Genomic DNA, 57,671 nt, shown 5'->3' with positions numbered 1-57,671 from the left:
GAGGGCGCGCTGCTCGGCGCGTACTCGTTCGACGCGTACAAGGAAAATGGTTCCTCCAAGGGCAAGAACGGCAAGGACGCCAAGGGTCCGCTCGCCGAGATCGCCCTGCTGGGCGGCAAGCCCCGCGACAAGGCGTACAAGGCCGCCGTCGAGCGCGCCATCGCCGTGGCCGAGGAGCTCAACCGCGCCCGCGACCTCATCAACACCCCGCCGAACGACCTGAACCCCGAGGCCTTCGCCGCGGTCGCCGCCGCGGCCGCCAAGGAGCACGGCATCAAGGTGCAGGTCCTGGACGAGAAGGCGCTCACCAAGGGCGGCTTCGGCGGCATCCTCGGCGTCGGCGTCGGCTCGGACGCCCCGCCGCGCCTGGTCAAGCTCTCGTACACGTCGTCCAAGGCGAAGAAGCACCTCGCCTTCGTCGGCAAGGGCATCACGTACGACTCGGGCGGCATCTCGCTGAAGCCCGCCGGTCACAACGAGACGATGAAGTGCGACATGGCCGGTGCCGCGGCCGTCTTCGCCGCCGTCGTCTCCGCCGCGCGCCTGGGCCTCGAAGTGAACGTCACCGGCTGGCTGGCGCTCGCCGAGAACATGCCGTCGGGCTCGGCGACCCGCCCCGGCGACGTCCTGCGCATGTACAGCGGCAAGACCGTCGAGGTGCTCAACACCGACGCCGAGGGCCGTCTGGTCCTGGCCGACGCGATCGCCAAGGCCTCCGAGGACAATCCCGACGCGATCGTCGACGTGGCGACGCTGACCGGCGCCATGATGGTGGCGCTCGGCAGCCGCACCTTCGGCATCATGGCCAACGACGACGCGTTCCGCGCCGCGATCCACGACGCCTCCGAGGAGGCGGGCGAGCCCTCCTGGCCGATGCCGCTGCCCGAGCACCTCCTGAAGGGCATGGACTCCCCCACCGCCGACATCGCCAACATGGGCGAGCGCATGGGCGGCGGCCTGGTGGCCGGTCTCTTCCTGAAGGAGTTCGTCGGCGAGGGCATCACCTGGGCGCACCTGGACATCGCGGGTCCGGCCTTCAACGAGGGCGGCCCGTTCGGCTACACGCCCAAGGGCGGCACCGGCACCGCGGTCCGCACCCTGGTCCGCCTGGCGGAGCGCACCGCCGCGGGCGACCTCGGCTGATCTTCGTACGCAGGCCGGGGCCCGGACGTCCAGATGTCCGGGCCCCGTCTGCGTCCGTCCGATTTCGCCCTCGACGAAATCCGTACGTTCATACGCCTGAGCAAGGCCTGGACGTGGCGAATCAGACGTCTCACAGCCCGGCCCGCCGTCCCGCCTTCCGCCGACAAGTGCGAAGATGGGTTCTCGGCAGGACAGGGCCCCCACCACAGGGCCGAAACAAGAGCGGCCGATACCAGCCGACCGACCGGTCGTCCCCCGAGAAAAGGGGTCCGGCGTACGGCGCACATGCATGGAGGACGTGACGTGGCGAACGACGCCAGCACCGTTTTCGACCTAGTGATCCTCGGCGGCGGTAGCGGCGGTTACGCCGCGGCACTGCGCGCGTCGCAGCTGGGCCTGGACGTCGCCCTGATCGAGAAGGGCAAGGTCGGCGGCACCTGCCTGCACAACGGCTGCATCCCGACGAAGGCGCTGCTGCACGCCGGCGAGATCGCCGACCAGGCTCGCGAAGCCGATCAGTTCGGCGTGAAGGCCACCTTCGAGGGCATCGACATGGCGGCCGTCCACAAGTACAAGGACGACGTGATCTCCGGCCTCTACAAGGGCCTGCAGGGACTCATCGCCTCGCGCAAGGTGACGTACATCGAGGGCGAGGGCAAGCTTTCGTCCCCGACCTCCGTGGACGTGAACGGCCAGCGCGTCCAGGGCCGCCACGTGCTCCTGGCGACCGGCTCCGTGCCGAAGTCGCTGCCGGGCCTGGAGATCGACGGCAACCGCATCATCTCCTCGGACCACGCGCTCACCCTGGACCGCGTGCCGAAGTCCGCGATCATCCTGGGCGGCGGCGTCATCGGCGTCGAGTTCGCCTCGGCGTGGAAGTCCTTCGGGTCCGAGGTGACCGTCGTCGAGGGCCTCAAGCACCTCGTGCCGGTCGAGGACGAGAACTCCTCGAAGCTTCTTGAGCGCGCGTTCCGCAAGCGCGGCATCAAGTTCAACCTCGGCACCTTCTTCGAGAAGGCCGAGTACACGCAGGACGGCGTCCGCGTGACCCTCGCCGACGGCAAGACCTTCGACGCCGAGGTGCTGCTCGTCGCCATCGGCCGCGGCCCGGTCTCCCAGGGCCTCGGCTACGAGGAGCAGGGCGTCGCGATGGACCGCGGCTACGTCCTGGCCGACGAGTACATGCAGACCAACGTCCCGACCATCTCGGCTGTGGGCGACCTGGTGCCGACCCTCCAGCTCGCGCACGTCGGCTTCGCCGAGGGCATCCTGGTGGCGGAGCGCCTGGCCGGTCTCAAGACCGTCCCGATCGACTACGACGGCGTGCCGAAGGTGACGTACTGCCACCCCGAGGTCGCCTCCGTGGGCATCACCGAGGCCAAGGCCAAGGAGATCTACGGCGCGGACAAGGTCGTCGCCCTCAAGTACAGCCTGGCGGGCAACGGCAAGAGCAAGATCCTCAAGACCGCGGGCGAGATCAAGCTCGTCCAGGTCAAGGACGGTGCCGTGGTCGGCGTCCACATGGTCGGCGACCGCATGGGCGAGCAGGTCGGCGAAGCCCAGCTGATCTACAACTGGGAAGCGCTGCCCGCCGAGGTCGCCCAGCTCATCCACGCCCACCCGACGCAGAACGAGGCGATGGGCGAGGCTCACCTGGCCCTCGCGGGCAAGCCTCTCCACTCCCACGACTGACCCTTCAGTTATCGGGCGCGACGACCAGACTTCCGCAATTTTCGTAAGGAGCAACTGAAACCATGGCGGTTTCCGTATCCCTTCCGGCGCTCGGCGAGAGCGTCACCGAGGGCACTGTCACCCGTTGGCTGAAGGCCGAGGGCGAGCGCGTCGAGGCCGACGAGCCGTTGCTCGAGGTCTCGACCGACAAGGTCGACACCGAGATCCCCTCCCCTGCCGCCGGCATCCTGGCCTCCATCAAGGTCGCCGAGGACGAGACCGTCGAGGTCGGCGCCGAGCTGGCCGTCATCGACGACGGCAGCGGCGCACCCGCGGCCGAGTCCGCTCCGGCCGCCGAGCCCGCGCAGGAGGAGGCTCCGGCCCCCGCCGCCGAGGCCCCCGCGGCTCCGGCTCCCGCCGCCGAGGAGCCTGCCGCCCCGGCAGCCCCGGCCGGTGGCGCCTCCGGTACCGACGTCACGCTGCCCGCACTGGGCGAGTCGGTCACCGAGGGCACCGTCACCCGTTGGCTGAAGGAGGTCGGCGAGGAGGTCGCGGAGGACGAGCCCCTGCTCGAGGTCTCCACGGACAAGGTCGACACCGAAATCCCCTCCCCGGTCGCGGGCGTGCTGCTCGAGATCGTCGTGGGCGAGGACGAGACCGCCGAGGTGGGCGCCAAGCTCGCCGTCGTCGGCGCTCCCGGTGCCGCTCCGGCCGCTGCCGCTCCGGCTGCCCCGGCCGCTCCGGCCGCCGAGAAGCCCGCTCCGGCCGCCCCTGCGGCTCCGGCTCCCGAGCCCGCTGCCCCGGCCGCGCCCGCCGCTGCCGCTCCGGCTCCGGCCCAGCCCGCGGCTCCGGCCGCGCCGGCCGCGCCCGCCCCGGCGCAGCCCGCCGCTCCGGCTCCGTCGGCGCCTGCCGCACCGGCTGCCCCGGCCTCCCCGTCGGACGACGGCGCGTACGTCACGCCGCTGGTCCGCAAGCTGGCCAACGAGCACGGCGTGAGCCTGTCGGACGTCAAGGGCACCGGCGTCGGTGGCCGCATCCGCAAGCAGGACGTCATCGCGGCCGCCGAGGCCAAGGAGACCGCTCCGGCTCCGGCCGCCGCTGGTTCTGCCGGGGGCCCTGCCGCTTCGAAGGCCCCGTCCATCGAGGCGTCCCCGCTGCGCGGCCAGACGGTCAAGATGACCCGCATGCGCAAGGTCATCGGCGACAACATGATGAAGGCGCTGCACTCGCAGGCCCAGCTGACCTCGGTCGTCGAGGTCGACATCACGAAGCTGATGAAGCTGCGCGCCAAGGCGAAGGACTCGTTCGCGGCTCGCGAGGGCGTCAAGCTCTCCCCGATGCCGTTCTTCGTCAAGGCCGCCGCCCAGGCGCTGAAGGCCCACCCGGTCGTCAACGCCCGGATCAACGACGACGAAGGCACCATCACGTACTTCGACTCGGAGAACATCGGCATCGCCGTTGACGCCGAGAAGGGTCTGATGACGCCGGTCATCAAGGGTGCGGGCGACCTGAACATCGCCGGTATCTCCAAGAAGACCGCCGAGCTGGCCGGCAAGGCCCGTGGCGGTGGCCTCACCCCGGACGACATGTCCGGCGCCACCTTCACGGTCTCCAACACCGGCTCGCGCGGTGCCCTGTTCGACACGGTCATCGTGCCGCCGAACCAGGCCGCCATCCTCGGCATCGGTGCCACGGTCAAGCGCCCGGTCGTCATCAACCACCCGGACCTCGGTGAGACCATCGCGATCCGTGACATGACGTACCTCTCGCTCTCCTACGACCACCGTCTGGTGGACGGCGCGGACGCCGCCCGCTACCTGACCACGGTCAAGGCGATCCTTGAGGCCGGCGAGTTCGAGGTCGAGCTCGGCCTGTAGTCCTGCGGCCCCAGGGCTGTAAGACTCGTCTCATCAGCACGTACGCCCCCGTTCGGAGGTTTCCGAGCGGGGGCGTCGCCGTATTGTCTAGGGGTCACCACGCCCTGGGGCGCTGCCCCCGCCGGAGGAGCCCACATGACCGCGCCCGTCGTTCACTCGCTGCGCGAACAGATCCGCGAGCACATCGTGGAGGGGATCGTCAGCGGGCGCTGGCAGCCGGGCGAGCGGATCGTGGAGCGGCGGATCGCCGTGGAGCTGGAGGTCTCGCAGACACCCGTACGGGAAGCCCTGCGGGAGCTGGAGACGCTGCGGCTCATCGAGTCCGCTCCCAACAAGGGCGTGCGTGTACGGAACTTGACCGCGGCGGACCTGGAGGAGAGCTACCCCGTCCGCGCGGGCCTTGAGGCCATCGCCGCCGAGCTCGCGGCCGGGAGCCTGGCCGAGGACTGCTCGGCCCTGGAGCCCCATGTCGCCGCCCTGTACGAGGCGGACCGCGCCGCCGACGGCACCTCGCAGGTGCGGCACACGGTCGGTTTCCACCGGGAGCTGGTGCGGGCCGCGAACAACTCCGTTCTGCTGCACACCTGGGAGGGCCTGGGCATCGAGGTCTTCACCGCCCTCTCGATCCGGTGGCTCGGGACGGTGCAGCAGTCGTACGCGGAGGAGCACGAGGCGCTCGTGTCCGCCTTCCGGAGCCGGGATCCCGCGATCGCGGAGCTGGTGAAGGCCCATGTGCTGGGCTGCGCGCCGCGTCCCTGACGTGCGCCCGCCGGGTCGCGCTCATCCGTGGGCGAGCCGCTCATACGTGCTCTCACCTGCGCTGATGCTTGCTCGATCCTTGCTCGATCCTTCGATTTGAAGGCACCGCGTGCCCGCATCAATGGCACCGGATGCCTACTTTCTGAATATGAAGGAGTTTTCGCCTTCAACCCTTTGATCGATCATCGATCACGGAGTTACAGTCTTCGACGGGGTTGTGGCGGAGCCGCACAAACGAATCCGTACCAGAGCCTCACGCCCTGTCCTGCCAAAGACTTCGGGCACCCCCACCCCTTACCGAACAGGGGACCCCCTCCGACTCAGGAAGGCGGCGACATGACCGACCCCTCCGCAATCCAGCCGAGCGAGCTCGACCAGCTCCCGGACCGCGACCCCGAGGAGACCGCCGAATGGCAGGCCTCTCTGGACGCCGTTACCCAGGCGGCCGGGCCGCACCGTGCCGCGTATCTGATGCGACGCACGCTGGAGCGCGCCGAGGGCGCGGGCCTGGCGCTGCCCAAGCTCCTTGAGACCGATTACGTCAACACCATCCCCACCTCCGCCGAGCCGGCCGTCGAGGGCGACGAGGCGCTGGAGCAGCGGATCGCCGCGTGGAACCGCTGGAACGCGGCCGCGATGGTGACCCGGGGCAGCAAGCACGGCGTCGGTGGCCACATCGCCACCTTCGCCTCCGCCGCCTGGCTGTACGAGACCGGCTTCAACCACTTCTTCAAGGGCAAGGAGGGGGACGGCTCCGGCGACCAGCTCTACATCCAGGGACACGCCTCCCCCGGCATCTACGCCCGCGCCTTCCTCGACGGCCGTCTGAACGAGGCGCAGCTCGACAACTTCCGCCAGGAGGCGGGTGGCAACGGTCTGCCGTCCTACCCGCACCCGCGCCGCCTGCCCTGGCTCTGGGAGTTCCCGACCGTCTCCATGGGCCTCGGCCCGCTGTCGGCGATCTACCAGGCGCGCTTCAACCGCTACCTGACCAACCGCGGCATCAAGGACGTCTCCCCCTCGCACGTGTGGGCGTTCCTCGGTGACGGCGAGATGGACGAGCCCGAGTCGACGGCAGCCCTCGCGCTCGCCGCGCGTGAGGGTCTCGACAACCTCACGTACGTCATCAACTGCAACCTGCAGCGCCTCGACGGCCCGGTCCGCGCCAACTTCCGCGTGGTGCAGGAGCTGGAGGCCCAGTTCCGCGGCGCCGGCTGGAACGTCATCAAGGTCCTGTGGGGCAACGCCTGGGACGAGCTGTTCCAGCTCGACACCACGGGCGCGCTCGTCCGCCGCCTCCGTGAGGTGCCGGACGCGCAGTTCCAGACGTACGCCACGCGTGACGCCGCCTACATCCGCGAGCACTTCTTCGGCGCCGAGCCCGCGCTCGTCGAGCTGGGCAAGCTGCTGAGCGACGACAAGATCAGCGAGTGTTTCCACCTCTCGCGCGGCGGCCACGAGGCCCGCAAGGTCTACGCGGCCTACCGTGCGGCGCTCACCCACAAGGGCGCGCCGACCGTGATCCTGGCGCAGACGGTCAAGGGCTTCACGCTGGGCAAGGGCTTCGAGTCCAAGAACGCCAACCACCAGATGAAGAAGCTCACGGTGGACGAGTTCAAGGACATGCGCGACCTCCTCGAGCTGCCGATCTCCGACAGCGACTTCGTCGACGGCCAGGTGCCCTACGGCCACCCGGGCGCCGACTCCCCCGAGGTCCGCTACCTCCAGGAGCGCCGCGCCGCCCTCGGCGGTCCGGCCCCGGCCCGTCGCACGCAGCCGCTCGCGCCGCTGCCCGCCCCGGCCGACAAGTCGTTCGCCGCGTTCGACAAGGGCTCGGGCTCGCAGTCGATGGCGACGACGATGGCCTTCGTACGCCTGGTCAAGGACCTGATCCGCGACAAGGAGACCGGCAAGCGCTGGGTGCCGATCGTCCCCGACGAGGCGCGCACGTTCGGCATGGAGTCGCTCTTCCCCTCGCTCGGCATCTACTCGCCCAAGGGCCAGACGTACGAGCCGGTCGACCGCGACCAGCTGATGTACTACCGCGAGGCCAAGGACGGCCAGATCCTCAACGAGGGGATCACCGAGGCCGGTTCGATGGCGGACTTCATCGCCGCGTCGTCGTCGTACGCGACGCACGGCGAGGCCATGATCCCGTTCTACATCTTCTACTCGATGTTCGGCTGGCAGCGCACGGCCGACCAGATGTGGCAGCTCGGCGACCAGCTCGGCCGTGGCTTCCTCGTCGGCGCCACCGCCGGTCGTACGACGCTGACGGGTGAGGGCCTGCAGCACGCGGACGGCCACTCTCCGGTGATCGCCGCGACGAACCCCGCCGCCATGTCGTACGACCCCGCGTTCGCCTACGAGGTCGCGGCGATCGTCAAGGACGGTCTGCGCCGGATGTACGGCGAGGCGGCCCCCGGTGAGGACCAGAACGTCTTCTACTACCTCACCGTCTACAACGAGCCGATGCCGCAGCCCGCGAAGCCCGCGGGTGTGGACGAGGGCATCGTGCGCGGTCTCTACCGCTTCAACACCGCCGAGACGGCGGGTCACTCCCCCGCCGCGAACGCCTCGCGCATCCAGCTGATCGGTTCGGGTACGGCCATCCACTGGACCCTCTCCGCGCAGAAGATGCTCGCCGAGGAGTGGGGGGTGGCCGCCGACGTGTGGTCCGCGACCTCCTGGACCGAGCTGCGCCGCGACGCCCTGGAGGCGGACGAGGCGATCTTGCGCGGCGAGGAGCGCACTCCCTACGTACGTTCGGCTCTTGAGGGTGCGCAGGGTCCCGTCCTTGCCGTCTCCGACTACATGCGGCAGGTTCCCGACCAGATCGCGCAGTGGGTCGAGCAGGACTACTCGTCGCTCGGCGCGGACGGGTTCGGTATCTCGGACACGCGTGACGCGGCGCGGCGCCACTTCGGCATCGACGCCGAGTCCATCGTCGTGGCCGCGCTCGCGCAGCTCGCCCGCCGCGGTGAGGTGCCCGCTTCCGCGGTGAAGGAGGCTCGGGCCAAGTACGGTCTGTAGCCTTCGGCCTGATGTGGGTACGGGTCTCTGCCGTTCTGGCAGGGGCCCGTTCCCGTGTGCGGGTGCGCTTCTTGTTCCGCCCCGCTTCGCGGCGGATGCTTTCCCGCCCGCCCACCCATTACTGGTAGCGGTCAGCCATTCTGTGTGCCGCCTGTGCGAATCGCTCCCTGAGCGTCGCCGGCGCCAGGACCTCCGCCTCCGGGCCCAGTGACATGAGCTGGGTGTACGCGACCATTTCGTTCTCCACGGCGAGGGTGAGCGTCACCCGGCCCTCGTCGTCCGGGGGGCTCGCGCTCTCCATCGCCTCGCGCGTCGACGCGGAGTCGGTGGCGTACGGGAGCTGTCGTACGCCTGCCTCCGAGAGGCGCAGCACGACCTCGGAGCGCAGGATCGCCCGCGCGAACTGCGCGGCCCGTTCCTCCCAGAAGCCCGGCAGGTCGAACTCCTCGTCGCGTACGAAGCGGTCCTCGCCCGCGGCGATCGCGGTGAAGCGGTCGATGCGGTACACCCGGAACGAAGCCGTGTCGGGAACCCGGGCGCACAGATACCAGACACCCGCCTTGAGCACGAGGCCGTAGGGCTCCAACTCCCTTTCCACCTCGGTGTCCTGGCGGCGGTAGCGGGCGATGACGCGGCGGTCGTCCCACACCGCGTCCGCCAGCGGGGGCAGCAGTTCGGGCGCCGGTGTCTCCTGGAACCAGCCGGGGGCGTCCAGGTGGAACCGCTGCGAGGCGTTCTGCGAGGCGTCGCGCAAGGAGGGCATCAGGGCCGCGGACACCTTGAGACGGGCCGCGGAGGAGGCGTCCTCCAGGCCCATCTCCCGCAGCGCGCCCGGCACTCCGGACAGGAACAGCGCCTCCGCCTCGCTGCGGCCGAGGCCGGTGAGACGGGTGCGGTAGCCGCCGATGAGGCGGTAGCCGCCGGTCCGCCCGCGGTCGGCGTACACCGGGACGCCCGCCTCCGAAAGGGCCTGGGCGTCCCGCGTGATGGTCCGCTCGGACACTTCGAGCTCGCCCGCGAGCTCGGCTGCGGTCATGGAGGGGCGGGCCTGGAGCAGAAGCACCATCTTGATCAGGCGGGCAGCGCGCATCCCCCCATGATGCCGCCCGCCGGGGGGCACCTGCGCGACTCGGGGTGACTAGCGGTAACCCGTGACGTCCGCGGGCTTGCCCTTCTGCTCGACCTCCGCGATGTACCGCCAGGCGTCCGGCGCCGTACCGTCGACGTCCGTGAAGCCGTACTCCTTGGCGAGACCGCCGCTGGAGAGCGACTTCCCGTTCCAGCGGGCCACTTCGGGGTCGGAGGCAAGCGCGACCAGGGCCCGGCCGACGAAGGTGGGGGTCTCGGAGATGGCGAAGTGCGGGTTCTGCTCGCAGCCGTCCTGCCAGTTCTCCTCGGTCACGCTGAAGGCCGTGTCGAGCATGAACTCGGAGCGCAGCCAGCCGGGGGACAGACAGAGCGCCGTGCAGCCGTACTCCTTGAGCTCCTCGGCGAGACCCCATGCCATCCGCAGCGGGGCCGACTTCGCGAGGTCGTAGTAGAAGGGCTTGCGGTAGTTGGGGCCGTTGTACTCCTCGGTCCCGTCGGTGACCTCGACGACCAGGCTGCCGGGGTTCTTGATGAGCAGCGGGAGCGCGTACCGGCTGGTGACGATGTGGGTCTCGATGCCCAGGCGCATCAGGCGCAGCCCCTTGTCGAGGTCGTGCTCCCACATCTTCTTGTCCCACTCGACGTGGACGTCGCCGCCCCAGATGTCGTTGACCAGGATGTCCAGACGGCCCTGCTCCCGGTCGATCCGCTCGACGAGGGCCTCCACCTGATCGGGCTCCAGATGATCGGTCGGTACGGCGATTCCGGTGCCCGCTCCGCCCGCCTCCCGGCCCGCGGCGGTGACCAGCTCCGCGGTCTCCTCGATGGTCTCCGTGGTGCGGCCGACCTCGCTGGTGTGCGCGCGGGTCGTGCGCCCCGTCGCGTAGACGGTGGCTCCGGCGCGGCCGAGCTCCACGGCCATGGCCCGGCCCGCGCCTCGGGTGGCACCGGCGACGAGGGCGATCTTCCCGGTCAGTGACTGGGCGATCGCCGGGGTGCTGTCCATGTCATTTCCCTCCGTGCTCTCCTTGTGCTCCATGTTCTGGAGGCTGCCACTCAATACCGACACCTGCTGTCGGGTTTTCCATGGGCATGTGCACGCATAACGAGACAGCCGCATCCGCCGCACTCCGCGTGCGTACCCACCCCCCAGGACCGATGCTTGTCCCGTGATGGACGAGACGGAGTTCTGGGAGATCGTGGACCGCACCCGCGTGGCCGCCGAGGGCGACCCCGAGGACCACGCCGACCTGCTCACCGAGAAGCTGCTCGAGCTCGAACCGGACATGGTGCTCGACTTCGCCCGTCACTTCGAGGCCCGCTACAACCGTGCGTACCGCTGGGATCTGTGGGGAGCTGCCTGGGTCCTCCTCGGCGGTGCGAGCGACGATGCCTTCGACTACTTCCGCTGCTGGCTGATCGGTCAGGGCCGTGAGGTCTTCGAGGGAGCCCTGCACGACCCCGACTCGCTCGCGGATCTCCTCGACGACTTCGACGAGGAGATCGACGGCGACGGCGAGGAGCTCGGCTTCGCGGCGGACGAGGCCTACGAGCAGCTCACCGGCGTCGTCACCCCCGACCTCGGCATCGCTCCCGCCCCTCAGGAACCGGAGGGGACATCGCCCGACTTCGAGGACGAGGCGGCGATGGCCCGGCGCTACCCCAAGCTCTGGGAACGCTTCGGCGAAGTCGACTGAACCGAGGCACGGCTGAACCGAGGCACGGCTGAACCAAGGCATGGCTGAGCCAAGGCACGGCTGACCGGTGCACGGCCGTCACACCCACGATCACCCCCACGATCACCCCCTCTACCGTCCCCCACCGGCTCTCTGCCGGTGCTGCAGCCGTGCGGCCTTCTCCCTGATCGCGGGGAGCGCGGCCGTCAGGGCCGCCCCCGGGCAGTGCGTGTAGTACCCGTCGTTGTGCCCGGACACCGCGCTGAAGCGTCCGCTCGTCCCCGCCGGGTACTTGCTGAGGCTGTGCGAGGAGACCAGCCGCACCGTGGAGCGCGGGTCCACGTCCGAGAGCCCGAGCTTCCACGCGGCCAGCGCCGCCACGGCATCGGTCATCGCCCGGGGAACGGGGACCCCGGCCGTGAACGTCCCGATCGCCGCGATCCCCACCGACCCCTGGTTGAAGCCCTGCGTGTGCGCCCCGACCACGGCCCGTTCGATACCGCCCGCCCGCCCTTCGTAGACGGTCCCGCACCGGTCGACGAGGAAGTTGTAGCCGATGTCGTCCCAGTGCTTGCCCTCGGTCTGACCCGTGTAGAGATAGCGGATGATGCGCGGGGCGTCGGCGCAGTCGTAGCCGTTCGGCGAGTCCGTGTGGTGCACGAACACCGCCCGGACCCGGTCGGCATACCGGATCGGCGGCTTGCGCACCGCACCTTCGAGCCACTTGGAGCGCGGCACGATGCGAGGCTGCGCGGCGGAATGCTTCACGGCCCGCCGCCCGTCGGCCGCCCGCCCCTGCTCCTGCGAGGCCCCCTCGCCGTCCCCCGCGCGCAGCGCGCCCATCAGCAGGAGCCCTACGGCCGCGACACCGAGCACGCAGCACAGCGCCACACGCACCGCGGTCGGCACGCGCGCCGCGGAGACCCCACGGAAGACACGCATGGTCCGACTCTCCGACCCGCCCGCACCCCCCGCGATCCACGCTCCGCCATTCGACTGAACGTCAGAAGTGGGTGCCGCCGTCGACCCGGACCTCGGTGCCGGTGATGAACTTGCCGTCCTGCGAGCCGAGCAGGGCGACCACCGAGGCCACGGACTCCGGTCCCGCGAAGCCCTGGCCGATGGCAGGGGCCAGCTTCAGGAAGAGGCTCATGTCGGCGTCCTCGGGCAGGCCGGGGCCGACGCTCTGCTTGCTGGCGCCGCTGCCGTCGGTCATGCCGCTGGATATGGAGCCGGGCTGGACGGAGTTGAAGCGGATGCCCTGCTTGCCGTACTCGGCGGCCAGCGCGTGCGTCATGGACTGGATGCCGCCCTTGCTCGCCGCGTACGCCGCCATGTACGGGTGGGCGAACGCCGCGGAGGTGGAGCTGAAGTTGATGACGGCGGCGTCGTCTCCTTCGAGCAGCGCGGGGATCGCCTCGCGGATCACCAGGAACGTGCCCACCAGGTTGACCTGGATGACGCGGTTGAAGGAATCCAGGCTGGTCTCGTGCGTGTGCGAGGAGCGGAGCACGCCCGCCGCGTTCACCAGGACTTCCAGGCCGCCGAGGGCGGTGACGGCGGCGGCGACGCCCTCGCGGACCGAGGCCTCGTCCGCGATGTCGACCGCGAGGGTGGTGAGGCGGCCGGCCGCAGCGCCCGCCTTCTCGGCGGTGTCCTTCAGACCGGCCTCGCTGACGTCGGCGGCCACGACCTTGCCGCCCTCTTCGAGGATCCGGAGGACGGTGGCCTGTCCGATGCCCGAGCCACCGCCGGTGATGAGTGCACGACGGCCTGCGTAGCGGTTCATGAAATGCCTCCGATCAACTCCGGGCTCCCGGATCCGCCCATGGATCCGGCCTTCCCGATCTGATTTCAATGTATGCCTCTCTGGCACGTTTTGCCACGGCGACAATTCATGTATCAGGGTGAGAACCGCGCGTAGGCTGCGACGGTGAGCACCCACTCGTCGCAGTCACCGCAGTCACCGCAGTCACCGCCGCAGTCGCCGCCGCCGTCGCTGACCGAGCGCCGCAAAGCGGCCACCCAGCTCGACATCGCCCGCGCCGCCGCCGAACTCTTCGCCGAGCGCGGCCCGGACGGCACCACGGCCGAGGAGATCGCGGGGCGGGCAGGAGTGGCGCTGCGCACCTTCTACCGGTACTTCCGCAACAAGCAGGACGCGGTCGCGCCGCTCCTCGCCGGAGGCGCCGCCGAGTGGCGGGCCCACCTGGCGGACCTCGACCCGTCCGCCGGAGTGCCGACGGCCCTGGAGCAGTCCGTCGCGGACGCGCTGACCGCGGCGGACGACCGCGCGGCCGAGTCCCTGGAGTGGACCCGCGGCCTGCTGCGCGCCGCTCAGGACGATCCGGCGCTGCGCGCGGTCTGGTACCGCGTCAACCAGGAGTCCGAGGAGCAGCTCGTGCCCGTGCTCGCCCGCCTGGCCGGGGCGGACGCCGACGAGCTGGACGTGCGTCTGGCGGCCGCTGCCGCCACGGACGCCATCCGTCTGGCCCTGGAGACCTGGGCGGCCACGGACGCCCCCACCGAGGGCCCTGGCTCCCCCGCCGTCCTCGCGGTGCGCTGTCTGCGCGAACTGACGGCCGGGCTACGGCTCCTGCACGCCCGGGACGGTGCCGGCTGACGCTCAGCCCCTCCCCTCCCCGCCGAGCGCCCGCTATAGCACCGGATCCACCCGCAGCTCGGGCCCCACGTCCAGCGAGAGCGCCAGCAGCGCCACGTCGTCCCCGACCCCGCCGGAGAACCGCACCAGGTCCCTCCACACCGCGGACGTCAGCGCCGCCGGGTCGTCCAGTACGTCGGCGGCGAGCACCGAAAGACGCTCGACCAGCGGGTAGAAGGCACCGGACGCGTCCCGCGCCTCGGTCACCCCGTCCGTCACCACGAGCAGCCGGTCGCCGGGCTTCAGGCCCACGGTCACCTCTTCGGGCGGCGCGATACCCGCGATCCCCAGGCCGAGCGGGGCGCCCGGCGCCACGTCGAGCTCCTCGACGGCTCCGCCGCGCAGCAGCAGCGGTGGCGGATGACCGCAGGAGACGATCCGCAGCTCGGATGCGTCGCCCCGGAATTCCAGGAGCACGGCGGTGGCGAAGAGTTCGGCGTGCTCGGCCTCCTCGGAGTCGACCACCAGGCGCCGGTCGAGGCGGGCGGCCACCCCCTCCAGGTCGGGCTGGTCGAGCACCGCCTCCCGGAAGGCACCGAGCAGCGCGGCGACGGTCCCGACGGCCGCGAGGCCGTGCCCCTGCACGTCGCCGACCAGCGCCCGTACACCGGAGGGGCCCTTTCGTACGTCGAAGAGATCGCCGCCGACCAGGGTCCCGCCCTGCGCGGCGCGGTAGAGGCCCGCGCAGCGCACCGGGCCCACGCGCGCCGGAAGGGGCGGAAGGACGGCGAACTGGGCCGCCTCGGCGACGGTGCGGACGGTGACGAGCTGGGCGTCGCGCCGACTGCGTACCCAGGCGAACAGGATGCTCAGGAGCGCCACGAAGGCGACCGTCAGGAGATCGCCGTTACCCGGACGGCCGAGCCCGACGTCCGGCAGGGCGAGCAGCAGCACCACGATGCCGCCCAGGAGGGCCGTGGCGGCAGCGCCGTACGACAGCGCGGCCAGCGGTGGCACGGCGGCGAGCAGGAAGCTGAGGTCGATCGTCTCCGGGGTGGCCAGCTGGATGACGCACATCACGGCCAGGAGGACGGGCGGGGGCCAGCGCACCCAACGGGGCCGCGGCGCACCGCGCAGCCAGCCGGGCTCATCCCGGTCCCGCCGACTGGCAGCAGCGACCCTGAACATCGGTGCGCTCCTTCCGGTCGGCCTTCCCACGCTCCTACGCGCGCGTGCCCACCGCACGCCGGGCCGGTCCGTCGGGTGCCGAACCCGGGGCGGCGGTCATGGCGGGCCCTGGAGTGTCAGAGCACGCGTCCCATCAGCACATCGTCCACGTACGAGCCGTCGAGGAAGAACTCGCCCGGCAGCACCCCCTCGACCACGAAGCCCTCGGAGGCGTAGAGCGTCCGGGCCGGAGTGTTGTGGCCGAGCACGCGCAGCGTGATGCGCCGGGCACCCTGGCGGCGGGCCTCCTCCACCGCGGCCCTGACGAGGCCGCGGCCCACTCCCCTGCCGCGCGCCTCGTCCGCCACCGCGAAGCCCAGGATCTGGCGCACGTGGGCGTTGGCGAGGAGGGAGGTGGGGTAACCGAGCCGTATGTAGCCGACCACCACGCCGCTCAGCTCGGCGACCAGGTGGTGGCGGGGGCCGAAGCGGTCGGTGAAGAACGGCGGGTGCGGGGGCCGCGGAGCCGGTTGCACCGCGTGCAGGGTGGACCAAGTGACGCGGTCGATGCGGCCCAGGGCTTCTTCGTCGTCCGGCTGAGCGGTACGTATGAGCGTGTCCGGCATGGGCGTCACTGTACGACGGGCGCCGCACGCCTCCCGGCGGCTTTCCGGGGCAGGATGGCGTCATGGAGCCCACCGAGTCCGATCACGAGTCCGAGCAGTCAGCCCCGTCCTCGCGGCCGTCCCGTATCGCCGTGGCCGGCGCGTCCGGCCTCATCGGAACGGCGCTGACACGCGCGCTGACCGACGACGGCCACGAGGTGGTGCGGCTCGTGCGCCGGGCACCTCGTACGAAGCACGAGGTGCGATGGGACCCCAAGGAGGGCTACGTCGACAGGGCGGGGCTCGCGGGCTGCGACGCGCTCGTCAACCTGGCGGGAGCCGGGATCGGTGATCACCGCTGGACGCCCGCCTACAAGCGGGAGATCCGCGACAGCAGGGTGCTGGGCACCTCCACGCTCGCCGAGGCGGCGGCCTCGCTGGACGAGCCGCCGCGCGTCTTCCTGTCCGCGAGCGCGATCGGCTACTACGGAGACACCGGTCAGCGCGCGGTGGACGAGAGCGCCCCGGCCGGAGAGGGCTTCCTGCCCTCCCTGTGCGTGGAGTGGGAGGGCGCGGCGGCCGCGGCGCACGAGGCGGGCATCCGCACGGTCTTCGCGCGCAACGGCCTGGTCGTCGCGCGCCAGGGCGGCGCCTGGGGGCGGATGTTCCCGCTCTTCAAGGCGGGTCTCGGCGGGCGCCTCGGCAACGGCAGGCAGTACTGGAGCCACATCTCGCTGCACGACGCGGTGGCCGCGCTGCGGCATCTGCTCGACACGGAGTCCCTCGCGGGTCCGGTCAATCTGACGGCGCCCGATCCGCTGACCAACCGCGAGGTCACGGCCGCGATGGGGCGGGTGCTCCACCGGCCCACGCTCTTCACTGCGCCGGAGCCCGCGCTGCGGGTCGTGCTCGGCGAGATGGCCGGTGACGTGCTCGGCAGCCAGCGGGTCCTGCCGACCAGGCTCCTGGAGTCGGGATTCTCGTTCGCGTTCCCGGGCATCGAGGATTCGATCCGCGCGGCGCTGCGGTGAACCGTCTTCTTCGGGTCTGCGTTCGCCGCGCGACGGGTGGGTGATCACCGCGTGGTCGGCGGGTGATCGGTGCGCGGTCGCCGTGCGACCGGCGTGCGACCGTGCCCGGTCGATGCGCGACTGCCTCCGCTCGTTCGGGCTCCTACCCTCGTGCGGAACTCGGTGATTCCGAAGCCCTGTTGAGGGCATGACGTCCCCAGCAGCCGCGCAACCTCGGGGAGGGGCACGTGCTAGAGCCTGCGCACCATGCGGATGTCGTCATCGTGGGAGCGGGGGTCGCGGGACTGTCGGCCGCCCACCAGCTGACCAGTGCCGGTGTAACGACCGTCGTCCTGGAAGCCGCCCCTTACGTCGGCGGGCGCATGTCGACGGAGAAGGTCGACGGGTTCCGGCTCGACAGGATCGGGCAGTTGCTCACCACGTCGTACCCCGAGTTGCGCCGCACACCGGGGCTCGACGCACTCGTGCTGCGGCCCTTCGTGCCCGGCGTCCTGGTGCACAGCGACGGCCGGCACCACCGCGCCGTCGAGTCCACGAGCCCCCGGCGCGCGAGGGGCGCGCTCACCGCCGCACGCGCCCTGGCAAGCGCCCCCCTGGCTTCGCGAACGGCACGGACCGCGCCGCGCACCACCCCCCTCGGCGGCGCACTCGACCAGGCGCGCCTCGGCGCGGCACTCGCCAGGGTCGCGGCGACGGATCCGAAACGCCTCCTCGCCCGGCCCGAACTCCCCGCGTCGCAGGCCCTCTTCGCCCGCGGCCTGCCCGCGCGCACCGTCAGCGGCTTCCTGCGCCCGCTGCTCTCGGCGCTCCTCTGCGACCCGGACCTGACGACGTCGAGCCGGTGCGCCGACCTCGCCCTGCACTCCTTCGCACGCGGCCGCCTGTGCCTGCCGGAGGGCGGCGCGGAGGCCCTGCCCGAGCTCCTGTCGGCCGCACTGCCACCGGGCACGGTACGCACCGGCGTACGCGTCACTGCCGTCTCCACGACCTCGGTCACGACCGCGGACCACGGCGAAGTGAGCTGCCGCGCCGTCCTCCTCGCCACCGACGCCCGCGCCGCCGCCGAACTGCTGCCCGGCCTGCGCGTGCCGTCCTTCCACCAGGTGACAGTGGTGCATCACGCGGCCCCCGAGCCGCCGCTCGCCGAGCCCGCCCTGCTGCTCGACGCCGATCGCGGCGGGCCGGTCGCGCACACGGCCGTGATCAGCCACGTCGACCCGTCGCGCGCGCCCGCGGGCCGCGCGCTGGTCTCGTCGACGGTTCTCGGTCCGCCGCCGGACGAACGCGCCGTCCTCGCCCATCTCGCCGAGCTGTACGGCACGTCGACCGCCCGCTGGGAAACGCTCGCCGTCCACCACACCCGCGAGGCGGTGCCCGCGATGCCGCCCCCGCACGATCTGCGCCGCCCGGTGCGGCTGCTCGCCGGGCTCTACGTGTGCGGGGACCACCGGGACACCAGCACGGTGCAGGGCGCGCTGTATTCGGGCCGCCGCGCGGCGCGGGCCGCCCTAGCGGACTTCGGCGTGGGCTCCGCTTCCGGGACAGGTCAGCTGCCGATGGCAGCCTGACCCATCCGACCTATACGTCGCCCCTGGAAGCTGCCGGAAGCCCCGGAAGCCCCCTGGCCCCCACCCCGGGGGCCTCCCCTTTCCCGCACGTGCCTTGCAACTCCCCTTGCGACACAGGAATCCCACAGCTACGGTCCCACCGGATCGCCAAGCTGCGGGAGGCTCACGTGCGTCGCACCATGCCGGTGATATCGATCATCCTCGGCCTATTCATAGGAGGTCTATCTTTGCCGACCGCCACAGCAGCCACCGACACAGCAGCCACCTACACAGCCGGGGAAGCATCAGCAGAAGCCGCAGCCGCAGCCGACGTACCCTCCCTCGTCCCCCGCCCCACCGACTGGACCGCGCTCGACGGCCGCACGAGACTCACCGAGCGCACCCGCATCCTGATCGACCCGCGCGCCGGATCCACCACCGCGCTCCCCTCGGGCCGCAGTGAATTCCCCGGCCCCGCACACCAGTCCGTACGCAAGCTCGCCGCCCAGCTCCGTACGGAGATCAAGCAGGTCACCGGCATCACGCCCCGGATCGCCCACCGCACGGGCCGTCCCGCCGACGGCGACATCACGCTCGGCCTCACCGCCAAGGGGGACCTCGGCGCCGAGGGCTACCGCTTCGACAGCGCGGGCCCGATCCGCGTCGAGGCCGCCTCCACCCACGGCCTCTACTACGGCACCCGCACCCTCCTCCAGCTCCTGCGCTCCACGGCCGACGACCACCGCGCCGTCCCCCGCGCCCGCTCCACCGACCGCCCCGCGCAGGCCGTCCGCATGGTCCACCTCGACGCGGCCCGCAAGTACTGGAAGATCTCCTACCTGGAGAACCTGATCCGCAGGATGGGCGACCAGAAGCTCAACACCCTCTTCCTGCACCTCTCCGAGTCCGAGGGCTTCCGCCTCTACAGCCCGAAGTTCCCGGGCCTGGCCGACCCCGACCACAGCTACAGCCGCGCCGACATCGAACACCTGAAGACCTTCGCGGCCCGCCATCACGTCCAGCTGATGCCCGGCCTCGAACTCCCCGGCCACGCCACCGTGATCAGTGAGGCCTTCGGCATCGGCTTCGGATCCGGGGCGAACGCGTGCACGGGCGAGCACACGCACTCGCACCTCACGCCCGACTGGATCATCGACATGACCAGCGACAAGGCGATCGCGAAGTCGAAGGAGATCGTCGACGAGTTCGCCGACTGGTTCGACGCGCCGCTGTTCTCGATCGGCGCGGAGGAGGTCCCCGGACAGCTCGCCCAGTGCCCGCGCGTGAAGAACCACCTGGCGAGCGCGCCCGACGTGTCGACGCTCGGCGACCTCCTGAACCGCTACATTAACACCCTTGACGACGTGGTCACTTCACACGGCAAGCGCACAGCCGTCTACAACGGCTCCGAGCACCTCGACGCGCCTCAGCAGAAGGTCCATGCCCCGGTCGTCTTCCTCACCTGGGAGGGCACCGGCGCCGAACCCGAGATCCCCGGGCACGACGAGATCGCCATCGGCCCCTTCTACGACACCCCGAACAACTACCACCACCTCTACCCGGACGAGCCCTGGATGTACGACAGCTGGGCGCCGAACACCGATCCCGACATGCTCGGTTCCGGGGTCACCAACTGGGCGGACTACAACTTCTGGGCCGACGACGGCTACTTCGAGCAGAGCATGGCGGGTGCCCGCGCGATCCTCGCCGACCGCACCTGGAACAAGTCCGCGACGCCGGACACGCTCGACGCCTTCAGGGCCCGCGCCGCCCGCATCGGCGACCCTCCGGGCACCACGCCCGCACACCTGCCCCCACGGATCGAGGGCCGGCCGAGCCACCACTGGACGTTCGACGACGCCACCTACCCCAGCGGCTGGACCTACGCGGGCAGTCCCGGCAACACGATCTTCGCCGAGGACGTCGCGGGCGGCCTGCCCGGCACCTCGTACATCATCAACAACCCCACGCCGGTGGACGGCGTGCGCGGCAAGGCCTGGCGCTTCGACTCGGACCGGGACGGCGTCGGCTTCGGCGGTCTGGACGTCGCCGAGCCGTGGACCGTGTCGGTGCGGGTCCGGCCGACGGCACGGACCGGTGACCAGGTGCTGCTCAGCTCGAAGGCGGGCGCGCTGAAACTGATGCAGCACGGCACCGGGAAGGTCGGCTTCACGCGGTACGGCGAGGCCGATCACAGCTTCGACCACACCCTGCCGCTGGACCGCTGGACGCGGCTGACCTGGGTCACGACTCCGGGGCGCACCACCTTGTACGCCGACGGGGTGCGGGTCGGCGCCGTCGACGCGTCGATCCGGCTGCCCCTGCGGTCCATCGGGACGGAGAAGGCGAGCCTGCGGGGCGACCTGGACGAACTCATCACGTGGGACGAGGCGTTGCCCCCCGCCGAGGTCGCGCGCCTGGACTGAGGGAGCCGTGTAAGGGGCGGGGCTATGCAGCCCCGCCCCTTACCTGCCCGCCCCTTACCCGCCGGCTCTGTCACATTCAGGCTCTGTCACCTGCCGGCTCCGGCGTCACCCCAGAGCCGCTACCCGGTCGCGATACCCCCGCACCGCCGCGGCGTCGCGGTACGGCTCGAGCCGCCGCTCGAAGTCGCGTACGTACTCGACCGCACGCACCGAACGCATCTCGCCCGCGGCCTGTGCCGCCTCGGCGCCCAGCTGGCAGGCCTGCTCCAGCTCGCCGAGACCCAGGCGCGAGGAGGCGAGCACCACCCGGCAGAACAGGCGGCTGCGGGCGTACCCGGGGGCGCGCAGCTGGAGCGAGCGCTCCGCGTGCTGAGCGGCCACGCGGAACTGCTGGAGGTCGCGGTGGCAGTGCCCGAACTCGTCCGCGAGCTGCGCCTCGTCGAAGAACCGCGCCCAGTAAGGGGCTTCGTCGCCGGGCCGCACCGTCTCCAGGGCGCGCTCGGCCCGCACCATCGACGCCGTGCAGGCCCGCACCTCGCCGAGTACGCCGTGCCCGCGCGCCTCGACGGCGTGCAGCAGGGCCTGCACGACGGGCGGCGCGGACGACCCGACGCCCTGCTGGGCGACCCGCGCGAGCTGCACCGCCTCTCTGCCGTGCCCCAGGTAGACGGCCTGGCGGCTCATCGTCACCAGGACGTACGAGCCGTACGCGCGATCGCCCGCCGCCTGCGAGAGCCGCAGCGCCTGGACGTAGTACCGCTGGGCGAGCCCGTGCGCCGCGATGTCGTACGACGTCCAGCCCGCGAGCCGGGTGAGGTCGGCGGCGGCGGCGAAGAGCCGCCGCCCGGCCTGCTCGCCGTACGAGCCGCGCAGCATCGGTTCGGCCTCGTGCTCCAGGTAGCGCACGAGTGCCTGCCGGGCGTGCCCGCCGCCGTACGCATGGTCGAGCGCGCGGAAGAGTTCGCCGACGGAGCGCAGGGCGGAGATGTCGCCGCTCGTCACCTTCGCCCCGACGCCCCGTTCGGGCTCCTTGCGCTGGCGCGGTATGGCCGGGCGGCCCTGCGTGGGCACGCGGCCCGCGGCTCCCAGGTCGCCGCGGCCCACCCGGTCGTCCGCGCGGCCGATCAGCCAGTCCCTGCTGGGGACGACGAGTCCCGCCGGGGTGAACGCGATCTTCCGAAGTTCGGCATGGCTCCCGGAGTCCTTGCGCCAGAGCCCGCCGACGATGTCGATCGCCTCTTCGGGGCTCGCCGCGAACTCGAGCCCGGCGTACACCGGCGCGCAGGCGTCGAGCCCCAGGTCCTGGGCGGAGAGGCGGCGCCCTAACCGCCGGGTGAAGACCTCGGCGATGAGGGCGGGGGTGGTGCCGCGCGGCTGCTGCCCGCGCAGCCATCTGGTCACCGATGTCTTGTCGTACCGCAGATCGAGACCATGCTCGAGCCCCAACTGATCTACGCGGCGCGCGAGGCCCGCATTGGAGAACCCGGCTTCTGAGATGAGCGCGGCTAGCTGGCGGTTGGGGGTGCGCTGCGGAGGTCGTTCCGTCATCAGCTGTGCGGTCTCCTGCCTTTCGGGCGTTGCCTTGAGCAGCCCTTATGGCTCTGTGAACGGCGTGAATGTAGCGGCCCTCACCGCCCTCATCACGGCCTTCGACCCGCGTTCATCCGATCGTGTGAGGATTGACCGGAGGACTGACGAGAATCCGCTGCCCGTACAGTGGCTGGGGGCGCGATATGTGCACGGTGCAGGTTCTAGGGAGGCACTTGCCGTGAGTGAGTTTCAGTTCGTCCGTCTCGGCTTCGGCCCGGACTCGGTCGAGTACCAGGAGGCCTGGGACGAGCAGCGCCGTGTGCACGCCGCCCGCTTCGCCGACGAACTCCCGGACACGTGTCTGCTGCTCGAGCACCTGCGGGTCTACACCGCGGGCCGCCGCACCGCCGAGAGCGAGCGCCCGCTCGACGGCACCCCCGTCGTCGACGTGGACCGCGGCGGCAAGATCACCTGGCACGGCCCCGGCCAGCTCGTCGGTTACCCGATCCAGAAGCTGCCGCGCCCGGTGGACGTCGTAGCACACGTACGCCGTCTGGAAGAGGCCCTTATCCGTACGTGTGCGGAATTCGGCCTGGAGACGTCCCGCGTCGAGGGTCGCAGCGGCGTATGGGTGCTCGGTGATCAGGTGGCACAGCGTCCGGCGCTCGGCGGCCTCAACCTCGACTTCGACCCGCGACTCCAGGACGACGAGTTCGACGCCCGGTTCAACGGGCCGGAGTACGCCCCGTCCAACGCGGGCCAGCGCCGGGAGGACCGCAAGATCGCGGCCATCGGCATCCGCGTCGCCAAGGGCGTGACGATGCACGGCTTCGCGCTGAACGTGAATCCGGACAACACCTGGTTCGACAAGATCATCCCGTGCGGCATCCGCGACGCGGGCGTGACGTCGCTCTCGTACGAACTGGGGCGCGAGATCACGATCGCCGACGTCCTGCCCGTCGCCGAGAGGCATCTGCGGGACATCCTGGAGGGCGCCGAGCTCAAGCCGCGCGCCGTCGAGAAGGCCGTACAGAGCGCCGGGCAGGCCGAAAAGACGGTGGAGAATCCGGAAGCCGAGAAGGCGACCGCCTAGCAGGTCCGGGGCTCCGGGGGAATGCACCCCGCCGGCTGGAGGTTGGCCGGACGTAAGCCCAACGACATCACGGGCGTACCCTGGTGTGCGCCGAAGAATCGAAGCTACAGGGAGCCGATGTGTCCGCAGTCGCACCCGACGGACGCAAGATGCTGCGCCTGGAGGTCCGGAACGCTCAGACCCCCATCGAGCGCAAGCCCGAGTGGATCAAGACCCGGGCGAAAATGGGTCCCGAGTACACCAAGATGCAGAACCTCGTGAAGAGCGAGGGACTGCACACGGTCTGCCAGGAAGCGGGCTGTCCCAACATCTACGAGTGCTGGGAAGACCGCGAGGCCACCTTCCTCATCGGCGGTGACCAGTGCACCCGGCGCTGCGACTTCTGCCAGATCGACACGGGCAAGCCGCAGGCACTCGACCGCGACGAGCCCCGCCGCGTGGGCGAGTCCGTCGTCACGATGGACCTGAACTACGCCACGATCACCGGCGTCGCCCGCGACGACCTGGACGACGGCGGCGCCTGGCTGTACGCGGAGACCGTGCGCCAGATCCACGCGATGACGGCGGAGCGCGCCGAGGGCCAGACCAAGGTCGAGCTGCTCATCCCCGACTTCAACGCGGACCCCGACCAGCTGGCCGAGGTCTTCTCCTCGCGCCCCGAGGTCCTTGGGCACAACGTGGAGACGGTGCCGCGCATCTTCAAGCGGATCCGCCCCGGCTTCCGCTTCGAGCGCTCGCTCGAGGTCATCACCCGCGCCCGCGAGGCCGGTCTGGTCACCAAGTCGAACCTCATCCTCGGCATGGGCGAGGAGCGCGAGGAGATCAGCGAGGCGCTGCACGCGCTGCACGAGGCGGGCTGCGAGCTCATCACGATCACGCAGTACCTGCGCCCGACGCCGCGCCACCACCCCGTGGAGCGCTGGGCCAAGCCGCAGGAGTTCGTGGAGCTGAAGGAGGAGGCCGAGGAGATCGGCTTCTCCGGCGTCATGTCCGGCCCGCTGGTCCGCTCCTCGTACCGCGCGGGTCGCCTCTTCCAGATGGCGGTCGAGAAGCGTGGGGCGTACGTCGCCTCGCAGGCGGTGTGATCCTCCTCGGGGAGCCGATGGGGAGCCGACTGTGTGAATCGGCGCACAAGTGACTACTCGCCAGTAGTGGCCGAGATGACGCGGCCCGTACAGTCCTCGCAGGTGAGGAGTTCGTACGGGCCGCGTCAACGTTTTGCGGCTCGGCGTCAAGGCTTCATCCGTGTTTGACCGGTCGGTCACGCCCTGGTAACACCAATCAGTGACCCTGGAATTACCCCACGTACAGCCCTACCCATAGCCGCTCAGGAGGGCCCCACCATGCAGGCCGCGCCCGTACGCGCCACCGCCATCCCGTCCGTCACCGACGCGCTGCGCGCCGTCGAGTCGCTCCTCATGAGCAGCGGCCAGCGCACCGCTCGCCGCAACGCCTGGACGTCCGTGCTCGACGACCGGCGTCGCGCCAAGGACCGGGCCGATGCGCTGCGCGTGCTCGAAGAGGCGATGACAACCCGCACGTCGTAGTCACTTCCAGGGACACGTAGACTTCACGGCATGGCGAGGAAGGCAACCGCGGCGGACGCCGCGAACCCCGGGCGACTCAAGCAGATTGCCCAGACCTACAAGATGACCCGCAGGGCCGATCCGCGGATCGGTCTTGTCATCGCGGCTGTGGGGATCGTCACCTTCGGTGTCTTCCTCGGTATCGGCTTCTTGATCGGTCACCCGATCTATCTCGGCATTCTCGGCTTTGTGCTCGCCTTCCTCGCGATGGCGATCGTCTTCGGGCGCAGGGCGGAGCGTGCGGCCTTCGGCCAGATGGAGGGCCAGCCCGGAGCGGCGGCCGCGGTGCTCGACAAGATCGGCCGCGGCTGGACGACGACCCCGGCGGTGGCGATGAACCGCAGCCAGGACGTCGTGCACCGCACGGTCGGCAAGGCGGGCATCGTGCTGGTGGCCGAGGGCAACCCGAACCGGGTGAAGAGCCTGCTGGCCGCCGAGAAGAAGCGGATGGCGCGCGTCGTATCGGACGTCCCGGTGCATGACGTCATCGTCGGCACCGGCGAGGGCCAGGTGCCGCTGAAGAAGCTGCGTACGACGCTTCTGAAGCTGCCCCGCGTCCTCCAGGGCCCGCAGGTCACGGCGACGAACGACCGGCTGCGTGCGATGGGCGACCTGATGAGCAACATGCCGTTGCCCAAGGGCCCGATGCCGAAGGGCGCGGGCAGGGGACGCTCCCCCAAGATGCCGCGAGGCTGACACCGGGCCCCGCTTCTCCATGATCTGCACACTTCGACGGGCGCCCTCCGGGGCGCCCGTCACTCGTTAGTCGCCGCGGGATCCGTCGCCGTCCAGGTGCAGCCGCAGGGCGAGCACCTCGCGCGAGACCTCCAGCAGGGGCTTGTTGTGGCTGAAGGCGTATCCGCGCAGGCGGATCAGTGCGTGGTCACACGTGGTGTTCAGCTGTGCGGCGACCATGCCGGTGGCCTGGTGGACCTCGGCGAAGTGCAGGCCGGGATCGTCCAGCAGCGGCGTGTGCCGCAGGTCTGTCCGCGCGGCCGTGGCGATGGCGATCTGGGAGACGGTGTCGGCCAGGCCGAAGGCATCGGTGAGCTGGTCGGTGGACATCGGTCCGGGCGCGGTGCGGTGGCCGGTGAGGGTGCCGAGCGCGATGACGCCGATGCGCAGCGGGAAGGAGAACACCGCGCGGACATCGAGCGCTTCGATGGCACGGGGCAGACCGGGCCAGCGGCGGGTGCCGAACGCGAGGTCGTCGGCCACGTCGGGCAACAGCAGCAGCGCTCCGTGGTGCGCGGCGTCCAGGCTGGGCCCTTGCCCCTGGACCTGCTGGAGGTCCTCCAGCGCGTTGGCGCGCTCCCCGAAGTGCTGCACCAGCTCGGTCCGGCGCTCGCCACGGGTCATCACCAGGGCCAGGCCGTCCAGCCCCAGCATGTCGGTGCATGCTTCGAGCGGCAGTGAAGCCGCCCCCGTACCGCTGTGAGAGCTGAGGGCGCGCAAGTAGGCGGCCATCACCGGGTGGGTCACCTTCGCTCCCTTCCGGCCGCCGTGCCGGGCGGCCGACGGCCGGTCAGCCGCCGACCGGCCCACCAGGGACCCCCGGTGGGCTGCCGTTTCACCGCCCCGGCCCCTCGAACAACGAGGCGTCGGCCGTGCCTTGCAGGACTTGGTTCGCGACGTCGGTCATGCGCATCCGGTGGTCACGCGCGTAGCGGCGCATGACGCGGAACGCTTCCTGTACGTCGGTCTCGCGCCGGTGCGCGAGATAGCCCTTGGCCTGTTCGATGATGACGCGGCTGTCCAGGGCGGACTGGAGCTGGGCGCTCACCATCATCTGCTCGCTCACCGCGCGCTGCTGCAGGACACCGATGGTCGCGGTGTCGGCCAGCGCCTGCGCCAGCCGCAGCTGGGCGTCGTCCAGTGGTCCCGGCAGGTCGCGGAAGAGATTCAGGGCTCCGATCACGTGCTCGTGCAGGCGGAGCGGGGCGGCGACGACCGAGGTGAAGCCCGCTTCCAGGGCGCGCGGCGCGAACCGCGGCCATCGGGTCAGGGCCTCCTCGGTGGCCAGGGATACGCCGGGAACCTGCTTCTTGGTCCGGTAGCAGTCCTGGCAGGGCCCTTCGTCCCACTCGACGCCGGCCAGCTCGAGGAGCCGGGTGCGCTCGTCGGAGGCAGCGGTGTCCACGAGCCTCCCGCTGGGGGTGGCCAGCAGCACCCCGGCCGCCGTCACGTCCAGCAGGGCCACGCAGCGATCGGTGAGCGTGTGGAGGAACGCGATCACGTCGAAGTCCTGCACCAAAGTGTCGGCCAGCTCGACGAACGCCGCCGCCAACTCATCTTCACGAGCCACATCAGCCATGCCCCGCCACCTCCAGAGTGATCCAGGGGCACCTTTGCACACACGGAGTGACTCAGCCGCCACCCAGTCCTGTCCTCCACGAGCATCCACGCCAGGGCGCATGCGCGGCAACCTGTTCAGGAGACTTGGTGGCTCGGAGTTACGTGGGAGAGGTGCGCGAGTTTTCGAAGAGGTGCTGTCCGACGATCAGTTCACGAGAGGCGTGTCCGACAGAGGCGTGTCAGATCCGCACCTGGACGGCGCTCGCGAGGCGGTCGTGCAGGCCGCGGCCGTCGCGGTCCCAGATCAGGGCCGGAACGGCGACGCAGAGCAGCACGCTGCGTACGAGGACCCGGCCGACGCCGAGCCTGCCGCCACCCTCCGCGACGACGCGGAGCCTGAAGAGGGCCTTGCCGGGGGTGCAGCCGACAGTACCGACCGTCAGGACGGTCATGACGAAGAAGATTCCCAGCGCCCAGTTGCCCATCGCCTGCTGGTCACCGCGAGCGAACAGGCCGTATGCGATGAGCATGCACAGTGCCCAGTCGACGACGATGGCGCCCATGCGCCTGCCGGGCCGCGCGATCGAGCCCGGCCCCTCCTCGGGCAGGCCGAGCTGCTCGCCCCGGTAGCCGAAGTCGACGCCCGCGTCCTCTGCCGCCGCACGAGGGCCGGAGAGCCACGATCCGATTACTTGCCTGTTGTCCACCCGTCCACGGTACTGCGCCCGTTTTCGTACGAGGACGGGCGGGGTAGGGCGAATGACACCTGACCCGAACCCGCCTCGGTTAACTTCGGCGAAACAAATGGGTCATGCTTGAGAAATCCCCCGTCCCTATGGTCGGGTCCCAGCGTGTGCCACCGCACTGGCCGCACCACGAGCTGCAACCCCGTCCCCGCCTGGGGGTCGGGAGTAGGAGGAGTTGGATGTTCCAGAACGCCGACGACGCAAAGAAGTTCATCGCGGACGAGGACGTGAAGTTCGTAGATGTCCGGTTCTGCGACCTGCCCGGAGTGATGCAGCACTTCACGATCCCGGCAGCGGCGTTCGACCCGAACGAGGAGCTGGCGTTCGACGGATCGTCGATCCGCGGCTTCCAGGCCATCCACGAGTCCGACATGGCGCTGCGCGCGGACCTGTCGACCGCCCGGGTCGACCCGTTCCGCCGCGACAAGACCATCAACATCAACTTCTTCATCCACGACCCGATCACGGGCGAGCAGTACAGCCGTGACCCGCGCAACATCGCCAAGAAGGCCGAGGCCTACCTCGCGTCCACCGGCATCGCGGACACCGCGTACTTCGGTCCCGAGGCGGAGTTCTACGTCTTCGACAACGTCCGCTTCCTGACGTCGGCGAACGAGAGCTTCTACCACATCGACTCCGAGGCAGGCGCCTGGAACACCGGTGCGGTCGAGAACAACCGTGGCTACAAGGTCCGCTACAAGGGCGGCTACTTCCCGGCCCCGCCGGTGGACCACTTCGCCGACCTGCGTGCCGAGATCTCCCTGGAGCTGGACAAGAACGGCCTCCAGGTCGAGCGCCAGCACCACGAGGTCGGCACCGCCGGCCAGGCGGAGATCAACTACAAGTTCAACACGCTGCTCGCCGCGGCCGACGACCTGATGCTCTTCAAGTACATCGTGAAGAACGTCGCCTGGCGCAACGAGAAGACCGCGACCTTCATGCCGAAGCCGATCTTCGGTGACAACGGCTCGGGCATGCACGTCCACCAGTCGCTGTGGGCCAACGGCGACCCGCTGTTCTACGACGAGCAGGGCTACGCGGGCCTCTCGGACACCGCCCGCTACTACATCGGCGGCATCCTCAAGCACGCCCCCTCGCTGCTCGCCTTCACGAACCCGACGGTGAACTCGTACCACCGCCTGGTCCCGGGCTTCGAGGCCCCGGTCAACATGGTGTACTCGCAGCGCAACCGCTCGGCCGCCATGCGTATCCCGATCACGGGCTCGAACCCGAAGGCCAAGCGCGTCGAGTTCCGCGCGCCGGACCCGTCCTCGAACCCGTACCTGGCGTTCTCGGCGCTCCTGATGGCCGGCCTGGACGGCGTGAAGAACAAGATCGAGCCGCCGGAGCCGATCGACAAGGACCTCTACGAGCTGGCCCCCGAGGAGCACGCGGGCGTCGCCCAGGTCCCGACCTCCCTCCCGGCCGTCCTCGACGCCCTCGAGGCCGACCACGAGTACCTCCTGGCCGGCGGTGTCTTCACCCCCGACCTGATCGAGACGTGGATCGACTACAAGCGCACGAACGAGATCGCCCCGATCCAGCTGCGTCCGCACCCGCACGAGTTCGAGCTGTATTTCGACATCTAAAGATCAGGTCCGGGCGACCTGGGAGGGTTCCTGGAAGAAAGCGTTGACCTGCGAAAACACTGCTCAGCAGTGCTCGCTGTTGCCACTTGATTTCCGCCCTCTTGTGCACCGCGTGTGCACCGCTCGGCCGATCATCTGACTCGATGTCAGTAACAGTGAGGGCCGCCACCCCCATCCGGGGTGGCGGCCCTCACTCGTTCCTCAGTCGGCTACTGGCCAGCGTTCCAAGCCGTGCCCTCACTCTCGGCCGCTCGGAACGCGCAACAGTCCAGGCGCGCCGACGACAACTCACTTCGCACCTCAGCCTCAGGCGTTCCAACCCAGGCCCAGCTCCTCCAGCAAACATCGCCGCGCCCCAATCCGGCAGCTGAGCGGAGCAGTTGACCTTACGTAGAGCTGGCCGCATTGGGGCAAGCCGACCAGCACCCGGGGCAGGTTGGCGAGTTGTTCTCCCGCAAGTCCAGGTGGCTCAATGCGCGGAAGGCCGCCTGCCGGGCAACGTGGGCAGGTATTCATACTGTGCACGGAGCTGGCGGGGCACCCGTTAACCTCCTCCGTCGACTCACTGACGTCGTGACCAGGAGTATCACGCCAGCGCAGCGCTTGTGGGGGCAGCGCCAACGGCTCGCCTGTGCATGGCTGCCTCACGCCGATTGAGACTCAATTACCTTGCGTCTCAAGGCTGTTCGATAGAGTGAAGGGCTTACGCACTCGATCACCCTCCAGGAGGATTGCGTGGATCCGTCGCTCGTCGATGCGATGATGCCGAGCCTGACGGCAGCCGTGGCCGCCTACGGAGCAAACGTACTAGTGCGGGCCGAAGACGCCGCAGCCGTGGAGACCGTGCGCCTGGGACAACGGCTGCTGGCACGGTTGCGAAGGAACGAAGACGTGCAGCCCCGCATTGATGTTGCCGTTCAAGATCTGGCGAGTGCCCTCGGCGACGAGGACTTCCTCGGCGCACTGCGCGCCCAGATCAAGAAGGTCCTTGAGCAAGACGTCGACTTGGCATCCGACCTCGAGACCCTCCTGGCTGGATCGCGTGTACCGGCTCAGGCCACGGGGGCGCGCTCCGTCGCCGTCACGCGCAACGACGGAATCATCTCCACGGGCGACAACGCGACCATCCAGAGGTAGATATGGACCAGGGCTTTGACCGGTCCGTGTTCGTCGCGAACAACACCGGGATCGTCTCCACCGGCGACAATGCCTCGATCACTCAAATCACCTTTGCTCCCGGCACGCCGAAGCCGGCCGAGGAGGTGCCTGCTCCCCCCGATGTGTTCGGTTTACACAGCGGCAAAAGCCCCGTATTCAAGGGGCGGAGCAGCGAACAAACGCACTTGAAGTCGATTCTCGATGGACCACCCGGTTCAGTTGCTGTGATCACCGGATGTGGTGGCGTAGGGAAAACGTCGTTGGCTACTCAGACAGCATCCCAGTACCGGGGGCACTACAACCCCATTTGGGAAATTTCCGGTGGAGACGCAACCCAGGTCGAGTTCGGCCTGTCCCGGCTGGCCTGTCGCATTGATCCCGGACTGGTCGATCATCCGAGCGAAGTGGCCGCAGAGTGGGCGCGAGCCTGGCTGCAGACTCATGACACCTGGTTGCTCGTCTTGGACAACGTCTCCTCCCCTGGAGACGTGCGCCTTCTGCTCGGCGAGATGCCCCAAGGACGATTCATTGTCACCAGCCACCAGGCCACAGGCTGGCATCACATCGCCCCTGCGATGCCGCTCGATGTTCTGGACCCGGCCGCTGCACTCGACCTACTGACCACCATTGCGGCCTTGGACAGCGAGGACTTGAGCAGCGCTGCCATCGTGTGTGAAGAGCTTGGATATCTGCCGCTCGCAATTGAACTCGCAGCGGCAAATATGGCACAGACCAGGCTCAGGCCAAGCCACTATCTTGAGAACCTTCGCGCCGCTCCGCTCGATGTACTCGTTGACGACTCGGCATCCGATGACCCCGCACATACTGTGGCCCGGGTTATTCAGGCGAACCTGGAGAGGATCAGCGGCCATCCGCTCGCGAAAGAACTCATTCGAATAATGGCGTGGTATGCACCTGAAGGCATCCCATGCTCACTGTTTTTTCGGATGGAAACCCCGAAAGCGGCACACGCAGCTTTCGGTCTGCTCGCTAAGTACAGCCTGATCCGTTTCATCGATGAACCCGGCGACCCGACGCTACGCGTCCACCGCCTCGTGCAAACCATGGTCATGGCCTTGAGTCGGATCTCCCCAGGCGGAACATTCGACTCCTCGTGTACCGCTACTGAACTTCTACGTAAAGCGCTGCGCGATGAGGAGCCAGAGGAAGGTTTCAAAACATGGTGGCGCCGCAGTCTCATGCCGCATCTCGACTCGTTGGCCACGAAGATCGAAGATGACGACGAAACGCTTGGATCAGCCGCACTATACGAAATCGCCGGATACTTTCTACTGGGACAAGGACAACTCGCCCAAGCGAGGCATTACGCAGAGAGACTGCATCAAGTAATGGTCAGAATCGGAGCGGGTCCCACTGGCTCGCCTGAAGTACAGAACCTGCTTGGACAAATACAGATTGCCGCAGGAGACACATCGGCGGCTACCGAACACTTCAAGCAGGCTTTGGACGAAGCGACGCCGACGCTTGGCGAAGACAGTCGAAGCATTCTGGCGTATCACATGAACCACGCGCGGGCCATCCTCGCAGCGGGCGATCACGCTGCAGCCATCTCCATGCTCAACGATGTGGTGTCCGACTGCGTAAACGCCCTCGGCGGAGACGACCCGCTCACCCTCACCGCTCGAGCCAATCTCGGTCACGCTTATGAGGTCAGCGGAGATACAGCAACAGCGATTTCACTATTCAGCCAGGTCCTGTTCGATCGATTGCACACGCTTGGCCTGGAGCACGAATCGACCGCCGCCTCATTGGCCGCGCTCGGCGGTGTCCATTTCGCCAACAGGGACGCGATTGGCGCCATCCCGTACTTCGAACAAGCCCTGGCTGTTCGGGCTCGAGTACTGGGTAACGATCACCTGGACACCGTGACCTCACAAAATAACCTCGCGGTTGCCCTATGTCAGATCGGTGAACTACACCGCGCCATCTCGCTCTTGGAGCAGGTAATCGACAACTCTCCGGGAATTTTCGCTCCCGACGGCGCTGAATTGATGAGCACGCGGACAAGGCTGGCCGACCTGTATATTGCGACCGAGCAGCATGATCGCGCCATTTCAATGTACAGCCAACTACTGCACAGTCAAATTCGAACCAACGGGGCCGATCATCCCTCGACCCTCGCCACGACGAATATGCTGGGTCTCGCATACAGGGCAGTTGACGACCTCTCCCGGGCTATCAACTTCTACGAACAAGCGCTGATCGGGCGCACTCAAGTCCTTGGACGGGACCACCAGGACACATTCAACTCGCGGAACAATCTCGCCTACGCATACAGACTTGCCGGAGACTTTGCTCGGGCGATCTCACTCTATGAAGAGACGCTTGAATTTGCCATTAAGACACTAGGCCCTAGAAATCCTGCCGTCATCGACATGCGCAACAACATTGCTTCCCTACGAGCCAAGCAGTGAGCGGATTCCATCCTCGCCTGATGTAAACGTTCAAAGTGAGGAGCGGCGACCAAACCATCATTTCCCGTTCAAGTCCCAGTGCCCATAGCTCGGCGCACCGACTTCCCTCTCATGTCGAGTAGGTGCTGGCCAGAGCCAACACGGCTCAGGTCGCGCTCCGGCCCACGGCAACGCGGGGGCACGACACTATTGCCAGCCGTCGAGTGAGACCTGAGGGCCATTGGCGAGATACCGTCGCAGGGCACTGGCCGTCGTGTCGACGAACTCCTCCGGCATGGCATCGGCGTCAACCCACCTCACCTGAGCATGCTTGCGCGGCTCACAGTTCTCAGGCTCACCGGTCCATTCGTGGGCAGCGAAGACAACGGTGAGGAAGCCGTTCGGGGCCTCAACTCCCCACGCCCCGTGGATGATGTGGGCGACCTTCAGCGCCTCCGGTTTCACGACCAGGCCGGTCTCCTCGTACAGCTCCCGCACCGCGGTCTGCGTGATCGGTTCCCCCGGTTCGCTCTTGCCGACCGGTAGGTCCCACATGCCCTGGGCGAACTTCGCGTTCTCGCTGCGCTGCAGCAGCACGACGCGGTTGGTGGCTTTGTCGTGGACGATGACGGCCGCGACCAACAGGGTCATGGATTCGAGGGCGGGCTGGAGGGCTTGGGGGCGGGCGTCGGTCGTCGAATCAGCCACGGGGTTCCCTTCATCGGCCAGGTAGTTGGGCATGTTAGGCGAGCGCTTCACGGGCGCGCCGGGCGAGTTCGGCCGCGCCGGGGACTTTGCAGCGCTGGTAGATCGCGAGGGGTGAGCGCAAGGACGAGATGGCCTTGCGCGTGCGGGCCGACGTTATGCCCTCTATCAAGGTCAGGGACTGGGACCAGGCGGCGATGGCCTCGTCGGCGCGGGCCTGGGCGGCGAGGCTGTCGCCGAGGTCGGCGTAGGTGAGCGCGTGGACGCGCTTGTACTGGACCGGGTCCCAGCGGGTGAGTGCAGCTCGGTGCTGGACCTCCGTGCCTGGGTGATCGGCAAGGTCCGTGAGGGTGCGGGCGGTGTGGCTGGCCACGGTGCCGGCGGCCGGTCCGCTCACGCGGGAGTAGCTGGGCTGCGGGCCGTCCTCGCGCAGCAGGGCGTCCTCGGCGGCGAGGAGGGCGCGGGCGGCGGCGGGCTTCTCGCCGGTGGCGGCGTAGGCGCGGGCGTGGGTGATGTGGAGGAGGGCTTCGGTCTGTCCGTCGACGCGGCCGAGTCCGCGGGTGAGGGCGCCTTCGACGAGGTCGACGCAGTGGTGGGGTTGTTTGAGGCTGAGGGCCTGGTGGGCGAGGGCGCGCATCATCCAGGCGGCGTGGCCGTTGGGGTCGGCTTCGCAGGCGAGTTGGTAGCCGACCTGGTAGTAGCGCTGGGCGGCGCCCTCTTGGCCGAGGTCGTGGTGTTTCCAGCCGGCCAGATAGGCGAGTTCGGCGACCGCGCCGAAGGCTGCCTGGCGCAGGGATTCGTCCGGGAAGCGGGCGCGGAGCATGGGGGCTGCGGTGTCGGCGAGGTAGGCGGTGACGGTGGTCAGGCCGTGGCCGCCGCCGAGGCGTTCGTCGGCGGAGCTGAACGCGGTGGTGATGTGGCGTACGACGGCGACGTCCTCGGCCCCGACCAGGACGCCTCCGGTGCGGGCGCGGAGCATGCGGGAGGTCGCCTCGTGGTCGTAGCCGAGGGGCATGGCGACTCCGGCGGTGGTGAAGGCGGCGATCCCCAGGAAGTGCCGGCGGTCGACGTCGGCGCGCCCCAGCTCCGTCGCCGTGACGACCGGGTCCGGGTCATCAGCCGGTGTCTCGGTCGGGCCGCGCAGGCCGATCTCGGTGAGCGTGACGGTCCGTGCCAGCCGCCGGGAGAGCGCCTCGGCCAGGTACTGAACCATCCGGCCGCTGGGCTCGCGGGCACCGTTGACCCAGTGGGAGATCGCGGACTTGTTGGTCTGCAGGATCTCGCCGTTCTCGGCGGCGACCCGGCGCACATCCTTCGCCAGGGCGTCGAAGGTGCACCCGCTGGCAGAGATCACGTCCCGTAGACGCGAGTTGGGCTGGTTGGGCGCTGGCACGACCTCCCCCGATCAGCAGCTGTAAACCGCGTATACCGCTTCCGCCTCCCCTCACCGTACCCACTGAGCGTGACGACGGGTTCACTAATCAACAGCCGCCCGGAACGGTTCCAGGTTCCGGCTGACCCAGGCTCCCCTCCTGGTCCGGGCGGCCCCAAGTTCCGTACACCTGATGCGGGTTCGGGCATTCCTGTGCCCGAACCCGGCCGATGAGAGACGGAGACACGGTGACCACCATCGACACCACGGCCATCACGGCCGTTCTGCCCGAGGCGTTCGACGAGCGCTGGAGCCGGCTGCCCGGCATCCAGGTCGACGGCCGGCGCATCACCATCGACCCGGCCGAGTACTTCTTCCGCTTCGAGTCCAGCACCTGGCTCGTCGCCGACTGGGAGCTGGTCAAGTCCCGGCTCCTGGACGTGGAGGAGACGACCGAGAGCGCGGTCGAACAGCTCGCTCTCGACTTCATCCGGGAGCACGCCCGCTCCACCCTGGACGCGGCACGCGTCCTGACCACGGCGTACGAGGTGTACGCGTACCTGTTCCGCGAGGAACACCTCGCCTCGCTCGGCCTGCCGCAGATCACCGCCGAGCACCTGCGGATGCTCCGCGAGGCGGCCACGCTGATGGCCCTGAACAAGGTCGAACTCGACGGGCACATCTCCAACGTCGGCCCGTGCTGGTTCTTCCCCGCCGCCACCTCCGTCGTCTTCGACCTGGACGACGCCATGGGCGGCCTGCTCGACGAGGTCTACCACGGCGGCTGGTTCAACGAGCACCGCCGCATCGAGTCCATCAAGGCCCACGCCGCCCTCGGCGGACGCCTGGTCCACGGCTGCCAGTCCGTGCCGGACCAGTCCGGCGGCGTCGTGGCGCCCTACGGTGCCTCGATGGCCAACTTCCGTGACGACCTTGCCCAGTTCAAGGCTGGATGGATGGAACAGGTCTACGCCCACCGCGCGACCAACCACCCGGCTGCCTAGCCCGTCCGACCAGGCTCCGGGGCGGGACACGCCCTCGCTCCCGCCCCGGACGCCCACTCCCGTACAGACCCTCCAGGAGCACTCCCCATGGACGAGACTCTCACCGCCGACCTCCTCCACAACCTGTGCACCGCCACAGGCCGCCCGACCCCCGTTCGCGAGGAGGTCCGCGTGTGGTCGATGTCCGGTGTCGAACGCGTCACCTTCCCCGACCGCACCACTGCGATCTTCAAGTACGCCAAGCGCCCCTTCGACAGCGAGGACCAGGCCCTGCGCCTCGCGCACACCCTCGGCATCCCCGTACCGAAGGTGTACGCCTCCGCGGTGCGCGACGGCCGGCTCGGCATGCTCATCGAAGACCTCGGGCCGGCGGCCCGTGAGGCCGACGACCTCGACGGCGCCGCAGCAGCGGTCGTCGTACACTGCGCCCGCACCGCCCCACCGCTCGCCCTCCTCGACGAGGAAGCGCTACGCGCTCTCCCGGCCCGCGCCCTCGACCACCTCCGCGCCCTGCGCAAGGCCGACCGCTGGGCGGCCGAGGACACCGACGACATCGAGCAGGCCCTCGAACTCCTCGCCCGAACCGCCCCGCACCGCGCGACCGGCGCCACCCTCGCCCCGTTCGGCTGGGTGCACTCCGAGTTCCACCCCACCAGCCTCCACATCGGCCGCGGCAACACCTGGCGCCTGCTCGACTTCGCCCGCGCCTTCACCGGCCCCGGCCTCCTCGACCTGGCCAGCTGGCACGGCACCATCGAGGATCCCGACCCGGCCCGTCTGCGCACCTTCATCGAGCAATACGTGGCCGCCGGCGGCACACCCGACGCCCTCACCCCTCGCGGTGAACTCCCCGCCGAGCAATGGGCACTGGGCTGGCAGCGCATCTGGAGCGTGGAGTGGTTCATGGACCAGGCGATCCGCTGGATCAACGACCCGGCCACCGACCCGGCGTACATCAAGGTCGTACGACGCCACCTCACCGACGTCCTCCGCCTCCTGGAGGTCTAGATGACGACGGCACCAGCGCCCTCGCCCTGGCACGCGCACGCCCTGCAACGCACAGCGGCCGCACCCGCCGCCCCCCCTGCCTGTTCCCGCTCGGATGGAGTGGACCACCCGCCCGGGCCTCGGTCCCGGCGCGGAGATCCTCGGCCACGACCTCGCCCACCGCCGCGTCCTCGAACTCGGCTGCGGCCCCGGACACAACGCCGCCCACCTCGCCACCCGACGTGGCGCACGCGTCACCGGCGTGGACCTCGTCGGCCTCCAGATCCGGCGAGCCCGCGCCCACTACGGCCGTTTGTCCGGCCTCACGTTCGCCGCCGGCCACGCCCTCCACTACCTCCAGGCGACCGACGAACAATTCGACGCCATCTACTCCGTCTTCGGTGCGATCGGCCTCGTCCCTCCGAACCTGCTCCTGCCGGCCATCGCCGCACACCTCAAACCCGGCCGCACCCTCGCCTTCTCCGTGCCCCACCCCCAACGCGGTGGCCGACGCACGGCCAGCGACGACCGCCCCCGCCGTGACCACGTCACCCTGCCCGACCGCACCCGCCTGCCCCTGGTGCGCTGGGAGTTCGACGCCGAGCGCTGGGGCCAACACCTCGCCCGGGCCGGCCTCCGGCTCACGTCCGCGCAGGACTTCCACGACGGTCGCCACGGCCCGTGGCCGACCACGCTGCTGATCACCGCACGCAAGCTCTGACCCCGCCCTCACACGAGCCGGAGGAACCAATGCGCCCGCCCTGCCTCCTCATCGACATAGACGGGGTCCTCATCCCCTTCCCCGACGACGACCACGGCTCAACCCCAGCAACGCACACCCGCCACGACGTCGTCCCCACCGGCCGAAACGCCGACAACCCGGTGACCGTCTGGCTCAACCCGGCCCACGGTCCCCTGCTCATGGACGTCATCCGCTCCGGCCTAACGGCTCCGGCCTGGTGCACCAGCTGGCGTCAGGACGCAGCCACTCTGATCGGACCGCTCCTCGACCTGCCCCCGCTGCCGTCGACCGGACATCACGACCAGCCACCCCGACGGCTACCTCTGGAAGCGCGACTATGTCGACGCCCTGCTCGGCGGCTCCCCGGCCGCATGGATCGACGACGACTTCACCGCCCTCGACCACGAGTGGGCCACCCAGCGCACTGCATCGGGGGCGCCCACCTTGCTGGTGCAGCCCGATCCGTATGTCGGTCTGCTCTCCGAGCATCTCCTGGCGGTGGTTCTCTGGGCCGCCAACCTGAGACAGCGGCCACCATCAGCAGCAGCTGCATGATGCGGGAGCGCCCCATCAGCCAGGCGAAGCAAGCTTTGACCGGCAGGCACAGGGTGGGAACGGCCCCCCTGTTGGCGCTCCTTGAATCTCGCCAGTCCTGTCTCTTCCCCGCCGATGGTTGCAAGCTCAACCAGGAGACAGGCCCGCCTGATAGCAGCGCCAGCAAGGACCGCACGCGTCACCAGCCCAATAGCGCCCAACCTCTGATCTGCATCAAACCGTTCTAGTTCGCCTTGTGCCCGCAGGAGCATGAAGGCATGTCGATTTGGTTCCGGACTGCTGCCCCTGGTCGCGCCCACTGGAAGCGCGCCTTGTTGCCTGTTGGATTTGTCGTGAACGTCTGGAGCAATCAGCTGTACGACACTCGGTACCGGGTGCCTGGTGTGGTTCTCTTCGTCTGCAGCCTTGTCCTCAGTCTTTGGTCGGCACGTCAGTGGCGGGGATTCACCGAAGGCTGGCACACACCGAAGCAAATCCGCCGCTGGCTGAAAACTACATTCCACACGCCTGTATGGATCAGGCGCTGGGAGAAGCTGAAGGTGACAGTGTGTGGGGGGGCCGCATTCAAGTTGTTCATGTATCCGCTCAACCTGTTCGACAGGATCGTGGCGGCACCTGATCAATATCTCGACCACGGTATGGACGCTAAAAAGATGCTGGCGTTCTGCTTCCTCTTTCCTCACATCGCTCGCTGGCTCGAGCCAAAGGACAACCTGCTCGAACGACTTGACGGCCGCGTCCTCCGGGCCATGGCCAGCCGGACGCTGGCAAACTTCAACGGGGCTTGCGGCGTGGCTGTATTGCTGTACGCCGCGCTTTCCACACTCTCCCGCGACTACACCAAGGCGTTGCCAGCCCTGGCGGTCACAATCGGTATCGCCACGATGGTGGCAACGCACAAGATGTGGACCCGCTATCGCAAGCTGTGCACGCAGACCCACAAGAACATCCAGGCCATGGTTCGGGCGCTGGAACAGCCCCCCGCAACCGAGAATCAGTTGGCAGTCCTGGATGCCTGGGAGACCCTGGAGCGGGACCTGCGCACCCGAGTTGACACTGGCTATGCCTTCGGTATGCGGTTCGCCCCGAAGGCGGTCATCGCGGCACTCAGCGAGTCTGTGGAGACGGTGAGCAAGGGGCTGCCCGGCCACAAGGAGGCGCGGGATCAGGCACTAGCTGACTTGAAGACCATTCGGAGTGTGTGCGCCCAGCGGCTCGATTCGGTGGCGTGAGGTTTTTGCGGCTTGTGCCATGGTTCCACTGGCCGTCCTGTTAGGGAGCGGCACCAACTGGCCAGGGTGGCCGGAGGCCCATCGCGGAGCGACGCTCGAAAAGCACCATTGACCAGACGTGGCACCCCCACGACCTCGAAGGCCGGTGAACCTGCTTCGCCGGCATCAACCCCGCCGCTGGGGCGGGAAAACGGTCACCGCTGGTCTGGCGCCCCCTGGCGCCAGGCCCCTTCCGCCTCCTCAAGGCGGGCCCCTTCCGAAACTCCTCCGCAGCCCTGGGCTGCGGGGGAGTTTCGGAAGGTACAGCTTGCTGCTGTTCGTCGTCCCAGGCCGAGCCATCCCCGGCGGCGAGTGGGGTGTGCGTTACCGGTGTCGGTGTCGGGCATCGTGGTGCTCCAAAGGCAGGGGGTTGGCGGGGTGTCACATCCGTTGCATGCGTCGCATGCCTGGTCAGCACAGGTACGGACGCCGGAGCAGGTACGGATACGTCCGTCCCGGCGAGAGAGTCCGTCCCCGCGCTGACCTGCGCGGGGACGGATGCGACGCACTGCTACGGACTCCCGTCCAGGTGCGTTGTGCAGGTGAGGTCAGAGAGTTCGCCTCGGCCCGGCAGGATCGGCGGGCCGTCCCACAGGGAGCGAACCCGTCGGCCCGCCCGTGACCGGCTTGCCCACGGTCGGACCTGCAGGTGTGGCGCCGGGCGCAGGCTCAGGTGTGGTGTCGGTCTGGATCAGGTCGGGGCAATGGCGGGCCCAGGCATCCAGGAATCGGTTGCGCACATATGCCTTGGCCTGACGCCCCTGATCGAAGCGGTAGTTGGTGGGGCTGATACCGAAGTCACGTAGCAGGTTGCCGAGGTGGTAGGCGTTCAAGCCCTTGGCACCGTGGTCCGCCCACGGAGCGTCTGCGTCCTGGATCAGGACAGCAACCAGGTCCAGGGTGGGCAGGGCTTCGGGGTTGTTCGCCCGCTCGAAGACACGGTGGACATCGCGCAGTAGCCGAGTCTTCAGGCTGGTCTGTTCGTCCTGCGCGGCTTCGTGGCGGGTCATGGCCACACACGCGGTACGCGCCTGCCTTGACCAGTGACCACCGGCCAGGTCGGCGATGATGACCAGCGGCTCCCACGTGTCCGCCGCCCGGTCCTCCACCGGCATCGGCGGCACCATGCGGGCGGCCGTGCTCCGCAGCGGACCCAGCCACGCAGCCAGCCGATCACGTAGTGCTTTGAGTTCGGGTCCCGCGTACCGCGAGCGGAACGGGGCGACCTTTTCACCGGGCTTGCGCTTCTGCATCCGCAGTACGACTGACCGGTCGGTGATGGTGTCGGGCAGGTCGCCGATACCCGCGATCGCGGCCATCGCGAAGGTGAGGAACGGGGTGGGCTTGTGCTCCGGACCGGAGATCCGCCAGGCGGGCCGGTTGCGCTGGTGTCCGGCGTTGAGCAGGCCGCGCAGGACCTCGCTGTCGCCCGCTGCCTTGGGGCTGAAGATGGTGTCCGCCTCGTCCACCAGCAGCGTGGGCGGGATCTTGCCGATGGTGCGGAAGATGACCGCCGGAGACGTGTTCACCGTCATCATCGGGTCATGGATAGTCTCGTAAAGGACGTCCAGCACACGGGACTTGCCACAGCCCTTGGTCGGGCTCATCACCGCCAGGCGAGGCGCGTGCTGCAGGGCCGTCTGGATGTGCGTGGCCGCCACCCACAGGGTGACCGCGGTCAATGCCTCCTCGCTCGGCAGCACGACGTACTTACCGATGGTCGATCGCAACTCATCCAGCAGCACCACTCCCTCCCCCGGCACCGAATCTCCACCGTCACCGGTCCCCGAAGCACCGCCAGATTTCATGGCGTCCCCTGACCCGGTTCCCGAACGGTCGACAGTCCCCGTCCCCTGACTGGTCCCCAGCGACCGCTGGGGATCGGATTCACCGCCCCCAACACGCTGCGACGCGTCCCCATCACGGTCCCCGGATCGCTGGGGGACGTCCCCGTCACGGGCCCCAGGCCGCGTCCTCACCGCGCTGACCTGCGAACCAGCAGCAGGCTCAGAGTTCCGGTCACGAGTTGGGGACCGGTCCCCAACCGCAGCCGCGGATATCCGGTCCCCAACTTCCGTTCCCCGCACCCCGGTTTCACTTCGGGGACCGTGCTGATCCCCGTCGACCGCAAAGTTCATCTGGCCGGGGACTGAATCCACAGGCCGGGGGCGATCAGTTGGGGACTCCTCAGCCCTCGGCGGTGGTTCGCCGGGGGCCGCTTCGTTGTCCCCGGGGGGTGCGGAGTCAGACCGTGAGGTCGTACGAGGTCTGCGCGTCCAGCCACACGTCCACCTCCCGCCACCGGTAGCGCAGGTGCCGGCCGACCTTGTGCACGGTCGGGCCGATGCGCCGATGACGCCACTGGTAGAGCGTCTTCACCGGCACACCGAGGTAGACCGCGACCTCCTCCGGCGTGGCCAGAGGGACAGGACCGGCGCCATAGGCGGGGGTGGGGCGCGGGGTTCCAGGCATAGGGGCTCCTTCGCTGAAGTGGCGGGGTGGACAAGACAGCCACAGAATTGCCTGCCGCGTCCAGCGGCATTGTGCGGAAATCCCACGGCCACCCCAAACGACCTGTCGCCGAATGGGAACAAAACCGTAGACCTGGATCGCCGGTTGCCGAAATTGCGCCGAGAGCAGAGGGATTGGTCCGTTTTTCTCCGGACGCCCCTGTCAGCCCAATCCATCCAAACCAACGGGCGCGACCGCAGGTCATCGACCGATCTGAGCAGCTCAGAGGCAGCGGCGCGGGACCATAGCACGAGAATCCGGCTTCACCGAACTACCAGTCTTGTTGACTCCGTCGAGCTTTCACAAGCCCTTGAGGAATCTCTTGTCACGGCCACCGAATTCGAGTTACAGCTATCTGTCATGGCAACCCAACCCATAGAAATAGGCCCGGCTGGAATCCAAGCCGCGCGCAATATCGAGTACCTGCGTCTGCTGCGTGGCCTCTCCCAGCAGCGCCTCGCCGAACGATGCACCGCCCTCGGTCGCCCCCTGACCAACATCGCCCTCAGCCGCACCGAACGCGCTCGCCGCCGCTGCGACATCGACGACCTCGTCACCATCGCCACCGCACTCGGCGTCTCGCCGATTACTCTGCTCACAACCTCCGCTGCGGGGAAGCGTGGCTGAGCCGTACGACCGCTGGCACAAGAAGCAGCCGCAGGCCGACGACGAGACCTGCACTGCCCACAAGAAGGCCCCGTCCCGCGAACACGGACGCGGCAAGCGGTGGTTGGCGCGCTGGCGCGATCCAGACGGACAGCAGCAGAGTGAGAGCTTCGACCGGTACGAGGACGCCCGGCAGCACCTCACCAAGATGCAGGGCAGCGTCGACGACGGCACGTACATCGACACGAGGAAGGGCGAGGCCCAGCTCAAGGCGGTGGCCGAGCAGTGGTTGGCGAACCAGACGTTCGACAATCCTCGGACGTACGCCCAGTACAAGTCCCGCGTCCGCAACCACATCATCAAGCCGCTTGGCTCGCTCAGGCTGCGCCAGATCAAGGCGTCCACCGTGCAGACCTGGATCAAGCGCCGGCTACAGGTGCTCGACGAGACAACCGTCGGGCTGGTCTTCACGCACCTGTCATCGATCCTGGCCATGGCCGTAGACGACGACCTGATCGCCAAGAACCCTTGCGAGACCGGCTCGGTGAAGCGCGTGAAGCCTCGGCGATCGAAGAAGGCTGCGAAGGACGTGCCGCTGTCGTGGGAGCAAACAGATGACCTGCGCCCCCACCTGCCTGAGCGCTACCAGGCCACGGTCGACTGCGGCCGGGGACTGGGCATGCGGCAGGGCGAGATCTTCGGGTTCAGCCCCGAGGACGTGAACTGGCTACAGAAGGACAAGGTCGTTCACATCCGCCGCCAGATCACCCACGACCGCGGCACGCTGGTCTTCGCCCCTCCGAAGGGCGGCACGGAGGACGACACCAAAGACCGCTTCGTACCGGTCGGCGACGCACTGGCCGTGCTACTCACCGAGCACATGCGCAAGCACCCGCCGGTCGAGGTCACTCTGCCGTGGACGACCAAGGACGGTGAGCCGGTGACCGTGCGCCTGGTGTTCACCACGCGCGAGCGCAAACCGCTGAACAAGAACTACTTCAACTACCTCTGGAAGGCCGCCCTGGAGGGCGATAGGCGCGATAACTGCCCTCAACGACAAGCCTGTTGGCAAGGGCCGCAAGTGGGAGGAGTGCCGCGACAAGATGATGCATGCCCTGCGGCACCTCTTCGCCTCTGAGGCGATCAACGAGGGGGTTGACGTCTACACGCTCGCCGATCTCCTCGGCCACGAGGATCCCGCGTTCACGCTCCGCCGGTACGTGCACCGTGTGACGGGTGCGGTCGAGAAGGCTCGCAAGGCAATCGGTCGACGATACCGAGCCGGCACGTAGCCCCTCATGCCTCCTTCCGCCACTACACATGGCAGTTGAGACAACCTCCTTGACCGAGGCACTCACCGGCGCCACGTCGTGGAATTTTGGCCGGGACAACTGCGGACATGCTGACCCTGGACCACCAAGGGCCTGGTTCGGTCGCCCGGCCCAGAACCTGGATCACCTGTACGAAGCGGCCATGAACGCGTCACAATGGCTCGATGGGGCTTTCATTACCTGAACCGAAGGGACACCAACGGGACGTCGTCTTCCTCAACGAACGTGGTCACTGCGTCGTTCTGGGCACGGCGGGCAGCGGCAAGACAACGATGGCGGTCCATCGGGCGCACTACCTGTCCACGGCCCCAGGTGTCGGCGGCCGCACTCTGTTAGTCACCTTCAACAAGGCTCTCGTTACCTACCTCAGGGGCATGAGCACCGCGTCTCCGAACCTTCAAATCGAGACCTACCACACCTTCGCGCGCGGGTACCTCGCACACCGAACCAAGAGGCCCGTGCGCATATACAAGTCCAAGGAGCGACTGGTCGAGCGGGCGTTGACGGAGGTCCGCAAGCGTCACGCCGACCGGGCAGTGATCCACCGTCCGCTCGACTTCTTCCTGGATGAGCTGCACTGGATGGTCGGACACGGCATCGTGGACCAGCAGACGTACGTGGAGAATCGCACTCGCCGAGTTGGCAGGGGGAAGCCACTTCAGCAGGCCGACCGTGAAGTCGTCTTCGAGGTCTACCAACGCTATGTGCAGTCACGTGGCGAAGCCGGGTACGAGTACGACTACGACAACATGGCGTCGACTGCCCTGTCGAACCTCAAGGTTGACCCGACGAAGCGGCTCTACCGGCATGTGGTCGTTGATGAAGGTCAGGACTTCACACCTGAGATGATCCGAAGCCTGGCAGCTGCCATTCCCGACGACGGTTCTCTAACCTTCTTTGGGGACTACGCGCAGCAGATCTACGGAAGCCGGATGTCTTGGCGCTCTCTAGGTCTCCATGTGGCAAATGTGGTGGAGTTCGCCCACAACTATCGCAACAGCCGTCAGGTCACCCAACTCGCCCAGGGCATATCGAACATGCCGCACTTCAAAGACGACGTGGATCTGGTTCAGCCGACCGGCTCGGCGGCCGACGGCCCGAGACCCACCATTCTCGAGACTGCCAGCAAGGAAGATCAACTCGTTCAGGCGGCTCGTAACGCCCTGGCACTGGGGGCGGACCGCCAGGTCGCCATACTCATGCGCACGCGGGACCACGAAGCCAAGCTCAGACCTCTCCTCGACCAAGGCCGTGTGCCCATTCGCCGCCTACATCGTGATCTTGCACGTTGGACCGACGAGCCTGGAGTGTTCTACGGAACTTACTCCGCGGCTAAGGGCTTCGAGTTCGACTCGGTCATCCTTCCGTTCTGCGACGCTGACGAGTTGCCGAAACCGAGCGAAGTGGAGGCGCACGGCCTGGAAGAAGCGCAGGCTCGCGAGGCCCGGCAGTTGTACGTGGCGATCACCCGGGCTCGTACGGACCTCATCATGCTGCACTCCAGCAAGCTCACCGATCTGTTGCCGCACGAGATGTCCGACCTGTATGTGCGGGTGAGCCTGTGAACCACGTACTTGAGCAGGCCCAGGCTCGCGGTATCACCCGCCTATGCCACTTCACCAAGTCGGCCAACCTGTCACACATCCTCGACACCCGACAGATACGTCCCGTAGCTGCGTTGCAGACTGCCGCGGACGCCTACCGGCCGGCAGACACACAGCGTCTGGACGGAGCACCAGAGTTCACCTTCCTAAGCGTGGAGTACCCGAACACCTGGTACTTGGCGCAGGCCGCAAGCCGGGACCGTCATTTTCAGGACTGGGTGATCCTCACTCTGGACCTCAACCTGCTCGCCACTCCCGGCGCGCGATTCTGTCCCTACAACTCGGCGCGAGACAGAAGCGCCAACGCCCAGCCAGGGGCCAACGGGCTCAATGCCATGTTTGCACCCACGGTAACCGGCAAGGTGACTCTGCGGCGAAACCCCCAACATCCGCCCTGGTGGCCTACGGACGACCAGGCAGAGATTCAGATGCCTGGCACCATCCCCCTGTCCGCCGTAGGCTCTCTCATCGTCCGAGACGAGAAGCAGGCGGAGCTGGAGTACTTCAGACATGCCCAGCTAGGCATGACAACTCTGCTGCCACCCTTGGTCGTCGCCCCAGTACTTTTCGACAAGTACGCCCTGAGCAGGTCGGTGCGCTCTGGCAAGCGGCCCTTGGAGACCCCGTACATACCCGGAACGACTCTGGCAGAGTGAACACGTGAACGCTGAGCTTCACCCATGGAACGACAGGGCCTGCGGCATGCTCCTCGGAGCAGCCGTCGGGGATGCCATGGGCTGGCCCTACGAGCGGCGAGATCGGACCCGCGCACTGCCGCCAGTCAGCCAGGTATCAGGGCGATTTTTCGCCTGGCAGCGAATGGCCGGGAGCCGATTCCGCCCGATTCTCGAGGAGATCGGCCCCGGCGAATACAGCGACGACACCCAGATGCTCATTGCTGTGGCCCGCGCCCGCCTCACTGCGGGCGACGACTGGCTCAATTGGCTGCAGCGCGTCGAGTGGCCTTTCCTCCCCGATTACGAACGCGGCGCCGGAGCCAGCGTCAAACGCGCTTGTCGCGCCTGGGAGAAGCACGAAGCTGCCTGGGGCAACAGGGCCGATGACCGGGAGAAGTACTTCAACACCGGGGCCAACGGCGCGGCAATGCGGATCGCGCCGCACGTCATCGTTCACCGCGAGGGATCCTTCAGCGACCTGGCCGACGACGTCGTCCGCGACGCAGCCACGACCCACGGACACCCACGTGCCCTCCTGGGTGCTCTGGTGCATGCATACGCGCTGTGGATCAGTTTGCGACAACCCGCTCCGATGGCCTACGGCTGGCTCGTCGAAGCAACGTTGGATGGGCTGAAGGACTGGAGAGAGCCAGTCTGGCAGGGCTTGGACCATCACTGGCGCGATGCCGCAGCCCACGTATTCCCCGGCGGCTACGAGCAGGCTTGGGACGACGCCGTGCAAGAGGTAGAAGATCTCCTCACCAGCGCACGGTCCTCATTGGACAGCGGCGCGCTAAGTGCTCCCTCCGCTTTCCTGGAGGAGCATGGCCTCACCCGGGTAAAGACACGTGGTTCGGGGACTCTATGTGCGGTAGCCGCCATCTACCTTGCAGCTAGATCCGCCGCCGGCCCTGAGCGTGGGATCAATATCCCGGCCCGCCAAGAAGGCGCGGACACGGACACTTTGGCGTCCATGACCGCCAGTCTCCTCGGCGCAGGTCTGGGCCAGGAATGGCTCGGCTCATTCGGCCGGACCGTTCAGGACAGCGCTTTGATCATCAGGCTGGCCGAGAACCTGCTCCAATCCGACGCCACGACGCTCACGCCCTCCCACGAGGAGGTCGGCCAGACCCGTTCGCGGTTCCTTGAGGATCTCGACAGGGCCAACACCCGAGCCAGTCTCCTACTCCCTGACCGCCGCCAGGCCCACGTCGCCGCTCGAGACGCCTTGGCGTCTGGCAACTGGACGGCGCAACGCACCCACCTAGTCACCGCGGACGGCCAGAACCTCTTCCTCATCCGCAAGATCCTGCGGGTGGAGGCGAAGAGCGTCCACGAACCCGTTCGCGACGAGGTAGCGCTGACCGCCGGGCAAGGAGCAGGCCGCCTGCTGAGCGAGGCGCGGCTCCAAGGCGCCTACCTGCCTGTCGCAAGCATCAGCCACGTGACCAAAGCACTCACTGCCCTAGGTCTGAGTGCACCCCGCCATGGCAGCGACTGGGTCTCCTACGAGAATCTTGTCATTAGGCAAGCGCACATTAAGGAAAGCGCCACGGGCACCCCGCGTGCTCAACTGCGCGTTGCCATCACCGACGTCCAAGCGGCGTGGGATCGTCTGCAGGGATTGATGTTCGATGGCGCAGTCCAACGGGATGGTGGGGCCTTCTGGGCGCAGATTGATCCGTACCTAGTCGTTGCCGTAAATAATGCCGAGCCTCCCGTCGGGTGATGCTCAGGGTAAGCAGGCTGCAACTTGCGAAGACCCTTCTTCAAGGTTCTCGCTGATCGCCCTTCTGCCTCCTCGTACACGGCAAGCGCACCGTCTGGCCACTTCTCTGGCTTGAAATCAGCAACGGCAGCAAAGCCTCCATCAGCCCCCGACGCGAGTTCTAGGAGCACTGGGCTCTCCCGGATGGCTAAGAACGGTGGCCTTGCCGTGTGACTGGTGGCCTGACCGACTCGCTCTGTGGGTCCTAATGCCTACATCGGCGGTGGCAAGTTGTCGCAATCACGCTGAGACGACTGGGGAGTTGAGGAACGATGGTGTTGACCGTGCGAGAGCTAGGGGGCCACGCGTGACACACATCGAAGTACGCGTCGACGAGCACGACCAGGATGAGGCATTGCAGTCTCTCTGTGGCTGGCTGACCGATGACTTGTCCGTACGAACCACCGCCGAGGTCTCCCTTCTTGAGCGACCTATGCAAAGTGGCGCCATGGGGGGCTGGCTCGACGCCGTGCAATTGGTGACGGAGAACGGCTGGAGTGCCGCATCGTTCGTAATGGCCCTGGCGGCATGGCGCCAGACGCGAGCGCGTACACCTCGCATCACGATCCGACGCGACGATCTGGAGATCACCATTACGGACGCATCGCCAGCGGAGATCGAGAGGGCCGTCGCCTCTCTCGAAGAGCTCGCGCCGGCGCCGAACCAACCCAGTGGCGGACAATCGTGACGGCGAAACCCGACCCTCTTCAGTCCCGGGCTGTATTGGTGGGGGTCAGTCGCTACTCGCACCTTGAAGATCTACCTGGAGTGGCTGACAACTTGCCCGCGCTTGCAGAAGCCGTCTGCGGCCCCTTCGGCTGGGGCCTCGCAGCCGAGCACTGCACCGTGGTGGCTGAGCCTGCCTCGTTGGACGAGATGCTGGAACCCGTGAGCTCGGCCGCCAAGAGTGCTCGTGACACGCTGCTGGTCTACTACGCAGGACACGGGCTGTTGGACCGGAAGCAAGAACTGCACCTAGGACTTCCCAGCTCACGCATGGGGCAGGGGCGCAGGGCCGTGCCCTACTCATGGTTACGTGAAGCAATCAGCGAAGGCCGGGCACAGCGTCATGTGATCATCCTCGACTGCTGCTTCAGCGGGCGGGCTCTGGGAAGCATGTCGGGGCCCGACACGTTGGCTGACCAGGCGTGGATCGATGGCAGCTTTCTCATGGCAGCGGCCCCTGAAACTGGCCTCGCCCTCGATCCGCCTGGGAAGCCGTACACCGCATTCACGGGCGGACTCCTGAGCACGATGGAGCAGGGGGTTCCCGAGGCGGGCATGTGGCTCACGATGGACGACCTCTACGGCCACCTGCGCTCCACATTGGCCTCCAAGGAGCACCCCACCCCACAGCGCCGTACGCGAAATCGCGCCGGCGAGCTGGTGTGGGGGCGTAACGCCAGCTACGAAACGTCGTTCAAGCGGCCGACTCCCCTACGCGCCACCAGCTCCGCCTGGCCTGACCCAGATCGGTTCTTGGACGCTTCCGAGTTCATTCACGCGCTTGGCGTGATCCGTGCGATCAGCGGCCTGACGCAACGCGAGCTGAGCGAGAACTCCCCCGCGCCACTGTCAGCAGGCAGCATCAGTCGACTCCTCAACCGCGAGGACCTTCCTCTCCGGTGGACAAAAACGATCGAGACGTACCTGTCTTCGTGCGGTGTGCCTGACGACCATGTCGACCGATGGAAAGCAGCCTGGGAACGACTCAGCGCTGCCTCAGCCCAAGCCCCTTCGACCGTCGCACCCGCTCCGGCCCCAGAGCGGGGGTCGTCGAGTTCACTACGCACCAGGCTCAAGGCCATTGGTCTACGCAAGCAGTCACCGACGAAGCGCACCAGCCGCTGACGCAAGACCAGCGCCGCGAACTGCAGCAGACAACAGGGTGCTACTTCCTCGCAGGTGAGGCGGTAGCGGATGGCTTGTCCGGCTTCTGAGTGGTGCTTCCGTCATCGCCACTGCCGGAGAAGAGCCCGAGCTTCGCCCCAAGGAGCAGCAGGGCCACAGCAGCAACACCGGCCCAGGTCCTCTTCTTCGGTCGTTTGCGGCCGCCTGTGGGCCGATTCACCATGTGGCCAGCGCGATAGTACTGACCGGAACGCCCTGCCATCACACACCCCCGAGTTGAGCAAACGCCCTGCTCGATCGAGTCTCGCAACGAACCACGTAGGCAGACCACGAGTTGAATGCACTTGGCTGAAATAGGCGCCACCGCACGCTTGGCAACGACGGGAGCCTGCCGTCCATCAGCACTTGCGCCTGACAGCTGTCCTCCCCCACACTCAGCTGTGGCCTTCAGGAGGCCGCCCCTGATCCTGCTTCGCCCCGTTGCCGGATCATCCAGGGGTTAAGGAGCCATAGCCCCACCTGCGCAGCGCATCGCACTGTTCACTTATGCCCTCATGCAGGGCGTGTAGATCAGTTGTCGGGTGCCGAGGGGCGACGGTATTCCGGGGACGGATCGCATATGACCAGCGGTGGGCGGCTCGAGAAGCTCGCGAGGACACAGCAGCTCTACACGGGCGAACCCTTCGCCGTGGCGAAGAAAGTGATGCGTGGCAGAGACAATCACCACCCGATTCATTCCGGCCGACCGCAACAAGCGCATCTCGAAGCTGAGGTATTCGCCAAACTTTGCAGCGGAGGCCAGTGGTGGGCCCATCCACTCGGGCTCTCGCACGTGCAGTCCACAACAAAATCTACGGTCGTGCACCTCGACAGCCACACCACACTCAGCAACGGCACCTCGTATGCCCGCAGTGGCCATGCCCTCGACCAGCTGTTGCCCAGCGCCGAGCCAGGCGTACAAGTAAATCGCGTCGTTGGCCTTCGAGTTGTTGGCATCGACGGATCAGACCTGCACCTCACACTCGTTGACAGCGAATGCCACCTTGTACTGCGAGGCATCCCCGGGACGGATTGGGCTGGGGAGCTCGATGAATGTTTGCGTCGATACGAGAAGGCCGAAGCTCCGCCGCTCTGGCAGGAGCCAAAGCTGACCACTTTCGAGGAAGCGCACATCCGTGACTACCCAGAGATGTGGAAGGCCGAGCGTGGCCTCGACTGGCTCGGATCAGCACTGCTACGCCGTATCGCCATCTTCCAGACTGCCAGCACCGCATACTCAACACGCTCCTGGATCACCGGCGACGAATGGATCTTTGAGCTAGACACGGTGCGTGGCATCAGGCTCGAACACGATGTCTTTCTGCGACACCTCTTGGACCCCGTATGGGGCTTGCCTCTCCGTATCGAGCGCCAGTACTGCTCTTGCAGGCCGGAACAAGAACTCGGCGACAGCACGTACACCTTGCAATGCACGTATAACCTCGTGCACCGCGGTATGAACAGTGGCGGTCTACAACTACGTTTCCGTCACGGACCAGGCGTCTACACGGGCGGCACCCGGATCAAGCTTGGAGAATTGGGTGCTCCCTTCAGGTGGCTCGATCGGGTTCTGCCCGAGCACAGCCCGGACGTCGCGTCGCCTTCCGATGCCTCGGGCGCAGCTCGGTCCTCTGACGAGGAGAGCCACTGATGAACTGGGATGCCATCGTGCTATCCGTTCTGGCCGCGTTCGGAGCAGTCGTTATCGCGCTCTCACAGCTTCATGAGGCGCTGGGGAAAGTGCCGGCGATCATCCGCGCATGGCACGAGATTCGGCGCACCTGGCGCGAGACAGGAGATGACCAACCATAACCAAGCCCCAGATCGCTGACCGGACGAGCTACTACCGCACCCGGAGGGTCTCCTGTGGCGAAGTGATCTATGTAAGCTCCGGCCAGCCCTGCCCTGGCGTGCACCGGTTGTGCACCGCCCCCAGCGGCAGATGGTGAACGGTGCTGGTCAGAAGCGCTCCTTGTCTCTATTTCAATCTCTAAAGATCAGGTCCGGGTGACCTGGGAGGGTTCCTGGACATGTGCATTGATCTGCGAAGGCACTGCTCAGCAGTACTCGCTGTTCCCGCTTGCTTCCGCCCTCTTGCGCACCGCTCGGCTGATTCACTGACGTAGCGTCAGCAACAGTGAGGCCGCCACTCCCCATCGGAGGTGGCGGCCCCACTCGAGACTTGGGCGCTACGAGAGCCCGCAAGATCGTAACGGGTGGTAGTCCGTGATCACGCTCAGCTCAGTCTTGCCCGGTCGAAGAGCTTTCGACCGCGTGCGGGTGACGGGTACTGTCCCGTCCGCTAACACAGTTGGACTACTTCCGATTCTTGCGCTGCTCTACGAGCTCGGTGCCTGGCGGGCCCGGATGTTGGCCGCTGAGGTAGCGAGGTCGTAGCCGCCTCTACGGTGAATCATTTTCGCGGCCTCGGCCATACCCTGTTCTGCACCTAGGGCGCAGTACTGGGTGATGCGATCTCTTTGGTCGTGCGGTATCCAGTCGAGCTCCAGCATCTTGGTCAGCACGGCAGCTGAGGTGAGATGGGCGGCCTGGTTCTTCGGCACTAGGACATCAGCTGCCGTAACGGGTGGAAGCGGGGATTCTCGGATTCTGATCACCCCGAAGCCAGCGTCGATGAGGGCATCGGTTTTCCGCTCGTCGACCCTGTTCTTTTCGCGGTCGTGCCACCAGGCTCCATCAAACTCGACGACGATGCCCGGTTGGGTTCCGTCCTGGTCTCGGAAGAGCATGTCCACTGCCCCGATACTGGGGGGAAGGCACGATATTCGAGGACCATGCTCAGAGACAAAGCCGCAGAATTTCAGGACGTGCGAGATCTCAGCATAATTGCGAATCTCCAGGACTGAGGTGCTCCCCATCTGGCACTTCTCACAACCACTCCCCAGACGGGTCCGAGTGTCTGGCTCGGCTTTCCAGGAGTGGCCGCGGGAGCACTGCCACCACATTTCGATACCACTCCCCGGACCCACCTCGTGCGGTGTTAGCTCATTCCTCGATGGGTGCCACTCAGCCGCAAGGTCGGGAGCTACGGTCGCGATGGACTTGCCCACGACCGGACGGATCAGGGCCGCTCGGGCCCGGGTCCTCCCACAAGGCGGGCAGCCCTGACCACCGCAGGCTCTGCTCGCGATGGATGCACGCCAGCTGTGGCCACAGGAGCGGCACGTCCACCACACGAGGTCACTGCTGCCCCGTACGAACTGGGCCGGGATGATAGCGATGTTCCGATCAACGTCCCATTCGAGGACCAGACTTGGGTGAGTCGCAGCTAGATTGTTTGTGTGGTCGATGAGCCTGTTGGCACAGTACGGGCAACCTCGCGTTCGCCTGTTCGACGGACTTGCCGTCCAGCGGTGAGACGGATTCCTCGCGCACACCCAGTGGCACTGCTTGTGGGAGCCCGGCGTGACTTGTTCCGGGGACAGCGTGCCGTTACGCTCAGCGTCCCATTCTCGGGCGAGATCGGGCCTGTTGGTAGCTAGGTCATTTCCTTGGCCTACGCGCAGCCCCCGGCAGTACGGGCAGTTGCGACCGCGGTAACGGGCGTTCGGCCCCATTTCGTAATAGTGGCCCTTGGGGCAGATCCAGTTTCTGGCGATGTTGGATTGGGCCGCGATCTCGTGGGGGCCGACCTCATTACGCTCCGTATCCCACTCCGCCGCCAAGGCCGGAGCCAACTCGGCAAGGGAGTGGCCCGGCTTGGGGATTCGACGAGCACGCCCGGACTTTAGATGCCCGCAAGCCCTGCAGCCATGCCCGGCCACGCGTTGGTTGATCTGTGCCTGACCACGATGCCCACACGGAAAGCCCCAGAACGCCTTCTTGTCGCTGCCTTGGAGCAGGCGTGCGGGATCGAGCCCGAGAGCGTTGTTCAGCCCCCACACCCACTCCTGCATTAGCTCCTCGTGCTCGCTCACCGGGGGTCGCCGCACCAAACCTCCTTGTTGTGGTCCACCGCACGAGGATCAGAGGCAGGAATGACAGTCGCGGGCCGAGCAGCAGGCGCCTGCATCAGCCCCAGGCCCAGCTCAAGGCGGTGGCCGAGCAGTGGTTGGCGAACCAGACGTTCGACAATCCTCGGACGTACGCCCAGTACAAGTCCGCGTCCGCAACCACATCATCAAGCCGCTTGGCTCACTCAGGCTGCGCCAGATCAAGGCGTCCACCGTGCAGACCTGGATCAAGCGCCGGCTACAGGTGCTCGACGAGACAACCGTCGGGCTGGTCTTCACGCACCTGTCATCGATCCTGGCCATGGCCGTAGACGACGACCTGATCGCCAAGAACCCTTGCGAGACCGGCTCGGTGAAGCGCGTGAAGCCTCGGCGATCGAAGAAGGCTGCGAAGGACGTGCCGCTGTCGTGGGAGCAGACGGATGGGCCTCCTTCCAGAGGTAGTTGAAGTAGTTCTTGTTCAGCGGTTTGCGCTCGCGCGTGGTGAACACCAGGCGCACGGTCACCGGCTCACCGTCCTTGGTCATCCACGGCAGAGTGACCTCGACCGGCGGGTGCTTGCGCATGTGCTCGGTGAGCAGCACAGCCAGCGCATCGCCGACCGGTACGAAGCGGTCCTTGGGGCGTCCTTGTCACGCACGGTGGCAGCCATGAGAGACAGGATGCGCCGTGCGGAATCGATTGAAACTCCCGTCCGCGCTCCTTCGTACAAGCAAGGGAAGAATCGCTTCCTTCGGCCAAGGCCACACACTTGATGCTGGAATGAGGCATGTCCACACCACCGGATCAATGGTCAGCGAACGCACGGCAGTTGTGGCACGCAATGCGCGCGGGCGTTGTTTTGGATCTCGTTGCTCCTGCGTCTGGTAGCACCGGGCAGGCGCCTCGTTCAGCTAACCGGGAGGTCGAAGCGGACGCCATCGCCCGCCTCCTACTGGATCCGCCCCCTCCAGAACCGGGTGCGGTGTCGCAACTGCATCTGGTCGGAGCCACCATCACGGGCACACTCCGGCTGCCCTACGCAACGGTTGAGATCCCCGTGGCTCTCGTCGACTGTCGCTTCGAATCGTTGGTTGAGCTGAGTGACACCTCACTCCGTGCTGTTGACCTAACTGGCTCCAGCCTCCCCGGCCTGAATGCAGACAGGGCGCGAGTGGAAGGTGATCTAGTACTTGTCCGGACGATAAGCGGTGCTATATCCCTGTTCAGGGCTGACGTCGCCGGTGATGTATGGCTCAACGGTGCCGAGCTCGCCAGCGAAGGAACCGGCTATGCCTTACGCGCGCCCCAGTTACACATCAGCGGTGGGCTGTACGCGCGGTCCGTAAATGCCTCGGGTGGGTTCAACTTGTGGGGTGCTGAAGCTTTCACGCTTGAGCTGGTCGAGGGCCGGCTGAGCCACGTGGCGGGGCCGGCTCTTCGCTGTGATGGCATCCGCCTCGCCCAGGACCTCCATTGCTCAGGTGTGTCTATCGACGGTGGCGGTATCTCTCTGTTTGGAGCAGCAATCGGAGGACAGTGCTGGCTCAACCGTGCCGAAATACGCAATGCCACTGGATGGGCGATCAACGCCCCCTCGGTACGCGTCGGCGGAGGGATCTACGGCCGCAGCATGACGGCTCATGGCGGTGTCAACCTGTTCGCCGCCGCCATCGGCGAATCGTTGTGGCTGTCCGGCAGCACCCTCACATCAGACCACCGCCATGCATTGCGCGCCCCAGGAGTACGCGTCGAGGCCAACCTCGAGTTGCACGACGGCGCGACCGTAGCTGGAGACGTCACCCTGCCCCGTGCGGAGGTCAAGGGAACGCTGCAGTTGTCCGACTCCACATTCACGGACTCGTCGACCATCGATCTGCACGCTGCGACAGTGGGCATCCTTAACGTGACATCGCTCAGCACGCTGCCCTCGGCGTTTGACCTTCGCGCTGCGACCATCGGACGTATCGACGACTCCCCCGCCTCGCGGCCTCTACGGATCGAGCTAGACGGACTGGCCTATCAAGACCTCCGCCCCGTACTCCCGGCAGACCAACGTCTGGCATGGCTCGATCGCGGCGACAGTTACAACCCCCAGCCGTACGAACGGCTGGCCGCCCACTATCGACAACTCGGCCACGATGACGACGCCCGATCTGTACAGCTTGCCCGCCACAGAAAGCGACGCAGCTCCTCACGGCCTTCTGCCCGCCTGTGGGGGTATTTCGAAGACCTATCAGTCGGCTACGGCTACCGCCCAGGGCGCGCTCTCATCTGGCTCGTCACCCTCACTTCAGTCGTCTCCGTCATCTTCACGGCAGTACCGCCACAGCCTGCCCGCACCAACAGTCCAGCCTTCCAACCCGTCGCGTACGCCCTTGACCTCATCCTTCCTGTCCTCGACCTCGGCCAGGAGAAGGCGTTCGTCCCGTCCGGCGACACCGCGTGGGTCGCCTGGGTGAGCGCCGTAGCTGGTTGGCTCCTGGCTACAACCGTCATCTCTGGCCTCACCCGGCGGCTTTCCAGATCCGGCCACTGAACCCACTGCACGCCGGCAGGCACGGTCCGCCAGGAGTCCATGTGCACCCGTAGTGCACCGGCCATACCTATGGCAATGCATCACCGCAGCTCAGAGACATCCTCAAGCTGTACTTCGACATCTAAACCGCGAGGTCGGGTGAGCCCGACGCCGCGTCAGGATCAGCATCAGCCTGGACAGTGGGGCCGTCTCCCGGAGCAGGGAGGCGGCCCCGCTGTTTTCCTGGTCTCGCGTGGACACCGGCTAGTCTCGCTCTCGACTCCCTCCCCTCCCCATCAGTCCCTGCCTAGGTGAGCGCCACACATGAGCGAAAAAGTGAGATTCCCGAGCGTCGTCGGCCCCGAGCTGGCCGGGGTGATCGACCTGCCGGAAGGTGAGATCCGTGGCTGGGGGCTCTTCGCGCATGGATTCACCCTGGGCAAGGAATCGCCGGCCGCCTCGCGCGTCAGCAAGCAGCTGGCACGCGAGGGGATCGGCATGCTGCGCTTCGACAATCTCGGGATCGGGGACTCCGAGGGCGACTGGGGGGACGGTTCCTTCACCGTCAAGGTGAAGGACACCGTCCGTGCCGCGGCCTTCATGGCGGAGCGAGGAACTCCGGTGGATTTGCTGGTGGGGCACTCGTGGGGAGGCGCCGCCGCGATCGCAGCCGCGAGCGAGATCGCCGGCCTCCGCGCGCTGGCCACCATCGCGGCGCCCGTCGATCCCAGTCACGTCGAGCGGCAGTACGACTCGGTCCTGGATCGCGTCCTCAGCGACGGGGCGCACGAGTGGTTCGTCGGCGGGAGGACGCTGGTTCTCAAGCGCGCCTTCGTCGAGGACGTGCGCCGGGCTCACCTGCGCGACCGGATCGGCGAGGTGGACCTGCCGCTCCTCGTGGCGCATTCGCCCACCGACTCCACCGTCGACATCTCCAATGCCGCGGAGATCTTCCAGGAGGCACGGCACCCGCGAAGCTTCATCTCCCTCGAAGGCGCGGACCATCTGCTGACCGCGCGAGGGCAGGCGCAGCGGGCCGCTCACATCATCAGCGCCTGGGCCGACCAGTACCTCGACGAGCCACGGCCCTGATCTGACGCGGACACACGGCAGCGGGGGTCGCCGCCTCCCTTGGGAGGC

At 67.7% G+C, this 57,671-nt stretch carries 48 protein-coding genes and 3 pseudogenes (1 of these 51 running past the window's edge); 35 read left to right on the top strand and 16 right to left on the bottom strand.

Features of this window, described 5'->3' with window-relative positions:
- The 5 genes from ACFUPX_RS29425 to aceE form a co-directional block, all read left to right on the top strand.
- Positions 1–1,143 carry the 3' portion of a leucyl aminopeptidase gene (locus ACFUPX_RS29425; protein WP_383329170.1) on the top strand. It extends 390 nt beyond the left edge of the window, so only the last 1,143 of its 1,533 coding nucleotides appear in the window; its start codon lies off the left edge, out of view; its stop codon occupies positions 1,141–1,143.
- A 303-nt stretch (positions 1,144–1,446) separates the two neighbouring features.
- Entirely contained in the window at positions 1,447–2,835 is a 1,389-nt protein-coding gene (gene lpdA, locus ACFUPX_RS29420) for a dihydrolipoyl dehydrogenase (RefSeq protein WP_383329168.1), read from the top strand.
- 62 nt (positions 2,836–2,897) lie between these two features.
- A complete protein-coding gene (gene sucB / locus ACFUPX_RS29415) occupies positions 2,898–4,691 on the top strand; it encodes a 2-oxoglutarate dehydrogenase, E2 component, dihydrolipoamide succinyltransferase (protein ID WP_383329165.1) in 1,794 nt (597 codons plus the stop codon).
- A 135-nt stretch (positions 4,692–4,826) separates the two neighbouring features.
- Entirely contained in the window at positions 4,827–5,450 is a 624-nt protein-coding gene (locus ACFUPX_RS29410) for a GntR family transcriptional regulator (RefSeq protein ID WP_383329162.1), read from the top strand.
- Positions 5,451–5,786: 336 nt separating this feature from the next.
- Entirely contained in the window at positions 5,787–8,483 is a 2,697-nt protein-coding gene (aceE, locus tag ACFUPX_RS29405) for a pyruvate dehydrogenase (acetyl-transferring), homodimeric type (RefSeq protein WP_383329159.1), read from the top strand.
- Between the two features lie 118 nt (positions 8,484–8,601).
- Here the strand turns inward: aceE and ACFUPX_RS29400 are convergent, their stop codons facing one another.
- Positions 8,602–9,573: a helix-turn-helix transcriptional regulator gene (locus ACFUPX_RS29400; RefSeq protein WP_383329156.1), complete on the bottom strand. Its 972-nt coding sequence runs from the start codon at positions 9,571–9,573 to the stop codon at positions 8,602–8,604.
- 48 nt (positions 9,574–9,621) lie between these two features.
- Entirely contained in the window at positions 9,622–10,578 is a 957-nt protein-coding gene (locus ACFUPX_RS29395) for an SDR family oxidoreductase (protein ID WP_383329153.1), read from the bottom strand.
- A gap of 166 nt (positions 10,579–10,744) precedes the next feature.
- Here ACFUPX_RS29395 and ACFUPX_RS29390 point away from each other — a divergent pair, with 166 nt between their 5' ends.
- Positions 10,745–11,269 carry a DUF4240 domain-containing protein gene (locus ACFUPX_RS29390; protein WP_383329196.1) on the top strand — a complete coding sequence of 175 codons (525 nt, stop codon included), beginning with the start codon at positions 10,745–10,747 and terminating at the stop codon, positions 11,267–11,269.
- Between the two features lie 111 nt (positions 11,270–11,380).
- Here ACFUPX_RS29390 and ACFUPX_RS29385 read toward each other — a convergent pair whose 3' ends face one another.
- Both ACFUPX_RS29385 and ACFUPX_RS29380 read right to left on the bottom strand, forming a co-directional pair.
- On the bottom strand, positions 11,381–12,190 hold the full coding sequence (locus ACFUPX_RS29385) for a peptidoglycan recognition protein (protein ID WP_383329150.1): 810 nt from the start codon (positions 12,188–12,190) through the stop codon (positions 11,381–11,383).
- 61 nt (positions 12,191–12,251) lie between these two features.
- Positions 12,252–13,037, bottom strand: a complete 786-nt coding sequence (locus ACFUPX_RS29380) for an SDR family NAD(P)-dependent oxidoreductase (protein WP_383329147.1) — start codon at positions 13,035–13,037, stop codon at positions 12,252–12,254.
- Between the two features lie 144 nt (positions 13,038–13,181).
- Here ACFUPX_RS29380 and ACFUPX_RS29375 point away from each other — a divergent pair, with 144 nt between their 5' ends.
- Entirely contained in the window at positions 13,182–13,871 is a 690-nt protein-coding gene (locus ACFUPX_RS29375) for a TetR family transcriptional regulator (protein WP_383329144.1), read from the top strand.
- Positions 13,872–13,904: 33 nt separating this feature from the next.
- On the opposite strand, the gene ACFUPX_RS29370 is transcribed toward ACFUPX_RS29375, so the two are convergent.
- Positions 13,905–15,038 carry a PP2C family protein-serine/threonine phosphatase gene (locus tag ACFUPX_RS29370; RefSeq protein ID WP_383329141.1) on the bottom strand — a complete coding sequence of 378 codons (1,134 nt, stop codon included), beginning with the start codon at positions 15,036–15,038 and terminating at the stop codon, positions 13,905–13,907.
- A 116-nt stretch (positions 15,039–15,154) separates the two neighbouring features.
- A complete protein-coding gene (locus ACFUPX_RS29365; protein WP_383329138.1) occupies positions 15,155–15,643 on the bottom strand; it encodes a GNAT family N-acetyltransferase in 489 nt (162 codons plus the stop codon).
- Positions 15,644–15,705: 62 nt separating this feature from the next.
- On the opposite strand from ACFUPX_RS29365, the gene ACFUPX_RS29360 reads away from it, so the two are divergent.
- The 3 genes from ACFUPX_RS29360 (at position 15,706) to ACFUPX_RS29350 (ending at position 20,626) form a co-directional block, all read left to right on the top strand.
- A complete protein-coding gene (locus tag ACFUPX_RS29360) occupies positions 15,706–16,653 on the top strand; it encodes a TIGR01777 family oxidoreductase (RefSeq protein ID WP_383329135.1) in 948 nt (315 codons plus the stop codon).
- A gap of 227 nt (positions 16,654–16,880) precedes the next feature.
- Positions 16,881–18,221 carry an NAD(P)/FAD-dependent oxidoreductase gene (locus tag ACFUPX_RS29355; RefSeq protein WP_383329132.1) on the top strand — a complete coding sequence of 447 codons (1,341 nt, stop codon included), beginning with the start codon at positions 16,881–16,883 and terminating at the stop codon, positions 18,219–18,221.
- Positions 18,222–18,448: 227 nt separating this feature from the next.
- Entirely contained in the window at positions 18,449–20,626 is a 2,178-nt protein-coding gene (locus ACFUPX_RS29350) for a family 20 glycosylhydrolase (protein WP_383329130.1), read from the top strand.
- 105 nt (positions 20,627–20,731) lie between these two features.
- Here the strand turns inward: ACFUPX_RS29350 and ACFUPX_RS29345 are convergent, their stop codons facing one another.
- On the bottom strand, positions 20,732–22,174 hold the full coding sequence (locus ACFUPX_RS29345) for a regulator (protein ID WP_383329127.1): 1,443 nt from the start codon (positions 22,172–22,174) through the stop codon (positions 20,732–20,734).
- 220 nt (positions 22,175–22,394) lie between these two features.
- Here ACFUPX_RS29345 and lipB point away from each other — a divergent pair, with 220 nt between their 5' ends.
- The 4 genes from lipB to ACFUPX_RS29325 all read left to right on the top strand — a co-directional run bounded on the left by lipB (position 22,395) and on the right by ACFUPX_RS29325 (position 25,531).
- On the top strand, positions 22,395–23,249 hold the full coding sequence (lipB, locus tag ACFUPX_RS29340) for a lipoyl(octanoyl) transferase LipB (protein WP_383329124.1): 855 nt from the start codon (positions 22,395–22,397) through the stop codon (positions 23,247–23,249).
- A gap of 119 nt (positions 23,250–23,368) precedes the next feature.
- Positions 23,369–24,334: a lipoyl synthase gene (locus tag ACFUPX_RS29335; protein ID WP_383329121.1), complete on the top strand. Its 966-nt coding sequence runs from the start codon at positions 23,369–23,371 to the stop codon at positions 24,332–24,334.
- Positions 24,335–24,592: 258 nt separating this feature from the next.
- Positions 24,593–24,796 carry a hypothetical protein gene (locus ACFUPX_RS29330; protein WP_383329118.1) on the top strand — a complete coding sequence of 68 codons (204 nt, stop codon included), beginning with the start codon at positions 24,593–24,595 and terminating at the stop codon, positions 24,794–24,796.
- Between the two features lie 30 nt (positions 24,797–24,826).
- Complete coding sequence (locus ACFUPX_RS29325; protein WP_383329115.1) at positions 24,827–25,531, top strand: DUF4191 domain-containing protein; 705 nt, start codon at positions 24,827–24,829, stop codon at positions 25,529–25,531.
- 66 nt (positions 25,532–25,597) lie between these two features.
- Here ACFUPX_RS29325 and ACFUPX_RS29320 read toward each other — a convergent pair whose 3' ends face one another.
- The 3 genes from ACFUPX_RS29320 to ACFUPX_RS29310 form a co-directional block, all read right to left on the bottom strand.
- Positions 25,598–26,317, bottom strand: coding sequence for an ANTAR domain-containing protein (locus ACFUPX_RS29320; protein ID WP_383329112.1), 720 nt, complete (start codon positions 26,315–26,317; stop codon positions 25,598–25,600).
- A gap of 88 nt (positions 26,318–26,405) precedes the next feature.
- Positions 26,406–27,149, bottom strand: a complete 744-nt coding sequence (locus ACFUPX_RS29315; protein ID WP_383329109.1) for an ANTAR domain-containing protein — start codon at positions 27,147–27,149, stop codon at positions 26,406–26,408.
- Between the two features lie 220 nt (positions 27,150–27,369).
- Complete coding sequence (locus tag ACFUPX_RS29310; protein ID WP_383329106.1) at positions 27,370–27,837, bottom strand: RDD family protein; 468 nt, start codon at positions 27,835–27,837, stop codon at positions 27,370–27,372.
- Between the two features lie 218 nt (positions 27,838–28,055).
- Between ACFUPX_RS29310 and glnA the strand changes: the two genes are divergently transcribed.
- From glnA to fxsT, 3 genes are all read left to right on the top strand, one after another.
- Complete coding sequence (gene glnA, locus ACFUPX_RS29305) at positions 28,056–29,465, top strand: type I glutamate--ammonia ligase (RefSeq protein WP_383329103.1); 1,410 nt, start codon at positions 28,056–28,058, stop codon at positions 29,463–29,465.
- Between the two features lie 735 nt (positions 29,466–30,200).
- The gene (locus ACFUPX_RS29300) at positions 30,201–30,602 is read left to right on the top strand and encodes a hypothetical protein (protein ID WP_383329100.1); all 402 of its coding nucleotides are present in this window, start codon (positions 30,201–30,203) and stop codon (positions 30,600–30,602) included.
- Between the two features lie 2 nt (positions 30,603–30,604).
- Complete coding sequence (gene fxsT, locus ACFUPX_RS29295) at positions 30,605–33,058, top strand: FxSxx-COOH system tetratricopeptide repeat protein (protein ID WP_383329097.1); 2,454 nt, start codon at positions 30,605–30,607, stop codon at positions 33,056–33,058.
- A 186-nt stretch (positions 33,059–33,244) separates the two neighbouring features.
- Here the strand turns inward: fxsT and ACFUPX_RS29290 are convergent, their stop codons facing one another.
- Together ACFUPX_RS29290 and ACFUPX_RS29285 are read right to left on the bottom strand one after the other, a co-directional pair.
- Positions 33,245–33,778, bottom strand: coding sequence for an NUDIX domain-containing protein (locus ACFUPX_RS29290; RefSeq protein WP_383329094.1), 534 nt, complete (start codon positions 33,776–33,778; stop codon positions 33,245–33,247).
- 1 nt (position 33,779) lies between these two features.
- Positions 33,780–35,135 carry a tetratricopeptide repeat protein gene (locus ACFUPX_RS29285; protein WP_383329091.1) on the bottom strand — a complete coding sequence of 452 codons (1,356 nt, stop codon included), beginning with the start codon at positions 35,133–35,135 and terminating at the stop codon, positions 33,780–33,782.
- Positions 35,136–35,362: 227 nt separating this feature from the next.
- Between ACFUPX_RS29285 and ACFUPX_RS29280 the strand changes: the two genes are divergently transcribed.
- The 5 genes and pseudogenes from ACFUPX_RS29280 to ACFUPX_RS29260 all read left to right on the top strand — a co-directional run bounded on the left by ACFUPX_RS29280 (position 35,363) and on the right by ACFUPX_RS29260 (position 39,634).
- Positions 35,363–36,118, top strand: a complete 756-nt coding sequence (locus tag ACFUPX_RS29280; RefSeq protein ID WP_383329088.1) for a hypothetical protein — start codon at positions 35,363–35,365, stop codon at positions 36,116–36,118.
- Positions 36,119–36,205: 87 nt separating this feature from the next.
- On the top strand, positions 36,206–37,126 hold the full coding sequence (locus tag ACFUPX_RS29275) for an aminoglycoside phosphotransferase family protein (RefSeq protein WP_383329085.1): 921 nt from the start codon (positions 36,206–36,208) through the stop codon (positions 37,124–37,126).
- Positions 37,127–37,826 (top strand): annotated as a pseudogene (locus ACFUPX_RS29270) (class I SAM-dependent methyltransferase).
- Between the two features lie 29 nt (positions 37,827–37,855).
- Positions 37,856–38,402, top strand: a pseudogene (locus tag ACFUPX_RS29265) (hypothetical protein).
- Between the two features lie 257 nt (positions 38,403–38,659).
- Positions 38,660–39,634 (top strand): hypothetical protein, encoded by a 975-nt coding sequence (locus ACFUPX_RS29260; protein WP_383329082.1) that lies wholly within the window; start codon positions 38,660–38,662, stop codon positions 39,632–39,634.
- Positions 39,635–40,221: 587 nt separating this feature from the next.
- Here ACFUPX_RS29260 and ACFUPX_RS29255 read toward each other — a convergent pair.
- Positions 40,222–41,481, bottom strand: a complete 1,260-nt coding sequence (locus ACFUPX_RS29255) for a DUF3631 domain-containing protein (protein ID WP_383329079.1) — start codon at positions 41,479–41,481, stop codon at positions 40,222–40,224.
- Between the two features lie 436 nt (positions 41,482–41,917).
- On the bottom strand, positions 41,918–42,145 hold the full coding sequence (locus ACFUPX_RS29250; protein WP_383329076.1) for a helix-turn-helix domain-containing protein: 228 nt from the start codon (positions 42,143–42,145) through the stop codon (positions 41,918–41,920).
- Between the two features lie 399 nt (positions 42,146–42,544).
- Here ACFUPX_RS29250 and ACFUPX_RS29245 point away from each other — a divergent pair, with 399 nt between their 5' ends.
- The 10 genes from ACFUPX_RS29245 (at position 42,545) to ACFUPX_RS29200 (ending at position 51,872) form a co-directional block, all read left to right on the top strand.
- Positions 42,545–42,811: a helix-turn-helix domain-containing protein gene (locus ACFUPX_RS29245; protein WP_383329073.1), complete on the top strand. Its 267-nt coding sequence runs from the start codon at positions 42,545–42,547 to the stop codon at positions 42,809–42,811.
- Positions 42,804–43,928, top strand: a complete 1,125-nt coding sequence (locus tag ACFUPX_RS29240) for a tyrosine-type recombinase/integrase (protein ID WP_383329070.1) — start codon at positions 42,804–42,806, stop codon at positions 43,926–43,928. Before ACFUPX_RS29245 ends, ACFUPX_RS29240 begins: the two co-directional genes overlap by 8 nt.
- Complete coding sequence (locus ACFUPX_RS29235; protein ID WP_383329067.1) at positions 43,894–44,082, top strand: tyrosine-type recombinase/integrase; 189 nt, start codon at positions 43,894–43,896, stop codon at positions 44,080–44,082. The genes ACFUPX_RS29240 and ACFUPX_RS29235 overlap by 35 nt, the downstream gene beginning before the upstream one ends.
- A gap of 203 nt (positions 44,083–44,285) precedes the next feature.
- Positions 44,286–45,686: a UvrD-helicase domain-containing protein gene (locus ACFUPX_RS29230; RefSeq protein WP_383329064.1), complete on the top strand. Its 1,401-nt coding sequence runs from the start codon at positions 44,286–44,288 to the stop codon at positions 45,684–45,686.
- Positions 45,683–46,381, top strand: a complete 699-nt coding sequence (locus ACFUPX_RS29225) for a DarT ssDNA thymidine ADP-ribosyltransferase family protein (RefSeq protein ID WP_383329061.1) — start codon at positions 45,683–45,685, stop codon at positions 46,379–46,381. Before ACFUPX_RS29230 ends, ACFUPX_RS29225 begins: the two co-directional genes overlap by 4 nt.
- Before the next feature lie 4 nt (positions 46,382–46,385).
- Positions 46,386–48,131, top strand: a complete 1,746-nt coding sequence (locus tag ACFUPX_RS29220; protein WP_383329057.1) for an ADP-ribosylglycohydrolase family protein — start codon at positions 46,386–46,388, stop codon at positions 48,129–48,131.
- 346 nt (positions 48,132–48,477) lie between these two features.
- Positions 48,478–48,858, top strand: coding sequence for a hypothetical protein (locus ACFUPX_RS29215; protein WP_383329054.1), 381 nt, complete (start codon positions 48,478–48,480; stop codon positions 48,856–48,858).
- Positions 48,855–50,021 carry a caspase domain-containing protein gene (locus tag ACFUPX_RS29210; protein WP_383329051.1) on the top strand — a complete coding sequence of 389 codons (1,167 nt, stop codon included), beginning with the start codon at positions 48,855–48,857 and terminating at the stop codon, positions 50,019–50,021. The genes ACFUPX_RS29215 and ACFUPX_RS29210 overlap by 4 nt, the downstream gene beginning before the upstream one ends.
- 619 nt (positions 50,022–50,640) lie before the next feature.
- Positions 50,641–51,711: a hypothetical protein gene (locus tag ACFUPX_RS29205; protein WP_383329048.1), complete on the top strand. Its 1,071-nt coding sequence runs from the start codon at positions 50,641–50,643 to the stop codon at positions 51,709–51,711.
- Positions 51,711–51,872 (top strand): hypothetical protein, encoded by a 162-nt coding sequence (locus tag ACFUPX_RS29200; protein WP_383329045.1) that lies wholly within the window; start codon positions 51,711–51,713, stop codon positions 51,870–51,872. The genes ACFUPX_RS29205 and ACFUPX_RS29200 overlap by 1 nt, the downstream gene beginning before the upstream one ends.
- 527 nt (positions 51,873–52,399) lie before the next feature.
- Here ACFUPX_RS29200 and ACFUPX_RS29195 read toward each other — a convergent pair.
- Both ACFUPX_RS29195 and ACFUPX_RS29190 read right to left on the bottom strand, forming a co-directional pair.
- Positions 52,400–52,816 (bottom strand): hypothetical protein, encoded by a 417-nt coding sequence (locus tag ACFUPX_RS29195; RefSeq protein WP_383329199.1) that lies wholly within the window; start codon positions 52,814–52,816, stop codon positions 52,400–52,402.
- A gap of 138 nt (positions 52,817–52,954) precedes the next feature.
- Positions 52,955–53,977, bottom strand: a pseudogene (locus ACFUPX_RS29190) (zinc-ribbon domain-containing protein); the annotation flags it as partial.
- Between the two features lie 271 nt (positions 53,978–54,248).
- Here ACFUPX_RS29190 and ACFUPX_RS29185 point away from each other — a divergent pair.
- The 3 genes from ACFUPX_RS29185 to ACFUPX_RS29175 all read left to right on the top strand — a co-directional run bounded on the left by ACFUPX_RS29185 (position 54,249) and on the right by ACFUPX_RS29175 (position 57,623).
- Complete coding sequence (locus tag ACFUPX_RS29185) at positions 54,249–54,482, top strand: hypothetical protein (RefSeq protein ID WP_383329042.1); 234 nt, start codon at positions 54,249–54,251, stop codon at positions 54,480–54,482.
- A gap of 591 nt (positions 54,483–55,073) precedes the next feature.
- The gene (locus tag ACFUPX_RS29180; protein WP_383329039.1) at positions 55,074–56,552 is read left to right on the top strand and encodes a hypothetical protein; all 1,479 of its coding nucleotides are present in this window, start codon (positions 55,074–55,076) and stop codon (positions 56,550–56,552) included.
- 303 nt (positions 56,553–56,855) lie between these two features.
- The gene (locus ACFUPX_RS29175) at positions 56,856–57,623 is read left to right on the top strand and encodes an alpha/beta hydrolase family protein (protein WP_383329036.1); all 768 of its coding nucleotides are present in this window, start codon (positions 56,856–56,858) and stop codon (positions 57,621–57,623) included.
- Positions 57,624–57,671: the final 48 nt, after the last annotated feature.

This window comes from Streptomyces sp. NPDC057302 (assembly GCF_042667685.1).
Classification (GTDB): Bacteria; Actinomycetota; Actinomycetes; order Streptomycetales; family Streptomycetaceae; genus Streptomyces.
Note: the sequence above shows the minus strand (reverse complement) of the source record. Positions and strands in the feature narration are given on the sequence as shown.

Coding starts and splice junctions, on each gene's coding strand:
- glnA (WP_383329103.1), top strand. CDS start 28,056: ATGTTCCAGAACGCCGACGACGCAAAGAAGTTCATCGCGGACGAGGAC.
- ACFUPX_RS29250 (WP_383329076.1), bottom strand. CDS start 42,145: ATGCCTGGAACCCCGCGCCCCACCCCCGCCTATGGCGCCGGTCCTGTC.
- ACFUPX_RS29410 (WP_383329162.1), top strand. CDS start 4,827: ATGACCGCGCCCGTCGTTCACTCGCTGCGCGAACAGATCCGCGAGCAC.
- ACFUPX_RS29255 (WP_383329079.1), bottom strand. CDS start 41,481: ATGAAATCTGGCGGTGCTTCGGGGACCGGTGACGGTGGAGATTCGGTG.
- ACFUPX_RS29325 (WP_383329115.1), top strand. CDS start 24,827: ATGGCGAGGAAGGCAACCGCGGCGGACGCCGCGAACCCCGGGCGACTC.
- ACFUPX_RS29365 (WP_383329138.1), bottom strand. CDS start 15,643: ATGCCGGACACGCTCATACGTACCGCTCAGCCGGACGACGAAGAAGCC.
- aceE (WP_383329159.1), top strand. CDS start 5,787: ATGACCGACCCCTCCGCAATCCAGCCGAGCGAGCTCGACCAGCTCCCG.
- fxsT (WP_383329097.1), top strand. CDS start 30,605: ATGGACCAGGGCTTTGACCGGTCCGTGTTCGTCGCGAACAACACCGGG.
- ACFUPX_RS29175 (WP_383329036.1), top strand. CDS start 56,856: ATGAGCGAAAAAGTGAGATTCCCGAGCGTCGTCGGCCCCGAGCTGGCC.
- ACFUPX_RS29315 (WP_383329109.1), bottom strand. CDS start 27,149: ATGGCTGATGTGGCTCGTGAAGATGAGTTGGCGGCGGCGTTCGTCGAG.
- ACFUPX_RS29200 (WP_383329045.1), top strand. CDS start 51,711: ATGAACTGGGATGCCATCGTGCTATCCGTTCTGGCCGCGTTCGGAGCA.
- ACFUPX_RS29275 (WP_383329085.1), top strand. CDS start 36,206: ATGGACGAGACTCTCACCGCCGACCTCCTCCACAACCTGTGCACCGCC.
- ACFUPX_RS29235 (WP_383329067.1), top strand. CDS start 43,894: ATGATGCATGCCCTGCGGCACCTCTTCGCCTCTGAGGCGATCAACGAG.
- ACFUPX_RS29380 (WP_383329147.1), bottom strand. CDS start 13,037: ATGAACCGCTACGCAGGCCGTCGTGCACTCATCACCGGCGGTGGCTCG.
- ACFUPX_RS29290 (WP_383329094.1), bottom strand. CDS start 33,778: ATGCCCAACTACCTGGCCGATGAAGGGAACCCCGTGGCTGATTCGACG.
- ACFUPX_RS29360 (WP_383329135.1), top strand. CDS start 15,706: ATGGAGCCCACCGAGTCCGATCACGAGTCCGAGCAGTCAGCCCCGTCC.
- sucB (WP_383329165.1), top strand. CDS start 2,898: ATGGCGGTTTCCGTATCCCTTCCGGCGCTCGGCGAGAGCGTCACCGAG.
- ACFUPX_RS29205 (WP_383329048.1), top strand. CDS start 50,641: ATGACCAGCGGTGGGCGGCTCGAGAAGCTCGCGAGGACACAGCAGCTC.
- ACFUPX_RS29385 (WP_383329150.1), bottom strand. CDS start 12,190: ATGCGTGTCTTCCGTGGGGTCTCCGCGGCGCGCGTGCCGACCGCGGTG.
- ACFUPX_RS29260 (WP_383329082.1), top strand. CDS start 38,660: ATGTCGATTTGGTTCCGGACTGCTGCCCCTGGTCGCGCCCACTGGAAG.
- ACFUPX_RS29330 (WP_383329118.1), top strand. CDS start 24,593: ATGCAGGCCGCGCCCGTACGCGCCACCGCCATCCCGTCCGTCACCGAC.
- ACFUPX_RS29390 (WP_383329196.1), top strand. CDS start 10,745: ATGGACGAGACGGAGTTCTGGGAGATCGTGGACCGCACCCGCGTGGCC.
- ACFUPX_RS29230 (WP_383329064.1), top strand. CDS start 44,286: ATGGGGCTTTCATTACCTGAACCGAAGGGACACCAACGGGACGTCGTC.
- ACFUPX_RS29370 (WP_383329141.1), bottom strand. CDS start 15,038: ATGTTCAGGGTCGCTGCTGCCAGTCGGCGGGACCGGGATGAGCCCGGC.
- ACFUPX_RS29245 (WP_383329073.1), top strand. CDS start 42,545: ATGGCAACCCAACCCATAGAAATAGGCCCGGCTGGAATCCAAGCCGCG.
- ACFUPX_RS29345 (WP_383329127.1), bottom strand. CDS start 22,174: ATGACGGAACGACCTCCGCAGCGCACCCCCAACCGCCAGCTAGCCGCG.
- ACFUPX_RS29395 (WP_383329153.1), bottom strand. CDS start 10,578: ATGGACAGCACCCCGGCGATCGCCCAGTCACTGACCGGGAAGATCGCC.
- ACFUPX_RS29400 (WP_383329156.1), bottom strand. CDS start 9,573: ATGCGCGCTGCCCGCCTGATCAAGATGGTGCTTCTGCTCCAGGCCCGC.